Here is a 53,638-nt window from a genome sequence, read left to right on the forward strand (position 1 = left end):
GACATCACTTCGTCCGACGTCGTCATCAACATCGTCGAGATCCGCAAGCCGGAGCTCGATGCGACGCTGGTGGCGGAGTCGATCGCGCAGCAGCTGGAGCGCCGCGTGGCGTTCCGCCGTGCCATGAAGCGCGCCGTGCAGTCGGCGATGCGTCTCGGCGCGGAAGGCATCCGCATCAACTGCTCGGGACGTCTGGGCGGTGCGGAAATCGCGCGCATGGAGTGGTACCGCGAAGGTCGCGTGCCGCTGCACACGCTGCGCGCCGACATCGACTACGGCGTTGCGACCGCGTTCACGACCTTCGGCACCTGCGGCGTCAAGGTCTGGATCTTCAAGGGCGAGATCCTCGAGCACGATCCGATGGCCCAGGACAAGAGAATGGCCGAAGGCGAGACCGGCGGCGGTGGTGATCGTGGTGGCCGTCAGCGCCGCGACAACGCTGCGGTCTGAGCCAGCACAGGAATTTGAGGGCTTAAAGCCATGATGCAACCTAAGAAAACGAAGTTCCGGAAGGCGCATAAGGGCCGCATCCACGGCGTTGCGTCTTCGGGCGCGACGTTGGCGTTCGGCCAGTACGGCCTGAAGGCGACCGAGCCTGAGCGCGTCACCGCGCGCCAGATCGAAGCCGCTCGCCGCGCGCTGACCCGTCACATGAAGCGCGCCGGCCGCGTCTGGATCCGCGTGTTCCCCGACCTTCCGGTGTCGAAGAAGCCGGCCGAAGTCCGCATGGGTTCCGGCAAGGGTTCGCCGGAACTGTGGGTGGCGCGCGTCAAGCCGGGCCGGGTGTTGTTCGAGATCGACGGCGTCAACACCCAGACGGCGCGTGAGGCGCTGACCCTGGCGGCCGCCAAGCTGCCGATCAAGACGCGCTTCGTCGAGCGCATTGCGGAGTAATGGCCATGGCCCAGATGAAGATCGAAGACATCCGCGCGATGAGCCCCGACCAGCAGGATGACGCCATCCTGAACCTGAAGAAGGAGCGCTTCAACCTGCGCTTCCAGCGCGCCACCGGGCAGCTCGAGAACACCTCGCGCCTGCGCGAGGCTCGCCGCGACATCGCCCGGATCAAGACCGTCGCCGCGCAGACGCGCGCGAAGAAGAAGTAAGAGGCTTACGAAGATGCCGAAACGTACTTTGCAGGGCGTGGTCGTCAGCGACAAGACAGCCAAGACGGTCGTTGTGCGCGTCGATCGCCGCTTCACGCACCCGATCTACAAGAAGACGATCCGCCGTTCGAAGAACTACCACGCGCACGACGAGAACAACGAGTTCAAGCCGGGCGACATGGTTTGGATCGAGGAATCGAAGCCGATTTCGAAGTTGAAGCGCTGGGTCGTGATCCGGGGCGAACACAAGAAAAGCGCCTGATCTGTTGGCTTTAGCCGACTGTCTTCAGGGAAATGTTGAGCGCCGGCTGGGCTGGCGCAAGAGAGAAGAGGACGAGGTGCATCAATGATTCAGATGCAGACCAACCTCGACGTGGCCGACAATTCTGGCGCACGCCGTGTCATGTGTATCAAGGTGCTCGGGGGCTCCAAGCGCCGCTACGCCACGATCGGCGACATCATCGTCGTCTCGATCAAGGAAGCGATTCCGCGTGGCAAGGTGAAGAAGGGCGACGTGATGAAGGCCGTCGTGGTGCGCGTCCGCAAGGACATCCGCCGCGCCGACGGTTCGGTCATCCGCTTCGACCGCAACGCCGCCGTGCTGATCAACAACCAGTCCGAGCCGGTCGGCACCCGTATCTTCGGGCCCGTGCCGCGCGAGCTGCGCGCCAAGAATCACATGAAGATCATTTCCCTCGCGCCGGAGGTGCTGTGATGGCTGCGAAGATCCGCAAGGGCGACAAGGTCGTCGTGCTGACCGGTCGCGACAAGGGTCGCACCGGCGAAGTGTTCGAGGTTCGCCCCGACGCCGGTACGGCGCTCGTGCGCGGCATCAACATGGTCAAGCGTCACCAGAAGCAGACGCAGGCCCAGGAGGGCGGCATCATCTCGAAGGAGGCGCCGATCCAACTGTCCAACATCGCGTATGTCGGCAAGGACGGAAAGCCGACCCGCGTCGGATTCAAGATTCTGGCGGACGGCAAGAAGGTCCGCATCGCCAAGAGCTCGGGAGCTGAGATCGATGGCTGAGGCTGCTTACACGCCGCGCCTGCGCGCGGAATACGATGCGAAGATCCGCACGGCGATGACCGAGAAGTTCGGTTACGAGAACGTCATGCAGGTTCCGCGCCTGGACAAGGTCGTGCTGAACATGGGCGTTGGCGATTCCGTCAACGATCGCAAGAAGGCCGAGACCGCCGCTGCCGAGCTGACCCAGATCGCCGGCCAGAAGGCGATCGTGACCTATTCGCGCATCGCGATCGCGACCTTTAAGCTGCGTGAGAACCAGCCGATCGGCTGTAAGGTCACGCTGCGCAAGGCCCGCATGTACGAGTTCATCGACCGCCTGGTCACGGTCGCGCTGCCGCGCGTCCGCGACTTCCGCGGCCTGAATCCGAAGAGCTTCGACGGCCGCGGCAACTACTCGCTCGGCATCAAGGAGCACATCATTTTCCCCGAGATCGACTTCGACAAGGTCACGGAAGCCCGCGGTATGGACATCACCGTCTGCACCACGGCCAAGACCGACGAAGAGGCGAGGGCCTTGTTGACCGCTTTCAATTTCCCGTTCCGGCAGTGAGACGCTGACCTAAAGCCTCTCAAACGCGGATACCCAGGAGCCAAGCATGGCAAAGAAGAGTTCAATCGAGAAGAACAACCGGCGCAAGCGGATGGTGAAGAACGCCGCCCCGAAGCGCGAGCGGTTGAAGGCGATCATCGCCGACAAGACGTTGCCGATGGAGGAGCGGTTCGCCGCGACCCTGAAGCTCGCCGAGATGCCGCGCAATTCTTCGGCGACCCGCGTGCGTCTTCGTTGCGAGCTGTCGGGCCGTCCGCGCTCGAACTACCGCAAGAACAAGCTGTCCCGTATCGCGCTGCGCGAACTTGGCTCCAAGGGCATGGTCCCGGGCCTCGTGAAGTCGAGCTGGTAAGGAGGGTCGTTTAGATGTCTACGCACGATCCAATCAGCGATCTGATCACCCGCATCCGCAACGCGCAGATGCGCTCCAAGACCAAGGTCTCCACGCCGGGCTCGCGGATGCGCGAGAACGTGCTCGAGGTGCTCAAGAGCGAGGGCTACATCCGCGGCTATGCCACGGTCGAGCACTCCTCGGGCCGCAGCGAGATCGAGATCGAGCTGAAGTATTTCGACGGCGAGCCCGTCATCCGCGAGATCGAACGTGTTTCCAAGCCCGGGCGTCGTGTCTACGCCTCGGTGAAGAACCTGCCGCGGGTCAACAACGGGCTCGGCATTTCGGTGTTGTCGACGCCGAAGGGGATCATGGCCGACCACAGCGCGCGCGACGCGAATGTGGGCGGTGAAGTCCTCTTTACGGTGTTCTGAGAAGGATTTTTGATCCATGTCACGTGTTGGCAAAAGGCCTGTGGCGGTTCCGTCGGGTGTTACCGCGACCGTCGACGGGCAGACCGTCAAGATGAAGGGGCCCAAGGGCCAGCTTCAGTTCGTCGTCCATGACGACGTCGAGGTGAAGCTCGAGAGCGGCCAGATCAAGGTCAAGCCGCGGCTCGAGACCAACCGCGCCAGGGCGCTGTATGGTACCGCTCGCGCCCAGGTCGCGAATCTGGTCGAAGGCGTCACCAAGGGCTTCGAGAAGAAGCTCGAGATCACCGGCGTCGGCTACCGCGCCGCGATGCAGGGCAAGAACCTGCAGCTCGCGCTCGGCTACAGCCACGACGTGATCTACACGATCCCCGAAGGGATCACGATCACGGTGCCGAAGCCGACCGAAATCACGGTGACGGGCAGCGACATTCAACGCGTTGGCCAGGTCGCGGCCGAAATCCGCTCATACCGCCCGCCGGAGCCCTACAAGGGCAAGGGCGTGAAGTATGTTGGCGAATTCATCTTCCGCAAGGAAGGCAAGAAGAAGTAACGGAGCCGGTCATGTCGAAAGCCAAGGTTACGAATGCCCGGCGCAAGCGGAGTGTGCGGCTGAAGCTGCGCCGCTCCGGTGGTGGCCGTCCGCGTCTGTCGGTGTTCCGCTCGTCCAAGCACATCTACGCCCAGGTCATCGACGATCTGAAGGGCGAGACGCTGGCCTCCGCCTCCTCGCTCGAGAAGTCGATGCGCGACGGCGGCAAGACCGGCGCCGACATCGATGCGGCGAAGGCGGTCGGCAAGCTGCTGGCCGAGCGCGCCGCCGAGAAGGGCGTCAAGGAAGTCGTGTTCGATCGCGGCAGCTATCTCTATCACGGGCGCGTCAAGGCTCTTGCCGATGCGGCGCGTGAGAGCGGGCTGAGCTTCTAACAGAATTTGAGGATTGAGGCGTAAGCCTCTGAAGGATTGGAAAAATGGCAGAACGCGAACAACGTGGTGGACGCGATCAACGCGGCGGCGGACGCGAACGCAAGGAGCGCGAGGAGCGCGACAGCGAGTTCGTCGACAAGCTCGTCCACATCAACCGCGTGGCCAAGGTCGTCAAGGGCGGCAAGCGCTTCGGTTTCGCAGCGCTGGTCGTGATCGGCGACCAGAAGGGCCGCGCCGGCTTCGGTCACGGCAAGGCGCGCGAAGTGCCTGAGGCGATCCGCAAGGCAACCGAGTCCGCCAAGCGCAACCTGACCCGCGTGTCGCTGCGCGAGGGCCGCACGCTGCATCACGACATCGCCGGCCGTCATGGCGCGGGCCGTGTCTACCTGCGTGCCGCTCCGGCCGGTACCGGCATCATCGCCGGCGGCCCGATGCGTGCCGTGTTCGAGACGCTCGGCGTCCAGGACGTGGTGGCGAAGTCGATCGGCTCTTCGAACCCGTACAACATGGTGCGCGCGACCTTCGACGCGCTGAAGCACCAGGATTCGCCGCGTTCGGTCGCAGCCCGCCGCAACATCAAGGTGTCCACCCTCCAGTCGCGCCGTATCGGCGGCGATGCCGAGGCGGCTGCCGACTAACGGAAGCTTTTCGGAGTAGATCAAATGGCCAAGGCCGCAAAGACGATCAAGCTCGAGCAGACCGGCAGCGCGATCCGCCGCCATCACTCGCAGCGTTCGACGCTGATCGGGCTCAAGCTCAACAAGATCGGCCGCACCAGCGAACTGCCGGACACTCCGGCCGTGCGCGGCATGATCGAGAAGGTTCACCATCTCGTCCGCATCGTCGACGAGAAGTAAGCAAAGGCGCATGATCCCGAAAAGCGGGTGCCGGTTTTCGGTGAAGATCATGCGCAAGACACAAGGAGAAGGGCGATGAAGCTCAGCGATATCGCCGACAACGCCGGCTCGCGCAAAAAGCGTATGCGCGTCGGCCGTGGCATCGGTTCGGGCAAGGGCAAGCAGTCGGGTCGCGGCGGCAAGGGCCAGACCGCGCGTTCGGGCGTGCGCATCAAGGGTTTCGAAGGCGGCCAGATGCCGATGCATCGCCGTCTGCCCAAGCGCGGCTTCAACAACATCTTCCGCGTCGAGTTCGCCGAGATCAATCTCGACCGGCTCCAGGAAGCGGTCGATGCCAAGAAGATCGACGCCGGCAGCGTCGTGAACGTCGAGGCCCTGGTGAAGGGCGGCGTGCTGCGCCGCGCCAAGGGCGGCCTGCGGCTGCTCGGCCGTGGCGAGCTCAAGTCCAAGCTCAACATCGAGGTGCACGGCGCCACCAAGACCGCGATTGCCGCGGTCGAGAAGGCGGGCGGCTCGGTGAAGATCCTCGCCCCTGCCAAGGAAGAAGGCGAGGCGGCGTAACAACTGCGTCATTGGCCCGCGGCTCGCGGGCCTTTACGCATGCGGGACGTGGACTTATCGATGCCGAGCCCCAGATAATGTCCGGCGTCCGCTAAAGTAGCCCGGCCGCGGGCATGACGGCGCAACAGGCGGCGGGAGAAAGTCCAAGATGGCCTCAGCAGCGGAACAACTGGCAGCCAACCTCAATTTCGGTGCGTTTGCCAAGGCTGACGAACTGAAGAAGCGCATCTGGTTCACCCTGGGCGCACTGCTCGTTTATCGGCTGGGGACCTACATCCCGTTGCCGGGCATCGATCCCAACATTTGGGAGCAGGTGTTCCGCTCCCAGGCGGGCGGCATCCTCGGCATGTTCAACATGTTCGCCGGCGGCGGCATCCACCGCATGGCGATCTTTGCGCTGAACATCATGCCGTACATCTCGGCCTCGATCATCATCCAGCTCCTGACCACCGTCTCGCCGCAGCTTGAGGCGCTGAAGAAGGAAGGCGAGGCCGGCCGCAAGACGCTGAACCAGTACACCCGCTATCTGACCGTCATCCTGGCGGCGTTCCAGTCCTACGGCATCGCGGTGGGCCTTGAGGGTGCCGGCAACGTCGTCAGCGACCCCGGCATGTTCTTCCGCCTGTCCACGGCGATCACGCTGACCGGCGGCACCATGTTCCTGATGTGGCTGGGCGAGCAGATCACCTCGCGCGGCATCGGCAACGGCATCTCGCTGATTATTCTCTCCGGCATCGTCGCCGAGCTGCCCGCGGCGCTCGCCAACATGCTCGAGCTCGGCCGTCAGGGTGCGATGTCGACCGGCCTGATCCTGGTCGTCATCATCATGGCGGTCGCCGTGATCGCCTTCATCGTGTTCATGGAGCGCGCGCAGCGCCGCCTGCTGATCCAGTATCCGAAGCGCCAGGTCGGCAACAAGATGTTCGAGGGTCAGTCCTCGCATCTGCCGCTCAAGCTCAACACCTCGGGCGTGATTCCGCCGATCTTCGCGTCTTCGCTCTTGTTGCTGCCGACCACGGTTGCGAACTTCAATGCGGGCAGCGGGCCGGAATGGTTCCAGTGGATCACCACCCAGCTCGGCCACGGCCGTCCGCTGTTCCTGATCATGTATCTCGCGCTGATCGTGTTCTTCGCGTTCTTCTACACCGCGATCGTGTTCAACCCGACCGAGACCGCGGACAATCTGAAGAAGCACGGCGGCTTCATTCCGGGCATTCGCCCCGGCGAGCGCACCGCGGAATACATCGACTACGTGCTGTCGCGCATCACCGTGCTCGGCGCGATCTATCTGGCGATCGTCTGCTTGATCCCCGAAATCCTGATCTCCTATGCCTCGGTGCCGTTCTACTTCGGCGGTACCTCGCTGCTGATCGTGGTCAGCGTGACCATGGACACGGTGGCGCAGGTGCAGGGCTATCTGCTGGCCCATCAGTACGAAGGCCTGATCCGCAAGTCGAAGCTGCGCGGTCGCCGCCGCTAAGCGCGGCGTCCTCTGAAGGCGGCGCGACTGCGCCGCCGATTCGCCCGCGCGAGAGCAACGCGCGGCGCCCGCAGAGACGACCAGCCAGCCGTTCGATCGCATCGGCGGAGCTGCTCTCAGCGCGATGCAATCCCTGATTTCAAAGGCCTTCTTGGCGACCGGGTATTCGCTCCCCTATGATATGGGTAGCGGTGCGGCGCCGATTATGGTTTGCACTGTTCTTGATCTTCAAACACAGGTGCGCGACGTATCGCTCACCAATCCGGGGGGCGTACGCCGATGAGAATTATACTTCTGGGACCGCCGGGGTCGGGCAAAGGGACCCAGGCGCAGCTGCTGGTGGAGCGCTATGGTATCGTCCAGCTCTCGACCGGCGAGATGCTGCGTGCGGCCGTGGCGGCGGGAACGCCGGTCGGTCTGAAGGCCAAGGAGATCATGGCCAGCGGCGGCCTCGTACCCGACGACGTCGTGGTCGGAATCATCTCCGACCGGATCGACCAGCCGGACGCCAAGAACGGTTTCATCCTCGACGGTTTCCCGCGCACCGTGCCGCAGGCCGAGGCGCTCGATGAGCTGCTGAGGCAGAAGCACCTCAAGCTCGATGCAGTGATCGAGCTCCGCGTCAACGAAAGCGCGCTGCTGAGTCGCGTCGAGACCCGAGTCGCCCAGATGCGGGAGCGCGGTGAGGAGGTTCGCCTCGACGACACCCCCGAGGTCCTGACCAAGCGGCTTGCCAGCTACCGCAGCCAGACGGAGCCGCTGATTCACTACTATTCCGAGCGGCGGAAGCTCTCGACCATCGATGGCATGATGGCCATCGACGAGGTCACCCGTGCGGTTCACCGCCAGCTCCTGGCGCTCGGGGCAGTCGAGCCCAAGACGCATGGCAAGGGAACTGCCAAGGGAACTTCCAAGAGCGCGGCCAAGGCAGCGCCGGCCAAGAAGGGGGCGGCCAAGGCCAAAACAGCCAAGAAGTCGGCGAAAACGGCCAAAAAACCCGCCAAATCCGCTAAAAAGGCGGCCAAGAAGGCCGCGAAGAAGACGGTAAAGAAGGTTGCCAAAAAGACCGCCGGGAAGGCTGTCAAAAAGGGTGCCAAAAAGGCCGCAAAAAAGGTCACGAAAAAGCGAGCCAAGCGCTAGCGGCGGTTGACGAAAGCCCCCGGAATCCCTTAATAAGCCCCGCATCCAAGTCGGATAGTTTCAGACGATGCCGGGCCCCAGGAAGACCGGGGGTGGGCGTCGTGTTCGCGTTTGTGAACACCTGCCCGAGAACACAAGCACTTAAAGCCTGGTCCTGACGAGGACCGGCAACAGGAGAGAAGGCCGTGGCCCGTATTGCCGGCGTGAACATTCCCACCAACAAGCGCGTGCTGATCGCGCTCCAGTACATCCATGGCATCGGTCAGAAGATCGCCGGTGAGATTCTGGAGAAGGTGAAGATCCCGGTGGATCGTCGCGTCAGCCAGCTCAGCGACGCCGAAGTGCTCCAGATCCGCGAAGTCATCGACCGCGACTATCTCGTCGAGGGTGACCTGCGTCGTGAGGTCGGCATCAACATCAAGCGTCTGATGGACCTCGGCTGCTATCGCGGCCTGCGTCATCGTCGCGGTCTGCCGGTGCGTGGTCAGCGTACCCACACCAATGCGCGGACGCGCAAGGGCCCGGCCAAGGCCATCGCCGGCAAGAAGAAGTAAGTTTTCGCATCCAATCGCGGCGTGTGGCGAACCGGGGATAACCCGTTCGCCACGCGCCTTTCGTTCCACAGGTGTAGCCGCTGGCACTACGGCGGCGTTTGAGATCTCCAGGAAAGGTACTCAATGGGCAAGGAAGCCACCCGCGTTCGCCGTCGTGAACGCAAGAACATCGCCTCCGGCGTTGCGCACGTGAACTCGTCGTTCAACAACACGACCATCACCATCACCGACGCGCAGGGCAACACGATTGCCTGGTCTTCCGCCGGCACGATGGGCTTCAAGGGCTCGCGCAAGTCGACCCCGTACGCGGCGCAGGTTGCCGCCGAGGACGTGTCGAAGAAGGCGCAGGAGCACGGCATGCGCACGCTGGAAGTCGAAGTCGCCGGTCCCGGTTCGGGCCGCGAATCGGCACTGCGCGCGCTCCAGGCCGCCGGCTTCACCGTCACCTCGATCCGCGACGTGACCACGATCCCGCACAACGGTTGCCGTCCCCGCAAGCGTCGGCGCGTTTGATACGAGGTTGCGGGTGCATCGGCGCCCGCAATGACTTTTGCAAGAAGCCGCAGGTGCGACCTGCGGCCTTTCTCCAACGCCAGTGTCTGCAACGGCAGTTCGACTGGCCTGTATGGGTGAAACAGTGACGATCCAGAAAAATTGGCAACAACTGATTCGGCCGAACAAGCTCCAGGTCACGCCCGGCAGCGATCCGGCCCGTTTTGCGACCATCGTCGCCGAGCCGCTCGAGCGCGGCTTCGGCCAGACCCTCGGCAACGCGCTGCGTCGCATCCTGCTCTCCTCGCTCCAGGGCGCGGCGGTGCAGTCGGTGCACATCGACGGCGTGCTGCACGAGTTCTCCTCGATCGCTGGCGTCCGTGAGGACGTCACCGACATCGTGCTCAACATCAAGGACATCTCGATCAAGATGCAGGGCGAAGGCCCCAAGCGCATGGTCGTGAAGAAGCAGGGCCCGGGCGTCGTCACCGCCGGCGACATCCAGACCGTCGGCGACGTCGTCGTGCTCAATCCGGACCTCCAGATCTGCACGCTCGACGAGGGCGCGGAGATCCGCATGGAGTTCACCGTCGCGACCGGCAAGGGCTATGTGCCCGCCGAGCGCAACCGTCCCGAGGATGCGCCGATCGGCCTGATCCCGGTCGACAGCCTGTACTCGCCGGTCCGCAAGGTCTCCTACAAGGTCGAGAACACCCGCGAGGGCCAGATCCTCGACTACGACAAGCTGACCATGACGATCGAGACCAACGGCGCGATCTCGCCGGATGACTCGGTGGCTTACGCCGCCCGCATCCTCCAGGATCAGCTCAACGTGTTCGTCAACTTCGAAGAGCCGCGCAAGGAAGTCGCGCAGGAGATCATCCCGGACCTCGCCTTCAACCCGGCCTTCCTCAAGAAGGTGGACGAGCTCGAGCTGTCGGTGCGTTCGGCCAACTGCTTGAAGAACGACAACATCGTCTACATCGGCGACCTCGTGCAGAAGAGCGAGGCGGAAATGCTCCGCACCCCGAACTTCGGCCGCAAGTCGCTGAACGAGATCAAGGAAGTGCTGGCTCAGATGGGTCTGCATCTCGGCATGGAAGTGCCGGGCTGGCCGCCGGAGAACATCGACGAGCTCGCCAAGCGCTTCGAGGATCACTACTGAGATTCGTCGTTCCGGGGCGATGCGACGGGACCGCGCAACCGCGGCCCTGGAGCATCGAACCCGGAACCTCGAGATTCCGGGTTCGGCTCTGCGAGCCATCCCGGAATGACTGACTGGGCGAACGCAGGCAGCCCACCTGAGCAACATGTCCGACGAACCGTCGCGGCAGTTTTAACGTAAGGAATAGTTACATGCGTCACGGCAAGGTTCATCGGAAGCTCAACCGCACGGCCGAACACCGCAGGGCGATGTTCGCCAACATGGCGGCCGCGCTGATCAAGCACGAGCAGATCGTCACCACGCTGCCGAAGGCCAAGGAGCTCCGTCCGATCGTCGAGAAGCTCGTCACCCTCGGCAAGAAGGGCGGGCTGGCCATGCGCCGCCAGGCGATCTCCGAGATGCGCGACAAGGATCAGGTCAAGAAGCTCTTCGACGTGCTCGCGACCCGCTACAAGGACCGCCAGGGCGGCTACACCCGCATCATCAAGGCCGGCTTCCGCTACGGCGACAACGCCGCGATGGCCGTGATCGAGTTCGTCGATCGCGACGTCGATGCCAAGGGCCAGGACTCCGGTCCGGTGCAGGAGAAGGAAGCCGAGGCGGCGTAAGCCGTTTCAGCAGGTACGGAATTGAAAGCGGCGCCCTCGGGCGCCGCTTTTGTTTTTGGGGCTGGCGAAGATCAGCGCGACTATTCTTCCTTGATCCCCGCCCTTTGCGCGATCTCCTTCATCTCGGCGGTCTCCTTGCCGATGGCTCCTGCCCAATCGCTGTAGCGCATGAAGCCCGGTTCGAAGCCGACCGTGGTGAAGCGCTCGATGACGGAAGGGCTGTTGACGATCTCCTCCAGCGCCGCCGTCAGCTTGTCGTGAACGGCCGGCGGCAGCCCCTTGGGCGCGACGACCGCGCCCCAGGACGCGAAGTCGATGCCGGTGTAGCCGAGCTCGGCAAGCGTCGGCACGTCGGGCAGGTAGGGCGTGCGCTTGCCGGAGAACACCGCGAGCACCTTGACGGTGCCCGCCTCGATCTGCGGCTTCACGGCGATCACGGTGTCGACGTGGTACTGGATGTGCTTGCCGATGAGGTCGTTCATCGCCGGTGCGCTGCCCTTGTAGGGCAGGTGGACCATCTTGACCCCGGCACTCGACTTGAACAGCTCGCCGGCGAAATGCGAGACGGTCGCGACGCCGAAGGATGCGAGCGACAGCTTGTCGGGATTGGCCTTCGCCTCGGCGACGAGCGAAGCGACGTCCTTGACGGGATTGTCCTTGTAAGTGACGAGCGCCAGCGTGATCTTGCCGACTTGGCCGAGCGGCTCGAAATCCTTGGCCGCGTCGTAAGGCACGCTTTCCTTCACGGCTGCCGGCAGCGTGAAGCTCGAGTTCGAGCTGAAGAACAGGGTGTATCCGTCAGGCGCCGAACGTGCGACTTCCTTGGCCGCGATCGTGGTGCCGCCCCCGGGACGGTTCATGATGATCACGGGCTTGCCGAGCCGCGTCTCCAGCTCGCCGCCGATGATGCGCGCGACCACGTCGGAGGCGCCGCCCGGCGGGAAGGGGACGATCAATTGCAACGATTTCTCCGGATAGACCGTTTGAGCCGGCGCGAGCGAATTGCCGCCCATCAAGCCGACCAGTCCGAGAAAAATCGTGAGAGCCGTCCGCTTCATCGCATAGTTCTTCCGTGTTCACATGAGACGCCGTGCTGCTTAGCAATAATCGTTCCAGCCGCGGTTCAGGCGGGGTGTCTACGTTGTCGCAGGAAAGGTGCTCGGCGTCTCACTGATTGGTGAGCGCCGATTGCGGCCCGATCCGCCGCGTCCGATATTCCCATCATCGATCTGATGGAGATACTACATGAATATCGACCTTTCCGGAAAAACTGCACTGGTGACCGGCTCGACCGCTGGCATCGGCCACGCCATTGCCAGAGGTCTCGCCACCTCCGGTGCGAGCGTCGTGATCAACGGGCGCGGCCAGGACAAGGTCGACGCCGCCGTGCGCAAGCTGGAAGCGGCGGGAGGCAAGGTGCGCGGCATCGCCGCCGACGTCTCGACGGCGGCGGGCTGCAAGGCGCTTGTGTCCGCGCTGCCCGAGGTCGACATCCTCATCAACAATGCCGGGATCTTCGAGCCGAAGGACTTTTTCGATATTCCGGACGAGGACTGGAGCCGCTTCTTCGAGGTCAACGTCATGAGCGGTGTGCGGCTGTCGCGCGAATATCTGAAGGGCATGCTCAAGCGCAACTGGGGCCGGATCGTCTTCATCTCCTCGGAATCCGGCCTCAACATTCCCGTCGAGATGATTCACTACGGCATGAGCAAGACCGCCCAGCTCTCGGTCGCGCGCGGTCTGGCGCAGCTCACCCGCGGCACCGGCGTCACCGTCAATTCCGTGCTGCCGGGCCCGACCATGTCGGAGGGTGTCGAGACCTTCGTGAGGGATCTCGCGAAGCAAAACGGTCAGTCGGTGGATGAGGCCGCCGCCAATTTCGTCAAGCAGCATCGCCCGAGTTCGCTGATCCAGCGCTTCGCCAGCGTCGACGAGATCGCCAATATGGTGGTCTATGTTGCGTCGAAGGAAGCGTCCGCGACCAATGGCGCGGCGCTGCGGGCCGAGGGTGGTATCGTCAACACGATTGCCTGAGGCTGCGCACGTGCCGGCTTATGTGATCTCCGAGGTCGAGGTGCGCGATCAGGCGATGATGGAAGCCTATCGCGCGCTTGCGGCGCAGACTATCGCGCAATATGGCGGCCGCTACCTCGCGCGCGGCGGTGCCGCCGATGTGGTGGAGGGCGGCCCGCCGCCCAAGACCATCATCATCGTGGAGTTTCCCACGATGGCCCGCGCGCGCGAATGGTACGCCTCAGTGGAATATGCCGAGGCGTTGAAGCTGCGACAGACGGCGCTGGAGCGGCGGTTGATGTTCGTCGAGGGCATCGCTCCAGGAGCGCAACTGCCGTAGGGTGGGCAAAGCGAAGTGCCCACCACCTTTCTGCGCCCGTTGCGTGATGGTGGGCACGGCGCAAGCGCGCCTTTGCCCACCCTACGCAGCGGCGCTGTGCTCGCCTACCACCCCTCCAGCACGATCTTGCCGCGCGACTTGCCGCTCTCGAGCAGCGCGTGCGCGCGCTTGAGGTTGGCCGCGTTGATCGTGCCGAAGGTCTGGTCGAGCGTGGTGCGCAACACGCCCTTGTCGATGAGGTCGGCGACGTCATTGAGCAGATGATGCTGCGCGATCATGTCAGGCGTCTGGAACGAGGAACGCGTGAACATCGATTCCCAGTGCACCGAGATCGCCTTGCCCTTGAACGTGCTCATGGTGAACTCGGGCGGATCGTCGATCAGGCCGAACCGGCCTTGCGGCGCCATGAACTCGGCGATCGCCTTGTAGTGCTGATCGGTGAAGGTGAGGCTCGCCACCAGCGCCACCGGCGGCAGCTTGAGCTTCTCGATCTGCTCCTTCATCGGCTTGCCATGGTCGATCACCGCATGCGCGCCGAGATCGAGACACCACTCTTGCGATTCCGGCCGCGTCGCCGTCGCGAGCACCGTGAGGCCCGTGAGGCGGCGGGCGAGCTGGATCAGGATCGAACCGACGCCGCCGGCGCCGCCCGTGATCAGCAGCGTGCGCGGATCGACGCTCTTGCCCGGTACCGCGCCGAGGCGGTCGAACAGCAATTCCCACGCGGTGATGGAGGTGAGGGGGAGGGCGGCGGCCTGCGCGAACGACAGGCGCTTCGGCTTGTTGCCGACGATGCGTTCGTCGACCAGGTGGAATTCCGCATTGGTGCCCTGGCGCAGGATCGAGCCCGCGTAAAACACCTCGTCGCCCGGCTTGAACAGCGTGACCTCGGGCCCGACGGCGTCGACCACGCCGGCTGCGTCATAACCCAAGATCTTCGTCTCGCCCTCGGGCGGAACGGCGCGCTTGCGCACCTTGTAGTCGACCGGATTGGCCGAGATCGCCTTCACGGCGACGCGTATGTCGCGCCCCTTGGGCTCGGGCTTTGCGGTCTCGAAATCGAACAGCGCGTCCTGATCCTCGATCGGAAGCGATTTCTTGTAGCCAACGGCCTTCATGGCTTGTCTCCATCAGATAGCGCGCAGCTTGTGACGTGCGCCCGGCCTGCTAACTGTCCCGCTGGCCCCGGTTTGGCAAGTACTGTAAATTCGGGGATATAGTCCCTGTTTGGATACTATTGGGAAAACACGCATGAAGCGGCGAGATTTTACCCGGCGTCCCGGCTGCTCGGTCGAGGCGACGCTGGACCTGATCGACGGCAAGTGGAAGGGCGTGATCCTCTACCACCTTCAGGACGGCACCCAGCGCTTCGGCGAACTGCGGCGCCGGATGCCCGGCATCACCCAGCGCATGCTGACAAAACAGCTTCGCGCGCTGGAGGAGGACAAGCTCGTCATCCGCAAGGTCTATGCCGAGGTGCCGCCGCGGGTGGAGTATTGCCTCTCCGAACTCGGCGAGAGCCTCAGGCCCGTGATCGACATCCTGAAGGCGTGGGGCGAGAGCCATCAGCAACGGCTATCCTGCGCGCCGGCGCCCGAGGCGGCGGAACCGGTCAAGAAGCCGAAGCGAGCAGCGTGAATGTCCGGGAGCGGACTGCGCCGCTCCCGGACAAGATTGCGTCAGAACGCAAACTGCGTGCGCATCGCGACCGCGTCGAACTTCGAGCCGACGTCGGCGGTCGAGACCGGCGAGGCTTGCTTCGACACCGTGCCATGCAGGTAGTCCAGCATGAAGCGGACATTGCCGTTGACGTACCAGTTGAGCGCGAGCGTGTAGACCGTCTGGCGTCCGCCGGCGATGCCGGCGGCAGTCGCGAGCTGATTATTCAGATCCATAGTGGAATAGCGGCCGGCGATCTCCCAGGCGCCCCAGCCACCGCCATCGAGCGAGAACGGATGATCGGGCTTCACGCCGCCATAGGAGGCGTTCGCTGGATTGTACTTGCGCGATTCCCCGGTCAAGACGTAGGCCGCTTCCGCGTAGCCGCCCTGGAATTTCAGGCTTGGCGCTCCGATTAACGGCACACTGGTGTTCGCGTTGCGATCGATGTTGAACCAGTAGTATTCGCCCTGGAGGAACAGCGATCCATAGGTCGCGGCGGCTTCGACACCATAAACCTGCGCGCCCGCGACATTGGCAATCGCACCGGTCGAGATCAGTGTCGTAGGGTCAATTCGCAGCTCAGGCCGGTCGCTGAGCGTGAGCGTCTGCGTGTTGGCGACCAGATTGCGCGGCGGCTGAATCAGCCACTGTGCGTCGCCGCCGAGATGCAGCGAATAATCCTTGCCGTTGACGAGCTGGCCCGCAACGCGGGCCGTCGCGCCGTACTGCTCGCTGGTGCCCGGAGGTGAGACGCTCGACGCTGAGTGAATCGCACCCGTGGTCGGACCCGTCACGTACGCGCCGGCCCAGAACACGTCGTTGTACCAGCGGGCGCCGACGGCAGAACGGAAATCGCCGGCGGCGATATTTTGCGCGATCACGCCGACCGAGGCGCGCTCCATGAAGGGAATGTCGTTGGAGCTCGAGGACTCATCGAGGGTCCAGGCAAGGTCCATGATGCCGGCCTCGATCGCCATCTTGCCGCCAAAAGGCTTCAGCCCGGTGTAGCTCACATACGCGTTCTCGATGCCGGATGTGCCACCGCCGGGCAGGAAGCCGACAGGAGTAGCGCCGGCGGCCCCCGTGCCGCCGAAGCCGTCAGCCGAACCGCCGAAGTCGTAGATCAGGGCAAAATTCCAGTCTTCGAGGAACTTGCCGACGACGCCGATGCGTGCGCGACGGACGTTCTCGCCGCTGTCGAGTTTCTGCGGCACGGTGCCTGCCGTATTGGGACGATAATCGTAGCCGCCGACATCCCAGTGCACGCGGCTCGTGATCGCGACGCAGTTCGCTCCGTCGGCCGTGCAGATGGTCGGCCGGTTGTTCGGCATCGTCACGACGACGCCGGAAGCCGGCGCCGGGCCCTTGAGCGGGATCGCCGCATTGGCATTGGCGACGACCGCTTTCGCCTCCGAGCGCGCTTCGGCTTTTGCTTCGGCCTTGGCTTCAGCCTTGGCTTTCGCCGTCGCTGCGGTGTTCGCTGCGGTCTGGCTCTGGAGCTTGTCGAGCTTCTGCTCGAGCATCTTCAGCTGCTGCTTCAGGAGTGCGATCTCCTGTTCGCTGTTGCTGGCCGATTGGGCCTGGGCTTGCGATGCCGCCAGCACGCCGGCGAGACCAATCGCCGTGGCTGCAATTCTTGTCCTGCTCACGTTACGCCTCCATCGTTTGACGAACTTCCCCAAGTCGCGAACGGAGAGCCTAGGAAGGATCGATGACTGCCCCGCGACGCTGCGTCCGGTTGCGTGGTTCCCACTGATGCAAATTCGCCGCAACCGAATCCGCCTTGCATCACCATGCAAGATGACGCGTATCATGCCAATCCGTAGCGCCGGGCAAATTGCTATTTCGCACACCGGGCCGGTATGCGGCGGGCGCCGGAAGGGGGGTGAATATTGCCATCCCGCGCCCTTCTATTGGGGGGCGAACGCGCCTATATTCCGGCGTCTTTTCCAAGAGGTAGGAATGTTTCGATCGACCTGGACCGCCGTCGTCACGGCATTGTGCATAGGCTTTTCGGCCCACTTCAATCCGGCTGCGGCGCAGGACCGCCGGGTCCCGTCGTCGCCGGCCGAGCTGCGGCTGTCCTATGCGCCGATCGTGCAGCGGGTGCAGCCGGCGGTCGTCAACGTCTATGCCGCCAAGGTGGTGCAGAACCGCAATCCGCTGCTGGATGATCCCATCTTCCGCCGCTTCTTCGGCGTGCCCGGCCAGCAGCCCGAGCAGATGCAGCGCTCGCTCGGCTCCGGCGTCATCGTCGATGCGTCGGGCCTCGTCGTCACCAATGTCCACGTCATCGAGGGCGCGGACCAGGTCAAGGTGTCGCTGTCGGACAAGCGCGAGTTCGAGGCCGAGATCCTGCTGAAGGATCCCCGCACCGATCTCGCCGTGTTGCGCCTGAAGGACACCAAGGAGAAATTTCCAACGCTCGACTTCACCAATTCCGACGAGCTGCTGGTCGGCGACGTCGTGCTCGCGATCGGCAACCCCTTCGGCGTCGGCCAGACCGTGACCCACGGCATCATCTCGGCGCTGGCGCGCACGCAGGTCGGCATCACCGACTACCAGTTCTTCATCCAGACCGATGCGGCGATCAATCCCGGCAATTCCGGCGGTGCACTGGTTGACATGAGCGGCAAGCTTGCCGGCATCAACACCGCGATCTATTCGCGCTCCGGCGGCTCGCAGGGCATCGGCTTTGCGATCCCCGCCAACATGGTGCGCGTGGTCGTCGCTTCCGCCAAGGGCGGCGGCAAGGCGGTGAAGCGTCCCTGGCTCGGCGCGAAGTTGCAGGCGGTGACGCCCGAGATCGCCGAAAGCCTCGGCTTGCGTTCGCCGACCGGCGCGCTGGTCGCGAGCGTGGTCTCGAACGGTCCCGCAGCGAAGGCCGGCCTGAAATCCTCCGATCTCATCACCGGGATCGACGGCCAGACCGTGGATGATCCCAATGCCTTCGACTACCGCTTCGCGACGCGTCCACTCGGCGGTTCCGCGCAGATCGACGTGCAGCGCGGCGGCAAGCCGCTCAAGCTCGCGATCGCGCTGGAGACCGCACCCGACGCCGGCCGCAACGAGCTCGTCATCACTGCGCGTTCGCCGTTCCAGGGCGCGAAGGTCTCGACCATCACGCCGGCGGTTGCCGACGAGCTGCATCTGGACGCCGACACCGAAGGCGTCGTGATCGCCGATCTCGGCGGCGACAGCGCGGCCGCGAATGTCGGCTTCCAGAAGGGCGACATCATCCTGGCTGTCAACAATCAGAAGATCAGCAAGACCGGCGATCTCGAAAAGGCTGCGGGTGAGCGCCCGCGGATCTGGCGCATCACGCTGGTGCGCGGCGGGCAGCAGATCAACGTCACGCTGGGCGGATGAGTCCGAAGCGACCACAGGAGACGCCAACTCTCTTTGCCGCGGCGGGGCTCGATCACGAGGCTCCGCATCCGCTGCCGGACCGGCTGCGCCCGCGCGCGTTGTCGGAGGTCGTCGGCCAGGATCACATCCTCGGCCCCGACGGCGCGCTGACGCGCATGCTGGAGACGCGCACGCTAGGCTCGCTGGTGTTCTGGGGCCCGCCCGGCACCGGCAAGACCACGGTGGCGCGGCTGCTGGCGGACGCGACCGACCTGCATTTCGAGCAGATCTCCGCCGTGTTCTCCGGCGTCGCCGATTTGAAGAAGGCATTCGACGCCGCGCGTGCCCGCCGCGAGATGGGCAAGGGCACGCTGTTGTTCGTCGACGAGGTGCATCGCTTCAACCGCGCCCAGCAGGATTCGTTTCTGCCTGTCATGGAAGACGGCACGGTGGTGATGGTCGGTGCCACCACCGAGAATCCGTCCTTCGAGCTCAACGCCGCGCTTCTGTCGCGCGCGCGCGTGCTGGTGTTTCGCTCGCTCGACGCCGCCGCGATCGAGAAGCTGTTTGCGCATGCCGAGGAGGTCGAGGGCAAGAAGCTGCCGCTCGATGCGGAGGCGCGCGCGGTGCTGGTGCGCATGGCCGACGGCGATGGAAGGGCCTCGCTGACGCTTGCCGAAGAGGTTTGGCGCTCTGCACGGGCTGACGAGATTTTCAATGCCGCGCAGTTGCAGGACATCCTGCAGCGCCGCGCCCCGATCTATGACAAGTCGGCCGACGGCCATTACAACCTGATCTCGGCGCTGCATAAGTCGGTGCGCGGCTCCGATCCCGACGCTGCGCTGTATTATCTCGCGCGCATGCTCGATGCCGGCGAGGACCCGCTATTCCTGGCCCGCCGCGTCGTGCGCATGGCGGTCGAGGACATCGGCCTTGCCGATCCGCAGGCGCTCGTCATCGCCAATGCCGCCAAAGACGCCTTCGACTTCCTCGGCCATCCCGAAGGCGAGCTCGCCATCGCGCAAGCGGTGGTCTATCTCGCCACTGCGCCGAAATCGAACGCGGTCTACACCGCCTTCGGTGCCGCCATGCAGACCGCAAAGCAGGCCGGCTCGCTGCTGCCGCCAAAGCACATCCTCAATTCCCCGACCAAGCTGATGAAGTCGGAAGGCTACGGCGCAGCCTACGAATACGACCACGACGCCCCCGACGCCTTCTCCGGCCAGGATTATTTCCCGGAAGCCCTGGGCCGCCAGACCTTCTACGATCCGCCCGAGCGCGGTTTCGAGCGGGAGATCCGGAAGCGGCTGGATTACTGGGCCAAGCTGCGGAAGGAGCGGGGCGGCTCGCGCTAGAAACGGCCATTTCGCCGTGACGGGAGCCGGCTTTTAGGGTACGCAGGCAGCCATGAGCCGCCGCATCAAGAGAATGAATCCAAAGCCCCGTTCGCGTGACGAGCGCGACGATTCGCGTCCGTTCAAGGCGCGCACCGCAAAGAAAGCGGGACCGCGGCCGGGTGGCAAGCCGGGGACGAAGCCGCCGCGCTTTGCGGGCGAGCGCGCCGAGCGGCGGCCGCCCAAGGCTGCTGCACAGGAAAGGCCTGCGCCCGAAAAGCCGGTCGAGGCGCTGCTGCCGACCAAGGTGCAGACCGTCACCGTGACCGCCGACGAGAACAACATGCGGGTCGATCGCTTCCTCGAGGCGCGCTTTCCCGGCCTGTCGTTCTCCCACATCCAGCGCGTCGTCCGCAAAGGTGAGCTCCGCGTCGACGGCAAGCGCGTCGACAGCAAGGACCGGCTGGAGGAGGGGCAGAGCGTCCGCATCCCGCCGCTGAAGCTCGACGCGCCCAAGGCCGTCGGCGAGCTCTCGGAGGCTGCGCAGAAGACGCTCAAGGCGCTGCAGGAGATGACGATCTACGAGGACGACGACGTCCTCGTGCTGAACAAGCCGTTTGGGCTTGCGGTGCAGGGCGGCTCCGGCACGACGCGGCACATCGACCAGATGCTGGAGGTGATGCGCGACTCCAAGGGGCAGAAGCCGCGGCTTGTGCACCGGATCGACAAGGACACGTCGGGCTGCCTCCTGATCGCGAAGACCCGTTTCGCTGCTTCGCACCTGACCGGCGCGTTCCGCTCGCGGTCGGCGCGAAAGGTCTATTGGGCGCTGGTGCCGGGGCTGCCGAAGCCGAAGCAGGGCCGCATCTCGACCTTTCTCGCGAAAGAGGAGAGCGAGGACGACACCATCATGCGTATCGCCCAGCACGGCGATGAGGGCGCGAGCCACGCGGTGACCTATTACGCCGTGGTCGAGACCGCCGGCAACAAGCTGACCTGGGTGTCGCTGAAGCCGGTGACGGGCCGCACCCACCAGCTCCGCGCACATATGGAGCATATCGGCCATCCCATCGTCGGCGATCCCAAATATTTCAGCATCGAGAACTGGCAGCTGCCAGGCGGCCTGCAAAACCGGCTGCATCTGCTGGCGCGCCGCATCGTCATTCCGCATCCGCGCGGCGGCGTGATCGACGCCACCGCCCCGCTGCCGCCGCACATGCAACAGTCGTGGAATCTGCTCGGGCTCGATGCAAGCCGGTTTGATCCGATCGAGAACGCGCCTGAGGAATAGTGAATCCGTAGGCTAGGGAGTTTCCGCGACGTCGTCCTGGCGAAAGCCAGGACCCATTACCCAAGGGAGGGGTTTGGCGAAGACTCCTCGTTTGGTATTCCGACCTCTCGCGATCGATAGATCACGCGGTATGGGTCCTGGCCTTCGCCAGGACGACATCAGGTGTTTGGTAAGCGGCTTACCCCCTCAATTCCGGAACTGTTCCAGAAACATCCGCAAGCTGTCGTGCGAGCTCTCGACATCGGTGATCAGCCAGCCCTCGGGTCCGTTGACGAGGATGAAGTTCAGCGTCACCCGGCGGCCGTGATTGTCGAAATTCGCCGCGACATAGGTCTTGTCGTATTGCCTGCGGGCCACCGCGATCACGACCGGGCCGAGCTTCCAGCTCGGGCTCTGCACCAGGAAATCATAGGGCTCGGCCCTCGGCGTGCTCCAGGCCTTGCGTAGCGGGAAATCGAAGAACTGCCGGGCGGTGGCGCCATCCCGCGGCAGGCCTTTTGACAGTTCCGGCGCGCCCTGGCCGTAATGGGCGTAGACATTGCGAACCAGCGATTCCGGGCTACGAAAGCCTGCCTCCGCCGCGGCCAGTCCAAGTCCCGCATATAGGGCGACAATGCCCGTAAGTTCCCTCATGCCCGCCGCTCGCTTTATCGGCCACAGGTCTTAGCTTAAAAGCCTAGCATCCAGCCGCGGAGACCGAAAACCCAAGATGCGTGAATTGTTCGATGAAGCTGCGGCCCAGCCTCCGCGCGATCCGCGGGAATCGGCCCGCCAGTCCGCGCGCACGCCGCAGCGCAAGCGCTTCTACAAGGAGGCCGGCGTCGCCGAGGCCGAAGGCGGCTTCGCCATCACACTCGACGGCAGGCCGATCCGCACGCCGTCCGGCCGCCAGGTCGTGATCCCCTCGCGCGCGCTGGCCGACGCGGTCGCCGCCGAATGGGCGGCCCAGGGCGAGACGATCGATCCCGTGACCATGCCGCTGACGCGGATCGCCAACAGCGTGGTCGAGGGCGTGGTCGACCGCGTCGAGCTCGTCAGCGACGACCTTGCGAAATATTTCGAGTCCGACCTGCTGTTCTATCGCGCCGGCCATCCCGAGGCGCTCGTGGCCCGCGAGGCCACGCATTGGGATCCCGTGCTGTTCTGGGCCGCGGAGACGCTCGGCGCGCATTTCATCCTGTCCGAGGGCATCATGCATGTGAAGCAGCCGGACGAGGCCATTCGGGCCGCCCGCGCGGCACTGCCCGGGGATGCCTGGTCAGTCGCGGCGCTCCATGTGGTGACGACCCTGACTGGCTCGGCGCTGCTGGCGCTGGCCCTGGCCCATGGCGTGCGCGATGCCGGCCAGGTCTGGGCCGCCGCCCATGTCGACGAGGACTGGAACATCGACCAATGGGGCGTGGACGAGGAAGCTGCGGCACGCCGGGCCGCCCGCGCGCAGGATTTCGAGGCTGCCGTGGCGGTTCTAGACGCGGTGAAGGTACCTGCGGTCAAAGGTCCTTAACGAGAGGTTTACGAGGGCGGCCTTAGGGTGAGACCAGCGTTCCCTGGGCCCCCCGAGATGCCGACGCCGATAAGCTCGATCGTTCCCGTCAGTGCTGCCAGCCCCGTGGCTGATGCGGCGACGCCCGATCTCGTGCTTCAGGCCGGCAGCGTCGTCGACGCCAGAGTGGTCAGCGTGCTCGCCGACAATCTGGTGCGGATCGCGATCGCAAACCTCTCCCTCGACGTGATGTCGGAAGTCGCGCTGTCGCCTGGACAAAATCTTCAGCTCGCGGTGTCGCAGAACGACGGCACCATCCGGCTCGCCGTCGTCAACGGCGCAGGCGAGGCGGCGGCCGACCAGGTCACGCTGACGCCGGCCGCGGCTTCGCTGGTAGAGAGCCCGCCGCTCGCGCCGTCCGCAAGCGCCGCCCGCAACACCTTGACGCCATCGGAGCAGCTTGCTGTCACAATGGCTTCGGCCGAGGCCGCGAGCAAGCAGGGCAGCCAGGCGCCGCTGTTCGCCAATCTCGCCTCCGTCGTGGCCGGCAGCGATCTGCCGGCGGGATTGAAGCAGGCGGTGCTCGACGTGCTGGCGCAGCAGACGCCGCTCAATACTCAGCTCGATGGCCCCGATATCGAATCCGCCTTCCAGAAGTCCGGCCTGTTTCTCGAGGCCTCACTGGCCGCGGGCGCGACGCCATCGCCAGGCGCCGTGCCGGACCTGAAGGCGGCGCTGCTGGTGCTGCGCCAGACGCTGGCCGCGACCTCAGGCGCGCGCGAGACCGGCGTGCCGCAGGCACCGGCGCAAGGCACTGCGCCGCCGACAAGCGTCACGACCACACCGCAGACCGCAGCATCCGCACTTCAGGCGGCGGGCTCGGCCGCGCAAGCGGCATTGCCGTTGCCCGACGCCGAGATCGCGCAACCGACGCAACCGCCGCGCGGCGCTGCGCTCGCAGCCGCCGTGTTGGCCAACATGGCGGGCGAGGCGCCGCAGACGGCGGGCCCGCGAACCATGTCCGCAGGCCTTGCCGCGAGCCTGCTGCAGGAGGTCACGCAAAACCTGCCGCGCATGATCGGCAACGTGCCGGGCTCGAACAAGGCGGTGCCCGATGGCCACATCTTCGAGGCCGCCGCGCGCGCGACGCCACCGCCATTCCGCGGCGCGCTGCCGTCGCCGCAGTCCATCGCCTCGCCGTCGCTCGCGCCGGATTCGCCGCTGGCCGCGACCGTGCACCGCCTGCTCGACGACACCGATGCCGCGATCGCGCGGCAGACCTTGCTTCAGGTCGCCTCGCTCCCCGATCGCACCGATGCCTCCGGCCATCGCGTCGATCCGGCCGTGCCGCAGTGGAATTTCGAGATTCCCTTTGCGACACCGCAGGGCACCGCCATGGCGCAGTTCGAGATCTCGCGCGACGGCGGCAACGAATCCGCCGATCCCGCCAAGCGCGCCTGGCGCGCGCGCTTCACGCTCAATGTCGAGCCGGCCGGCCCGGTGCATGCGCTGATCACGCTGAACGGCGACAAGACCTTCGTGCGAATGTGGGCGGAGCGGCCGGCGACCGCGCAACAGCTCCGCGCCGGAATCGGTGAGCTCAGCCAGGCGATGACCAGGGCCGAGCTCAAGCCCGGCGACATCGTGGTGCGCGACGGCACGCCGCCGCAGCCGGCACCGGCCCGCGCCGGCCACTTCCTGGACCGCGCCACATGAGTGATCCGTCCAAGCTCGCGATTGCGCTGCATTACGAGAAGGGCTCTGGCGCGCCTGTCGTCGTCGCCAAGGGCAAGGGCACGATCGGCGAAAAAATCGTCGAGATCGCCAAGGCCAACGACATCCCCATCGAGGAGAACGAGATCCTGGCCGGCGCGTTGTCCAAGGTCGAGCTCGGCGAGGAGATCCCGCCCGATCTCTACAAGGCCGTCGCAGAAGTGCTGGTGTTCGTGCTGCGGCTGTCGGGCCGGGGGCGCTGACGCGCTGTCATCGTTTCACCACGATAGCGGCTGCATGGTCGCGTGGCATTTCTCAGTTCAACGGACATCGCCCTTGCTTACCCGCCGTTCCACTCTCGGTCTTCTCACTGCTGCCGCCACCATGCCGTCGCGCGCGCTCGCCCATGTCGCGCCGCCGCGCAATGAGATCCGCGACAGCCTGGCAAAGCGTTTCACCGATCTCGGCACATCAGGCACCTTCGTCGGCTACAAGGTCGAGGACTATCTGATCGTCGCCAGCGACAAGGAGCGCTCGGGCGAGGGGAAGCTGCCGGCGTCGACCTTCAAGATTCCAAACTCGCTGATAGCGCTGGAGACCGGCGTGGTTGCCGATCCTGACAAGGACGTGTTCCCCTGGGACGGTGTGAAGCGGCCGATCGAAGCGTGGAACAAGGATCACACGCTGCGCAGTGCCATCGCGGTCAGTGCGGTGCCGGTCTATCAGGAGATCGCGCGGCGCATCGGGCAGGAGCGCATGCAGAAATACGTCGACCTGCTCGACTACGGCAATCGCGACATTGGCGGCGGCATCGACCAGTTCTGGCTCACCGGAGCCTTGCGTATCGATCCGGTCGAGCAGGTCGATTTCGTCGACCGGTTGCGGCGCCGCGCGCTGCCGATTTCCAAACGCAGCCAGGATCTCGTCGCTGACATCCTGCCGGTGACCAAGGTCGGCGATAGCGTCATCCGCGCCAAGTCCGGCCTCTTGGGCGCCGAGCGCGGCGAGCCGTCGTTGGGCTGGATGGTCGGCTGGGCCGAGAAGGGCGAGGCGCACACCGTGTTTGCGCTCAACATGGATTGCACCGAGCCGCGCCTCGTCGGCGAGCGCATGCCGGTGACGCAAGCCTGCCTTGCCGAGATCGGCGCCGTCTGAGCGCAACCGCGCTGATCTGCATTGCGAGCGCAGCGATGCCGTAGGGTGGGCAAAGGCGCGTAGCGCCGTGCCCACCATCTCTCGATACGGTCACCTGTAGTTGGTGGGCACGCTTCGCTTTGCCCACCCTACGGTATCGCGTGCGGACCAGACCCTCTCAGCCCAGCTTGAACAGCGCCTGCAAAAACTCCTCCACGGCCTTGCGCGACTCCGCGGCGGTTGCGGGATTGCCGCCGACATGCGGATTGAGCTCGACGCAGGAATCCTTGTAGGTGAAGGGCGCTTGCGTGCTGGCGTTCATCAGCACGCCGCCGTCACCTTCCTTGATCTGGCAATTGCGCACGGTCTGCGCGTTGGCGGAGACAGCCACGGTGGCGGCGCCGAGCAGGCCGCTGTCAAAGCCGTGCGCGCTATCGGGGTATTCGGTCAGCACCACGTCGCGCCCGGCGGCCTTGAGCCGCTCGACGAAGGCCTTGCAGCTCTTCACGGGGTTGTAGTCATCAGGCGTGCCGTGGAAGATGCGGATCGGGCGCGCCGCGACATCGGTATCGCCGACGTAGCTTGTCGAGCAATCCGGATAGAACGGGATGTAGGCGGCGAACTGGATGCCGGACTTGTTCCAGAGCTTGTTGAAGCGGTTGAGGCTCGCATAGAGCGTTGCCTGTCCGCCGCGCGAAAAGCCCATCAGCACGATGCGGTCGGGGTCGACGCGGGGATGCTTCGCCAGAATCTCGAGCGAGCGGTAGATGTCGACGATCAGGTTGAGCCGGCCGAGCAGGGCCTGGTTCGGTCCGACCACCGTCAGTCCGCGGCCGGTAAAGCCGTCGATCACAAAGGTCGAGATGCCCATGGCGTTGAAGGCGTGGACCCAGGCTTCCGTGGTAGCGCCGACGCCGCTGGAGCCGTGCATCAGCACCACGACGGGGAGTTTTCCACTGCCCTGCGCGACGCGGAATTCGCCCGCGACCGTCACGACCTTGCCGGCGGCCGCATCGCCGCTCAAAAATTGCTGGTCGGAGAGGGTGAGCGAGGGGATCGGGTAGATCTCCGCGCGGGTGGCGACTTCCTTGGGAAGGGATTGCGCGTTGGCGAACGCGGCTGAGACGCAAAGCGCGATGAGCGCGGCAGCGGCGCGGAATGCCCTCGGCATCGGATTCTCCCTGATTTTTTTTGTAGTAGAACAACAGGCCCGCGCGCTGTCAATTTGGCGCGCGGCGGCCTTAGGCCTTGTCGGCCGTCTTCTTGGTCGTCAGCGCCTGGTCGATGGCAAAGCCGCCGATCTCGCTCATGGCCTGCGAGATCACGTCGCCGCTTCTGGCAAAGCCGCTGGAGAGATAGTCGAACTGCGTCCGCGCCAGCCGCAGCACCTCGATCGGCACGGAGACCGCGGTCTCGTTGAAGCTGTCGACGGAGGCGCGCAGCGTCTCCAGCTCGGTGCTGAGCTTCCCGATGTGGCTTTCCGCGTCCTGCATCAGGCCGAGCAGCTTGCCGCGCTCGGCATCGAACGCCGCACGCTCGGCCGCCGCAGCCGCCGTCACCTCGGTCAACTGCGCCCGCAGCGCCTCGATCTGGCTGACCATGGCGTCGGAGGCAAGCTCGGCGGCCTCGTGCAGCTCGACATGGCGTCTGTTCTCTTCATGCTGCTGATGATAGAGCCGCTCGGCTGACATCGCCCGCTGCGTCAGGGACTCGATCAGGCTTGCGGCACGCAGCAGCATCTCGCCGTTCCGCCCTGACACCATGCTGGCCATGCGCCGCAGGAAGTCGACGGTTTCGGACGACGAGTTCGGCGGCAGGGGGACGACCGTCGCGGACATGAGGTGATGCTTGCAGTCAGACGTGAGGACCGCCGCCGTACCGACTGGGCTCACGCAACATTCGGCGCCTGATCGTAAGCCTGGAGCAAGCCTGAATCGGCGGGCCGGGTCAACCGACCGGCACGGATAAAATCGACCGTCCCGCCGCCAAGTCGCGCGGGGTCAGGCGTCCTTCTGCCGGCCAATCCGCCCGAGATGGGTAAAGCCGAACCCGGCTGAATATTTCAGGCCATAGCCCAGCGCCCGGTCTATGCCGATATGGGCCAGCCAGATCAAGGCGATGGATAAGGTGAGCGGCGAGGCGAGGCCGAAGCCCAGCGTCAGCAGCGCCACCGGCGCCATGTAGCTGTGGGCGGCGTTGTAGACCAGCGCGCCGAACTTGGCGCCCGAGAGGTATGCCAGGAAGCTCAGATCGGGGACGAAAAAGAGCAGGGCAAAGACGAGCCAGGAGCCGTCCCAGGCCCAGTAGAGCACCACCATGCCTGCAAACAGCGTCAGGCCCTCCAGCCGCAGCAGGATGTTGACACCGCCCGTCACAGTGCCGGTCTCGGCCGTTCCTTGGTCCATCGTCGCCTCCCAGGCAAAACTCTGTAATTCCTTGCGCTTTCCCGCTGCGGCAAGGCAGCCCTGCGGGCCCGAAAGCCGCTTCCCGGCCCGCAAAATGCCGTGTTAGAACCCCCGGCAATCGCATTTAGGCTAAGAACTGGCGGGAGCAAATGAAACATATCCTGGACGCCCTTGAAGATCGTCGTGCCGGCGCAAAGCTCGGCGGCGGGGAGAAGCGCATCGAGGCGCAGCACGCCCGCGGCAAGCTGACCGCGCGCGAGCGCATCGAGCTCCTGCTCGACAAGGGATCGTTCGAGGAGTTCGACATGTTCGTCGAGCACCGCTCCACCGAGTTCGGCATGGAGAAGACCAAGGTGCCCGGCGACGGCGTCGTCACCGGCTGGGGCACCGTCAATGGCCGCAAGACGTTTGTCTTTGCCAAGGATTTTACGGTGTTCGGCGGGTCGCTCTCTGAAACCCATGCACTGAAAATTACGAAACTCCAGGACATGGCGATGAAGGCGCGGGCGCCCATCATCGGCCTCTATGACGCGGGCGGCGCCCGCATCCAGGAAGGCGTCGCCGCGCTCGCCGGCTATTCCTACGTGTTCCGCCGCAACGTGCTTGCCTCCGGCGTGATCCCGCAGATCTCCGTCATCATGGGTCCCTGCGCCGGCGGCGACGTCTATTCGCCGGCCATGACCGACTTCATCTTCATGGTGAAGAACACCAGCTACATGTTCGTCACGGGCCCCGACGTCGTGAAGACCGTCACCAACGAAGTCGTCACCGCCGAGGAGCTCGGCGGCGCCTCGGTGCACGCCACGCGCTCCTCGATCGCCGACGGCGCCTTCGAGAACGACGTCGAGACGCTTCTGCAGATGCGGCGCCTGATCGACTTCCTGCCGTCCAACAACACCGACGGCGTGCCGGAATGGCCGAGCTTCGACGACATCGGCCGCGTGGACATGTCGCTGGACACGCTGATCCCCGACAATCCGAACAAGCCCTACGACATGAAGGAACTGATCCTGAAGGTCGTGGACGAGGGCGACTTCTTCGAGATCGCCGATGCCTTCGCCAAGAACATCGTCACCGGCTTCGGCCGCATCGCCGGCCGCACCGTCGGCTTCGTCGCCAACCAGCCAATGGTGCTGGCGGGCGTGCTCGACAGCGACGCTTCGCGCAAGGCGGCACGCTTCGTCCGCTTCTGCGACGCCTTCAATATTCCCATCGTCACCTTCGTGGACGTCCCGGGCTTTTTGCCCGGCACCGCGCAGGAATATGGCGGCCTGATCAAGCACGGCGCAAAGCTGCTGTTCGCCTATTCGCAGTGCACTGTGCCGCTGGTGACCATCATCACCCGCAAGGCCTATGGCGGCGCCTTCGACGTCATGGCGTCCAAGGAAATCGGCGCCGACATGAACTACGCCTGGCCGACCGCCCAGATCGCCGTGATGGGCGCCAAGGGCGCGGTCGAGATCATCTTCCGCGGCGATATCGGCGACCCCGACAAGATCGCGGCGCGAACGAAGGAATACGAAGACCGCTTCCTGTCACCGTTCATTGCGGCGGAGCGCGGCTACATCGACGACGTCATCATGCCGCACTCGACCCGCAGGCGCATCGCGCGGGCGCTGGCGATGCTGAAGGACAAGAAGGTGGAAATGCCGGCGAAGAAGCACGACAATTTGCCGTTGTGAGATCTCGTAGCCTGATGAGCGAAGCGACATCCGGTTTTCCACTCAAGAGTCCCGCATGTCGCTTCGCTCATGCGGGCTACTGGCTACGCTACTGATTTGGCATCCTCGATCAAGATCCGATGACCGAACACGATCCGACCGACGAAATTTCACAGATCGAAGATCGGATCGAGCGGCTCGCCGAGATTGCCGAGCGGTGCCGGAAGTACATTCTCGCGTCCAAGATCGCCATCGGCGGCGGGGGCGCGCTGCTGTTGGTCGCGATCCTCGGCCTGTTTGGGACAGGTCAGACCGCCGCGCTCGGATCAATCGCTCTGGTGCTGGGCGGGATCGTGTCACTTGGCTCGAATGTCAGCACGTTGCGGCAGACGGAGAGCGCGATCGGTGATGCGGAGGCGCTTCGATCTCGGCTGATCGGCAGGATCGACCTGCGCGTGGTTGCCGATGCGCCGATGAAGCTGGTGTGACGCGCCGTCCGTTCGGCACCTTTGTTCACTGCCCCAGCTTCGCCCGTCCCTTGCTTCGCTGCCAGTGGCTTCCGGCGCGAAATCGGCTGTCTCTGGCCGCTTGCAATTGCCTTCTGGTGGCCTACCATGAACAGCGTTGGGACCTTGAAGGAGTGCAGCCATGGAACTCACCGTGGTGCCGATCGTCAAGCCGGACGCAACCAACTTCATCTTCGGCCAGTCGCATTTCATCAAGACTGTGGAAGACCTCCATGAGGCGCTGGTGGGCGCAGTTCCGGGCATCCGCTTCGGGCTGGCCTTCTGCGAGGCCTCCGGCAAGCGGCTGGTGCGCTGGTCGGGGAACGACGAAGCCGCGATCGCGCTTGCACGCGACAACGCAATGGCCATCGGCGCCGGCCATACATTCCTGATCTTCCTGGGCGACGGATTCTTTCCAGTCAACGTGCTGGCTGCGGTGCGTGCGGCGCCGGAGGTCTGCCGCATCTACTGCGCGACGGCCAACCCCACACAAGTGATCGTCGCGCAAACGGAGCAGGGCTGCGGCGTGCTCGGGGTGGTGGATGGCGCCTCACCGCTGGGTGTCGAAACCGACGAGGACATTGCGTGGCGGAAAGACCTGCTGCGAAAGATTGGCTACAAGCTGTAGTGGCTGGATGCAGCCGAAGCGGCGGGCCTGCATCGACAAGACCGTCGAACCCACAACCGCAAGATGCCCGGCACATTAATCGCCGGCGCTCTCAAGCTCCAGACCCGAGGAGCAACACCATGAAGCAAAACATCCCCGAAGAATTTCCCACCGGCTTGATGGATTGGAGTCGCTTTGTGATCAAGGGCAGCAAGATGCCGCCCCGGGATCCTGATGACGATGAAGAGGACGAGGACGAGGAGGGAGAAGAGGAGGGGGACGACGACGAACCGGCGGTCGTACGCGAGCCGGACGAAGACTAGAAAAGTGGATGGCAGTTGGCGTACAATATCTCCCATGAGTTGGGATGCGAAAGACGTAGCGCTGCTCAAAAAACTCTGGGTCCAAGGACAGAGTGCCGCGCAGATCGCGCGCCGTCTCGGGTGTAGCCGTAACGCTGTCTGCGGCAGGCTAACTCGCTTGGGCCTGACGCGTGGCCACAAGCCGCCAACAGCAAAACCCAAGATAAGGTCGGTCCGGAAGCGAGAGCCGGCGTTGTTGGTTGCCTGTGCCCAACCGGCAGCCAAGAAGGTGTCGCGGAAGACAACAAACAAGCAGCCCAAGGAATTCAGCAAGCACCAGCTTTACGCCATGCTAGCTGAAGCGGTCAGGAATACGGGCTAACGGGCTACCGCGACGTTGTTGCGGCGCGGGCTCAATGAGCCGAGTCCGACCGGGTTGGGAGGGGCAATGGATCATTGGACCCGCTGGTTACCAGGTCTTGGCACCCTTCGTCGATATCAAGGGAAGTGGCATTCGCACGATATCTTCGCTGGATTCGTATTGGCGACAATGCTGGTCCCGGTTGGCATTGCCTACGCGGAGGCGTCGGGCTTGCCCGGTATCCAGGGTCCATACGCAACGATCACAGCGCTCCTCGCTTACGCGCTGTTCGGTCCAAGCCGCATCCTCGTCCTGGGACCAGACTCGGCTCTGGCAGCCATTGTATCGTGGGTGTTGTCGGTCCATTGTCGGGTGGCGATCCCATGCGCGCCATAACCTTGGCCGGCATGATGGCAATCGTTTCCGGCACGGCATGTATTCTGGCAGGCATTCTACGCCTGGGCTTTGTAACCGAACTTCTCTCCAAGCCCATACGCCACGGTTACATGAACGGAATTGCATTGACCGTATTGATCAGTCAACTGCCAAAGCTGTTCGGCTTTACGATCGAAAGCGAAGGACCTCTGCGGAGCCTGTGGGCGATCGCCGGTGCAATCACCGAAGGAAAGACAAGCTGGGTAGCCCTTGGGCTCGGGCTCGGCACGCTGACGGTGATCCTTCTGCTCGAGAGCAACAAGCGGCTGCCAGGCATTCTGATTGCCGTCGTCGGGGCAATGGCCGTCGCGGGCGCGCTGGATCTTGGGAGGACTGCGAGGACCGAGCCAAAGCCTAGTCTCGATGGACCTTGGTGCGCCCTGCGATCGTGGCGTCCTTTCAGCGCCGATATCGTGCTAGGCTCGACTATGGCAGGGAGCACCTGCTTCCTGCTTCATACCGAACGGGAGGACGACATGCCTGAGAGCGTCTACAAGGTCATAGAACTGATCGGCACCAGCAACGATTCCTGGGAAAAGGCCGCCGCCAACGCGGTCGAGCAGGCTGCAAAATCTCTTCGTGACCTTCGTGTCGCAGAGGTCGTCAAGCTCGATATTCAGCTGGACGCCAAAGGAAAAGTAGAGGCCTATCGCGCTAAACTCAACGTGTCGTTCAAGTTCGAGGGCACCTGAGCTTAAGCAAACCTCGCCTCGCATGCGGGGCGAGGTCGGATCTTACGCGCAGGGTTAGCGCTCAAACGGTCGACGTGAATTGTGTCCCTCTTGGAGAGCGCACGATCATGAAGGTCTTGCCACTGCTCGTGGTCGCCATGGGTGTCGTCGCGTGGGAAGCGACTGCACAGGACGCACAATGCGTCCGCGAACGCGCCGCCATGGTCGAGGCCATCCGGGCCTACGCCCGGTCCGCTGCCGGTGTTTTGGGACAGCAAGGCCTGTCGGAGAAGGTCCTTGAGGCCATGGCGCAAACGAAACGCCACCTGTTCATCCCTGAGCAATCTTGCTCTATCGCATACGCCGATAGACCGATACCAATCGGCCTCGGCCAGACCATATCGCAGCCGTACATTGTGGCCTTGATGACCCAGTTGGCCGAGGTCGCGCCCGATCACGTTGTGCTCGAAGTCGGTACCGGTTCGGGCTACCAGGCCGCCATCCTCGCGCAGCTCGCGCGAAAGGTCTGCAGCATCGAGATCATCCCGCAATTGGCCGAGACCGCCGCGAAAACACTAAGGGACCTCGCGTATGACAACGTGAGCGTCAGGCTTGGCGATGGCTACGATGGCTGGCCCGAATGTGGTCCTTTTGACGCAGTCGTCGTGACTGCCGCGCTCGGGGAACCACCGCCGCCGCTGATCGAGCAGCTTAAAGTAGGTGGCCGACTCGTCATGCCGGTGGGCCCCGGTTACGGCACCCAGCATCTCACGGTCGTCGAAAAAATCGCTCCTGGCAAGACGACGACGCGCGCCGTCGCCCTCGTGCGGTTTGTCCCGTTTACGCGTTCGCAAAACTAGAAGCCAGGGTGGAACAGGTTGAGCGCGTAGGGTCGGTGAGCCTTGCGACTGCGCGAAGCGCAGTTCGCTGGGCGTAACCCACCAATTTTGTTGAGGCGGACATTGGCGGATTGCGCTTCGCTAATCCGTCTGCGTTAGCGTGCCTCATCCGCCGCAGCAAAATGCGCCATCTGGTCGGCGCGGGCCTTGGCGAAGGCCGGGCGGCCCGTGGCGCGCGCGACATAGTCGCGGCAAGCCGGATGTGCCGCCAACCCATCGAAGCGATCGACGACGCGCAGCACGTCCGACATCAGGATGTCGGCGACGGAGAAGGAGCCCGCCAGCCATTCGCGGCCGGCGAGCACCGGCTCCATGTGCTTGAGGCGGAGCTTGAGGAAGTCGTCGACGAACTTCACGGCAGGTGAGCCATCGTCACTGCCGGTGAACTTGAACATCGTCCAGGGCAGGGCGGGCATCTCCACCGAATTGAGCGCCGCGAACACCCACGTCGTCGCCTCGTTACGGCCGCGCGGATCGGTGGGCATCAATGCCGGGCTGAGCTCACCCAGATGCAGCAGGATCGCGCCGCTCTCGAAGATCGAGAGGTCGCCGTCGGTCAGCCACGGCACCTGGCCGAAGGGCTGGTGCGCGAAATGCGCGGCGTCCCGCGGGCCGAACGGCACGCTCGCGACGCGGTACGGCAACGCGGCCTCTTCGAGAGCCCAGCGCACACGGAGGTCGCGCACGAAACCCCTGGGCATCTCGGGAACCCAGTCGAAAGTGGTGAGGGTGAGGTCGGCCATGCGGTGTCTCCCAGTGCTGCTCAGGGCATAGGACGGGCGAGGGACGTGCGTTCCGACACCGGTGTCAATTCTTTTTGTCGCCGGCGACTTGAGCGGTTAGTCTCGCCCCAAAACAACAGGAGGAAACCCCGATGCCCGCCGCCTTCTTCGTCGTCCGCGCCATCGTCACCGACGCCAGCAAGCGTGCCGCCTTCGACAGATGGTACGAGACCGAGCACGTGCCCGACGCGGTAAAGGCGTTCGGCGTAGCCAAGGCCTGGCGGTTCTGGAGCCTGGACGATCCCTCCCTGCATCAGGCTATGTATCAGTTCGACGACGAAGCCACGCTCGCGGCGATGCTCAGAGGCGACGCGCTGAAAAAGCTCGTCGCCGATTTCAACCGCGACTGGCCCGACGTGAAACGGACGCGCGAGACGCTGGTGCTGGCGCAGGAGTTTGCGAAGTAGTTCCTGTCGCCTTTGCAACGAATCTGAACGGACGATTCAGCCGCAGTTCATATCGCAGGCCCGACACTTGCTCGGCATCATCAACGCGTGCCTGAGAGGAAGATGTCATGGAACGCCGCAATTTTTTGAAACTTGCATTCGGTGCCGCGGCGGGAGCCGCCGCGTTCACCGCCGCCGCGCAGGCCGCGCCGCTGGCGCCGCAGCCGCTCGGTGATCCCCGCATGCCGCAAGGCAATCCGGATGCTCATCCCGCCGTCACCACCAGTGACGAAGCTGCGCAGCTCAAGCCCGAGCAGGTGCACTGGCACGGTCGTGGCCATCACTGGGGCTGGCGCCATCGCCACTGGGGCTGGCGTCGCCGGCGCTGGCATCGCCGCCACTGGTAAGCGCCCGGCCGTCGAGGCCTGGACGGGGATCGCGGTTCGCGATCCCCGTTTTGATTCGGCGCTCCTGCAAGCCGATGTCCTGCAGAGCGCTGAAAAGAAAATGGCCGCGCAGGCTGTCGCCGCGCGGCCATTCGCGATGCGAAAGGACGAGATCAGAACGGCCGGCAACGGCCGGCGTACCAGCGGAAGCCATAGGGGCACACGCGCGGACGCACGACTACGACCGGCGCGGGGCGGGGCGCCACGACGACAACCGGCGGGCGCCCGGCCATCGGACGGCAGCCGCCATAGGGGCCGCGATACCAGCCGGGGCCGCAACCGCCGGCGGCGCTGGCCGCTTCGCTGAAACCGACGACCGCGCTGGCGAGCATGACGGCGGCGAAGAGATATTTCATTTGAACTTCCTTCTCGTCCTCGGGACAGAATGTTTGGGCAGCGCGCTTGCGGCGCACAATGAATCAAAAGACACGATTCGACACGTTAAATCTGGGGAGAAACGTGCCGACACGTCGCGATCCAAACCTGCCAATCATGACCTGAATGCGGCATGAACGTTGTCCGCATACGGCTTCAGGCGACAGCAATGGCGCCAGCGGCCCGTTCCGATGGAATCGAAACGGGCCTCCAGGTTCTTTGTTCTGACGCTACGCGAACCGGTATCCACTTTGCTCGAAAACGCTCTACCGGCCGAGAAAGCCGAGCACCAGCTCCCGGTACTTCTCCGGCGCTTCCAGGAAGACGAGATGGCCGGTGTCGGGGATCACCTCGGCCCGCGCATTCGGCATCTTCGCAGCAAACGCTTTCGCGAGCTCGGCGTTCTGCCCCATCTTCGCGCGCAGCGCCTCCGGTGCGTTCGGCCGGCCCGGCGCATTGTGGTCGTCGGCGCCCATGATGAACAGCGTCGGCTCGGTGATCAGCACAACCTCGTGCGCGACCGGCTCGCGATAGATCATCTGCCCGGAGCTCACGAAGGCGCGCAGCCAGCGCGGATAGTCGGGGCTGCCCTTGATGTTGAAGCGGGCGTCGATGAACGGCGTGATTGCATCCGGCGGCAGCTTGATCGCGTAATTGGTCTGGAGCTGCTTGCGATAGCCCTCGGCCGTCAGCTTGTCCTCGCTCTCGATCATCTTCTCGGTCGGCGTCGGCGGCACGTAGAGGCGGTAGTCCTCCAGCCCGATCGGCGCGGTCAGCACGAGATGGGCGACCCTGTCGGGATAAGCGCGGGCGATGCGCACGCCCAGCATGCCGCCGAGCGAATGCGCGACAACCTCGGCCTTGTCGATCTTGAGGTGATCGAGCAGCGCGATGGTGTTGCGCGCCAGCGTGTCGAAATGCAGTTCGCCTTGCGGCTTGGAGGATTTGCCGAAGCCGATCTGGTCCGGCACCACGACGCGGAATCCGGCCTCGCTGAGCATCTTGATGACGGGCGCCCAGTAGCTCGACGGGAAATTGCGCCCGTGCAGCAGCACCACGGTGCGGCCGTTCGGCTGCTGAGGCGCCACGTCCATGTAGGCCATGCTGAGCTGCTCGCCGTCGTTGACAACAGGCAGCAGGTGCACGGGATAGGGATAGGCGAAGCCTTCGAGCGCGATGCCGTAAGGCTCGCGTGGTGTGGTGTCGACGGCGTATGCGGCAAGAGGGGCGGCGAGGAAGGCGGCGGCAAGCGCGGCCGGGAGGAAGCGGATCATTGGGCTCTCTGGCTTTTGCAGAACGTCATTCCGGGGCGCGTCGAAGACGCGAACCCGGAATCTCGAGATTCCGGGCCTGGTCCTTCGGACCATCCCGGAATGACGGTGCCAGTAAACCTGTGAACAGCCGGGTCAAGCCCGGCCATGACGAGAGTGAGAGCTAACACGCGATTGTGTGCCGTCACGCTTCCGGCGTGATCAGTCCTTCCCATTCCCGAACAGCGCGGCAAACTGTTTCTCGCCGGTGCGGGTGAAATTCACCACGCGGCTGCCCGGCGTGGCGTCGCGCGCGGCCCATTTCAGCTCGGTGAAGCGCTGCATCATGGTGGCGCCGAGCGTGCCGGCGAGATGGTGGCGCCGCTCGCTCCAGTCCAGGCAGGCCTTGCACACCGGCCGGCGCGGATGGGCGAGCATGCCGGGCGAGATCTGCAAATGTTTGGCGAGAAAGCGTTCGCCCTCGGCGGTCAGCTCGATGTCCTGTTTCTTCTGCCTGACCAGGTTTCGCTCGCGCATGGTGTCGAGCATCTGCACGCCGAGATCGCCGGCGAGATGATCGTAGCAGATGCGCGCGCGCCGCAGCGCCGGATCCTTCGGTCCCGTGCGCACGCGCATGTGGCCGGTGCGCGCGGCGAGGCCCGCAAGCCCTTCGAGCACGCCGGCAACGTCGTCGTCGGTGAGGCGGTAGTAGCGGTGCCGGCCCTGCTTCTCCGGCTCGACCAGCCCGCCGGCCTCGAGCTTCGAAAGGTGCGAGCTCGCCGTCTGCGGCGTGATGCCGGCCTCCTGCGCGAGCTCGCTCGCGGTCAGCGCGCGTCCGTTCATCAGCGCCGTGAGCATGTTGGCGCGGGCGGGGTCGCCGACCAGCGAAGCGACCATGGCGATGTCGGGTCCTGATTTCATGCTTCGATGGTAGCCGAAGCATTGCGGTCGGGCAAGCGCGTAGGCTCTCACCAGGTCGTCATTGCGAGGAGCCCGTGACAAAATTGCGAAGCAATTTTGCACTGGCGACGAAGCAATCCAGGCTGTCTCCGCGGAGAGATTCCTGGATTGCTTCGCTGCGCTTGCAATGACGAGGTGGAAACACAGGAGCCTTACATGTCCGTCACCGTCTTCATCCGCTACCAGCTCGATCCGTTCAAGCGCGCGCAGTTCGAGGAATACTCGAAGCGCTGGCTCACTATCATTCCGAAATGCGGCGGCGACCTGATCGGCTATTTCATGCCGCACGAGGGTACCAACAACATCGCCTTCGCACTGATCACCTTCGAGAGCCTGGCCGCCTACGAGGCCTACCGCGCCCGGCTGCGCCAGGATGCGGAAGGCATGGCGAACTTCCATTTCGCCGAGGAACACAAGTTCATCCTCGCGGAAGAGCGCACCTTCCTGCGCAAGGTGGTATTGTAGGCCACGACACCGTCAGCAGGAGACGCCCATGATCGCCGTGATCTTCGAGGTCTGGCCCAAGCCCGAGCATCGCCAGACCTATTTCGACCTTGCAGCCGATCTGAAGCCGATCCTGCAAACCATCGACGGCTTCATCTCGGTCGAGCGTTTCGAGAGCCTGACCGAGAAAGGCAAGATCCTGTCGATCTCGTTCTGGCGGGATGAGGCAGCCGTGCAGGCCTGGCGCAATACGATGGAGCACCGGCGCACCCAGGCCAAGGGCAGGGCGCAGATCTTTGCCGACTATCATCTGCGCATCGCCAGCGTCATCAGGGACTACGGCATGAACGATCGCGACGAGGCGCCGAAGGACAGTCGCGCCGTGCACGATGCGCACTAGCGCGTTCGGGCGCGCACTGGCGCTGCCGGGCGCGCACTGGCGCTGCCGGGCGCGCACTGGCGCTGCCCTGAAAGCGTGCCTATGTCTGCGCGGCCAACAAGGGAGAGAAACATGCACGTGACGACCGCGGACAAGCGCGCGACCTTCAGGAAGATGCACGAGAGCGGCTGCTTCATTCTGCCCAATCCGGTCGATGTCGGCAGCGCCAAGGCGTTGCAGCATCTCGGTTTCAAGGCGATTGCGTCATCGAGCGCAGGCTTTGCGTGGACCATCGGCAAGGCCGACAACCACGTCACCGTTGAGGACGTCTGTCAGCATCTGGCAGCATTGAGCTCGGCGGTCGACATTCCCGTGAATGCGGATTTCGAAGGCGGCTTTGCGGTCGAGCCGGACAAGGTCGCTGACAATGTCGAGCGCTGTGTGCGTACCGGCGTCGCCGGCCTGTCGATCGAGGATTCCACCGGCGACAAGGACAGGCCGCTCTACGATCGCGCGCTCGCGGTCGAGCGCATCATGGCCTCGCGCAGGGCGATCGGCGACAGCGGCACGCTGCTGGTCGGCCGCTGCGAGGCCTATCTGTGGGGCGTGACCGACCTCAAGCTCGTCATCGACCGGCTGAGCGCCTACGCCGATGCCGGCGCCGACTGCCTCTACGCGCCGGGCCTGAAGAGCCGCGAGGACATTGCCGCGGTGGTCAAGGCTGTCGCACCAAAGCCGTTCAACCTCTTGATCGGCGGTTCCGGCTTGTCCTTGCAGGAGGCCGAAGATCTCGGCGTGCGCCGGATCAGCGTCGGCGGCTCGCTCGCCCGCGCCGCGTGGGGCGGCTTCATGCGCGCGGCAAAGGAGATGGCCGAGAAGGGGACCTTCACCGAGCTCGGCAGCGGCTATCCCGGCGGCGAGCTCAACAAGATGTTCAGCTAGAGCCAAACGAAAGGCGGCGGGATGTTGTGTCCCGCCGCTTTCATGCGTCACTGCGAAGTCTTACTTCGCGCCGTTAGACGGTGCGGCCGGATCCGGCGCGGCCGGCTTGCTCGGCGCAGCACCCGTGGTCACGCCCGGCGCGGTGTTGTTGCGCGGCGTCACGTCGCGCATGCCGGGAGGCGCCGCTGGATTGGCCGGCGGAGCCTGCTGGGCCGTCTGCTTCGCCGGCTCGTTGCTCGCCTGGTTGCCGGTGGTCGTGTTGTTCAAGCCGTAGAACACGGCACCCAGCACCAGGGCGACAGCCACGGCAAACAGTGCGACCTTGCCGCTGGAGGCGGGGCCTTCGCCCAGCTCGGGGTCGACCTGAAGGTCGGCATCCCGTCGCGCCGCACGGAGATACTCATCATCGGCGAGATTCGGGCGATACGGATCGTTGGGGAAACGGTCGTCAGCCATCGATTGGGTCTCCTCGATTATGGCGGCTGGACAACCCATAGATGCGAGATTCTGTTCCGCCCCCTCTGATGCTTTCGTCGCATGTTGCCCCCGCGTCGGGAATCGGGAACCTGCTCATCCCGGATGGACCCCTTGTTCATCCTGGAACCGCGGACGTAAGTTCCACGGGCGGAATAAGGGAACAAAGCGATGTGGAGCCTGCCGCCGAGCGATAGCGTGCTGCACCTTCTGGCGTTTGTTGCCTTGACGGCGCAGGGCATGACCGCGGCGCTTGCTGCGGGGCGGCGCAGCATGGACTATGTCGGCGTCTGCATGCTCGGCAGCATTACCGCGCTCGGCGGCGGCACGCTGCGCGACCTGTTTCTCGGCCACTATCCGCTCGCCTGGGTCGCGAACCCGATCTATCTCGTGCTCCCTGGCGCTGCAGCGCTGCTGACCATCCTGTTCGCGCGCCTCGTGCACCGGCTTCAGCTCGCCTTCATCGTGCTCGATGCCATCGGCCTCGTCGTCTTCACCATGACCGGCTGCGACATCGCCTGGCAGATGGATGTCTCGCTGCCGATCGTCATCGTCTCGGGCATGGTGACGGGCTGCGCCGGCGGCGTGTTGCGCGACGTGCTCTGCAACGACGTGCCGCTCTTGTTTCGCTCCGAGCTCTACGCCAGCGTCTCCGTGGTGACGGGGCTGTTCTACGCGACGGCCTTCGGCCTCAATCTCAACGCCGAGCTCTGGACGATCCTGACCTTCATCCTCGGCATCAGCTTCCGCCTGCTCGCGGTGCGCTACAAATGGGAGATGCCGAAATTCGTGTTCACGGGGGACGAGCGGTAGCTCTATCCACCTCGCAATGACGGGGAGGGAGCTTGCTACGGTTGCTTGCGCGCCTTCGCCACCTGCGCCGGCGTCACCAGCGGGCCCGAATTGCCCCAGGAATTGCGGATGTAGTTCGTCACCGCCGCGATCTCCCCGTCGGACAATTGCTTGGCATAGGCCGGCATCTCGCCGGTGTTGGGCGCGCGTGGCGTGGTCACGGTGAGGGCGCCGTCGAGGATGATGCGCAACGTCGAGGACGGATTGACCGATTGCAGCAGCGCGTTGGCGGGCAGCGGCGGATAGATGCGCGGCGCTCCCGTGCCGTCGGCTTCGTGGCAGGCGATGCAGAGCTTGGCATAGACCGCCTGGCCGGCCTTCATCTCGGCATCGTCGGGCGGCGTCACGATCGTCTCGCGCCGCGCCGGCGGCAGGCCCTTCAGGTAGACCGCGATCGCGCGCGCATCGGCGTCACTCATCTTCGAGGTCGAGTTGACCACCACCTCCGCCATCAGCCCGTCGGCATGGCTCTTGGCATTGCGGCCGCTCTGCAGATATTCGGCGATGTCCTCCACGCTCCACGACTTCAGCCCGGTGCGCGGCGCGCCATCGAGCCTTGGGGCGTACCAGCCGCCGATCTCGTTGCCGGCGAATGCCTGCGCCAGCTTGTCCGCGCCAAAATAGTTCTTCGGCGTATGGCAGGCGCCGCAATGGCCGAGCCCGGTGACGAGATAGCCGCCGCGATTCCACGTCGCGCTCTGGCTCTGGTCCGGCTCGAACAGGCCCGGCTTGAAATACATGGCATTCCAGATCCGCATCAGGCCGCGGTAACCGAACGGCCAGCGCAGCTCCGGCGGCTTGTTGCGGCTCGCGACGGGCGCGAGCGTGCCGAGATAGGCCCGGATCGCCAGCGTGTCGTCCTTCGTCATCTTCGTGAAGTAGGGATAGGGGAAGGCCGGATAGTAGTTCGAGCCGTCGGGCGCGACGCCATAGCGGAGGGCGCGGGTGAAATCGGCATCCGCCCAGGCGCCGATGCCGGTGTCTCGGTCGGGCGTCAGGTTCGGCGCATAGATCGCGCCGAAGGGCATGTCGATGCGCTTTCCGCCCGCGAACGGCTTGGCCGGATCGGCGGTGTGGCAGCCCGCGCAGTCGCCGGCCTCGACCAGCGTCTTGCCATAGGCGATCAGCTCCGGCGATGGTTCGGCGGCCAGGGCCGCGCCTGCAACCGCACTGCACAACGCCAAACCCACAGCCAGGCCAGCCAGAATCGTCCGCATCGAGAGCCTTTCCTGCGACCAATCGACGTCGCCTGCGTGACGGGGGCATCAATTCATTTCGCGACGGCGGGGGTATGGTGACACAAATTGAAAATGCCTGATGCCTTTGCAGCCACGAAATTGCGATTTTTACCTGGCGCTCGCTTTGGTCCAGATTTGTGGTGCGGAGCGTTAAATATCCGACATAGAGTGGCGGAGATGGTCGGCGCGCCCTAGCTAAAAACAACGGGCAGGCAACGGCTTAAGCGACGTTAAGTGACAAAGACCTGAACAGGGCGTGGAAAGAGGACAGCATGGGAATCAACCAGGGTCCGATCAGTCTCGATCAAAAATACACCCAGGACACCGGACACGTCTTCACCACGGGCATCCAGGCCCTGGTTCGCCTGCCCATGGCCCAGATCCGGCGCGACCGCGCCAATGGCCTCAATACCGCGGGCTTCATCTCCGGCTATCGCGGCTCGCCGCTCGGCGGCTATGACCAGCAGCTCTTTGCGGCGCGAAAGCATCTCGAGCAGTACAACATCAAGTTCCAGCCCGGCGTGAACGAGGACCTGGCCGCGACCGCCGTCTGGGGCTCGCAGCAGCTCAATCTCTCGCCCGGCGCCAAGTATGACGGTGTGGTCGGCATCTGGTACGGCAAAGGCCCCGGCGTCGACCGCTGCGGCGACGTGTTCCGCCACGGCAATGCCGCGGGCTCGGCCAAGAACGGCGGTGTGCTGTGTCTGGCCGGCGACGACCACGGCGCAAAATCCTCGACCGTCCCGCATCAGTCCGACCACGCCTTCATGTCGGCGCTGATGCCGTATCTCTACCCGTCCAGCATCCACGAGATGATCGAGATGGGCCTGCTCGGGATCGCGATGTCGCGCTACTCGGGCTGCTGGGTCGGCATGAAGGTGATCACGGAGACGGTGGAGACCACCGCCGAGATCGACCTCACCGACGAGATGAAGCCCTTCATCATCCCGCCCGATTTCGAGCTGCCGCCCGGCGGCCTCAATCTGCGCTGGCCCGACGACCGCTTCGAGCAGGACCGCCGCCTCCAGGACTACAAGGGCTTTGCCGCGATCGCCTTCGCGCGCGCCAACAGGGTCAACCGCGTCACCATGGATTCGCCGAACGCGCGCTTCGGCATCATGGCCTCAGGCAAGAGCTATGAGGACGTGCGGCAGGCGCTGCGCGAGCTCGGGGTCACCGAGGAGGTCGCCGCCAAGATCGGTCTCCGTCTCTACAAGATCGGCATGCCCTGGCCGCTGGAGCCGGAAGGCGTGCGCCAGTTCGCGGTCGGGCTCGAAGAGATTTTCATCATCGAAGAGCGGCGCGAGATCGTCGAGAACCAGGTCAAGCAGGAGCTGTTCAACTGGCGCGACGACGTCCGCCCGCGCATCGTCGGCAAGATGGACGAGCACGACAAGCGCTTCCTGACCTTCGCCGCCGAGCTCAGCGTCGCTTCGCTTGCGACCTCGATCACCGAGCGACTTCTAAGGCTTAATCTCAACCCTGAAATCGCGGAGATGCTCCGCGTCAAGGCCGACTGGTTCAACGGCCGCCAGGCCACACAGATGCAGGCCACCGCGCCTGTCTCCCGCACCCCGTATTTCTGCTCCGGCTGTCCCCACAACACCTCGACCAAGGTCCCCGAAGGCAGCCGCGCGCTTGCCGGCATCGGCTGTCACTTCATGGCGCTGTGGATGGACCGCTCGACCGAGACGTTCACGCATATGGGCGGCGAGGGCGTGCCGTGGGTCGGCATCGCGCCCTTCACCAACGAGAACCACATCTTCGCCAACCTCGGCGACGGCACCTATTTCCACTCTGGCCTGCTCGCCATCCGTCAGGCGGTCGCCTCCAAGACCAACATCACCTACAAGATCCTCTACAACGACGCGGTGGCCATGACCGGCGGCCAGCGCCATGACGGCGATCTCTCGCCGCAGCAGATCACCTTCCAGCTCCACGCCGAGGGCATCCGCGAGATCTATCTGGTCTCGGAGGCGCCCGACACCTATCCCGCCGACACCATCGCGCCCGGCGTGAAGAAGTATCACCGCGACGAACTCGACAACGTCATGAAGATGTGCCGCGAATACAAGGGCACCTCGGCGATCGTGTTCGTGCAGACCTGCGCCGCCGAAAAGCGCCGCCGCCGCAAGCGCGGCCTGATGGAGGATCCGGCGCGTCGTGTCATGATCAACCCGGCCGTCTGCGAAGGCTGCGGCGACTGCTCGGTGCAGTCGAACTGCATCTCGGTCGAGCCGCTGGAGACCGAGTTCGGCCGCAAGCGCGCCATCAACCAGTCGTCCTGCAACAAGGACTATTCCTGCGTGAAGGGCTTCTGCCCGTCCTTCGTCACCGTCGACGGCGGCGCGCCGCGCCACCGTGCGCCGGCCGAGCTTGAAGAGATCGGCGCGCTGCCCGAGCCGGCCTCGCGCCCGACGCTCGACAAGCCCTACAACATCGCCGTCGGCGGTGTCGGCGGCACCGGCGTGCTCACGATCGGCGCGCTGCTCGGCATGGCCGCCCACATCGAGGGCAAGGCCTCGATGATCCTCGACATGTCGGGCCTCGCGCAGAAGGGCGGGGCGGTGCTGAGCCATGTCCGCCTGTCCGACCATCCGGCCGAGGTCACGTGCTCGCGCATCGTCACCGGCACGGCCGATCTCGTCCTCGCCGCCGACGAGGTGGTCGCGGTCGCCAAGGACACGATCTCGCTCTGCGACACCAGCCGCACCCGCGGCATCATCAACAGCCACGTCATTCCCACCGCCGACTTCGTCCTCAACCGCGACTTCAACTTCCAGACCCGCAAGCTGAACGGATTGCTGGAGACGGCGCTGCACAAGGACTCCGTCTTCTTCGACTTCACCAAGCCCGCCGAGCAGTTGCTCGGCGACAGCATCGCCACCAACATGATGATGATGGGCTATGCCTATCAGAAGGGGCTGTTCCCGCTGGCGGCCGAGTCGATCGAGCAGGCGATCGAGGTCAACGGCGTCGCGACCAAGATGAACAAGGAAGCCTTCCGCCTCGGTCGCCTCGCGGTCGCCGATCCCGAGCGTCTTGCGGGCATGCTGAAGGGAGCGGGCGAGGTCGTCGCGCCCAAGACCTTGGACGCAATGACGCTCGACGAAGTCATCGAGCATCGCGCCAAGCACCTGACCGCCTATCAGAACGGCCGCCTGGCAAAACGCTATCGCAAGCTGGTCGACCAGGTTCGCGATGTCGCCAAGCAGGGTGGCTATGACGACGCGCTGCCGCGCGCGGTCGCGGTGAACTACGCCAAGCTCCTTGCCTACAAGGACGAATACGAAGTCGCGCGCCTCTTCACCGACGGCGCCTTCGAGCAGCAGCTTCGCGACCAGTTCGAGGGCGAATTCAAGTTCACCTTCAACCTCGCGCCGCCGATCCTTAGCCGCGGCGTCGACGCGCTCGGCCGCCCGAAGAAGCGCGCCTTCGGCCCGTGGATGCTGAAGGTCTTCCGCGTGCTGGCGAAGTTCAAGTTCCTGCGCGGCACCCCGCTCGACATCTTCGGCCGCAGCGCCGACCGCAAGCTCGAGCGCGATCTGATCGTGGGTTACGAAAAGGACGTCGCCACCGTGCTCGGCCTGTTGTCGCCGCTCACGATCGACACCGCGGTCGAGTTGCTCTCGCTGCCCGACCGCATCCGCGGCTACGGCCCGGTCAAGGAAAAGGCGGTCACTGAGGCCAAGGCCCGCTATGCCCAGCTCGCCGCGGACTTGGCGAGCCCGCCGCCCGCGCCGCGGCAGATCGCGGCGGAGTAGGGCAAGTCCCGTAGGGTGGGCAAAGGCGCGAAGCGCCGTGCCCACCACCTCACCAGGATTGAGTCAGAAGAGGTGGGCACACTTCGCTTTGCCCACCCTACAAGACCTACGTTTGACAAGGGTTGTGACCGCGCGATATCAGCAACTTGCGATAGTGGCGCGCGGCGGGTGATGCGGTCGTGCGCTATGCGGAGCGACGATCGATGTCATTGCGCGGTGTCTTGATTGTATTGGTCGCCGTTGGCGTATTGGCGGCCTTGGGGATGTACTGGAATCAGCATGATATCGAACGTGTCATGCGTGATGGCTACGGCACCACGGGCAAGATCACGTCCGCTGAAGTCGTCTCGACGCGATTTCCGTTCGTGTTCGACGGGTTCTGGCCCCGCTATGTCGACGAAAATCTGTCGATCGGATTGCAATGGATCGGAAAGGACGGCGTTCAGCGCGAGCGCAAGGGCATCGCGGTCAGCGCCGCCTATGCGGCGCGCATCACGGTTGGCAATCAGCTCAAGCTCCTGACGGTCCCCATTCAGGCCGTTGACGATGATTCATCGCTTCCTGTGATCGTCGAGGATATCGACGATCATCTGAGCCATATCCGGTCCACGTCCAGATTTATGGCGGCGGGAGCAGGTATCTGCGCCGTGATGCTGGTGCTCGTGATCGGATGGCAGGCATGGTCGGCGCGTCGAAGCGGGCCGGGAAGCGCCGCAATCGCCGCCGGATCGCGGCGGCCCTTTCCTTTCATCCTCGGGATCTTGGCCGCCGTGATGCTTCCATTCGGCGGCTACATGCTAGTGACCTCCTATTTCGAGCAAAGCACGTTGAAGGAGGTCCTCGACCACGGCGATGAGGCCACCGCCGATATTACGCGTGCCTACGGTGAAGTGAACAAAGCCGGCGACGCGCCGAGCTATCTCGTTACGCTGGCGTGGACCGACAAGTCCGGGCAGCGGCAAAGCTACGGGCCGACCCACATCAGCCCGGCCTTCTGGCGGCAGATCACGCGGAACGGCGTCCAGACGGTTAGGCAGACCAGGATCCGCTATCTCTCAGGCAGGCCGGATGCGCGGCCTCTGATCGTCGACGACGCGGCCGAAGCCCAATACCAGAACAGTTTTGGCGTGAAGGGCGGCGCGGTCTTTCTCGTCTTCGGCCTGATCCTGGCCGCGGTGACCGCGTTCCGCTATCGCGCGCGTCCGAGCGCGGCTTGATCGCAGGAGAGGGACGTCGGTTGGGTTAGGCAGATCCCCCTCGCGATTTCCTGTTTGATATCAATCGCCGTTCTACTGTGCATGGGGTTGTTTTCGTACAACGGGTTCTTTCGATAAAACGAAAATCGCTTGTGCCGTCGGGCAAAACACCTTTAGGATTCTGCCTGGCTGGAGCGGCGACGTGAGGCTGTCCGCGCTGAAATGGACCTGTGGTCGAATATGGATTTTGCTTGGCGCATCGTGACGTGCCTGCCGCTTACAGAGCTTTGGAACAGCGAAGGTCTGTTGGATGTCCGGCCTGACCAAAGAGTGGGCGCGGCTGAGATCGAGCTGCTTCTGCGGGACGGTGCGAGTTTCGTGGTCGCGGACGTTGGAAAGCCGTTGCGATGGATATCGGCCGCCGACCGCTTTTCGTTCTGGAAGACCGAGGTGAAGGGGCGGCTGATAGCCCGGGACGCTGATTGCTTCAGTCTCGACGACTATCCTGACAGTTACTGCTACGTCGCGACCGCTTGGAGCGGCACGGCGCCGATGCCGATCATTGTTCTAGAGATCCACCATTGACGGGGCTGTGATCGACGGCGGGGCAATATCGCCCACTTGCGCCCACCCGCTGCCCTCTCGCCCGACGGAATATTTCCGCGCTTGCCAACAGGGCCAGTGCGGTTCAGAAAAACGGGGCAATAAGAAACGCGAGCGGAGACCTCTGTTTTGACCATCAAGGGCAACGCCTACATTGCCGGGATCTACGAACACCCGACCCGGCATGCGCCGGACAAATCCACCGCCCAGCTCCACGCCGAGGTCGCCAAGGGTGCGATCGAGGATGCCGGGCTCAGCAAGGACGATGTCGACGGCTATTTCTGCGCCGGCGACGCGCCGGGCGGCGCTTGGCCGATGGTCGATTATCTCGGCCTGAACACGAAAAAGCTCCGCCACGTTGATTCCACAGAGACCGGCGGCTGTTCCTACATCATCCATCTCGGCCATGCCGCTGAAGCCATCGCGGCGGGCAAGTGCTCGATCGCGCTGATCACGCTCGCCGGGAAACCGCGCACCGGCGTGATGCCGCCGCGCGCGGCCGGCGCGGAAGCCGATTTCGAGTCCGCTTACGGCGCGACCACGCATAATGCCTATGGCATGTGTGCCATGCGCCACATGCACGACTATGGCACCACCAGCGAGCAGCTCGCCTGGATCAAGGTCGCGGCCTCGCACCACGCGCAATACAATCCGCATGCAATGCTCAAGGACGTCGTCACGGTCGAGGACGTCTTGAACTCGCCGATGATCTCCGATCCCTTGCATCGCATGGATTGCTGCGTCGTCTCCGACGGCGGCGGCGCGCTGATCGTGACCACGCCCGAGATCGCCAGGAGCCTGAAGAAGCCGCTGGTCAAGCTGATCGGCCATGGCGAGGCGATGAAGGGACCGCGCGGCGGCAAGGATCTCGATCTCACATACTCCGCGGGCATCTGGTCCGGCCCGCGTGCGTTCGAGGAAGCCGGCATCACGCCGAAGGACATCAAATACGCCTCGATCTACGACAGCTTCACCATCACCGTCTTGATGCAGCTCGAGGACCTCGGCTTCTGCAAGAAGGGCGAGGGCGGAAAATTCGTCGCCGACGGCAATCTGATCTCGGGCGTCGGCAAGCTGCCGTTCAACACCGACGGCGGCGGCCTGTGCAGCAACCATCCCGTCAACCGCGGCGGCATGACCAAGATCATCGAGGCCGTCAGGCAGCTGCGCGGCGAAGCGCATCCGAAGGTGCAGGTCAAGAATTGCGACCTCGCCATCGCCCACGGCACCGGCGGCCTTCTGGGCGTTCGCCACGCCGCCTCGACGGCCATTCTGGAGCGCGTGTGATGAGTGAAGCGAAAAAGTATCCGGCCCCGGTGACGAACCCCGAGACCGCCGCGTTCTGGGACGCAGCCAAGCAGGGCAAGTTCATGATCAAGCGCTGCACCGCGTGCGGCGAAGCGCACTACTTCCCGCGCTCGATCTGCCCGTTCTGCTACTCTGACAAGACGGTGTGGGAGGAGGCTTCGGGCGAGGGCACGATCTACACTTGGAGCTTGATGCGGAAGTCGCCGACCGGCCCTTACGCCATCGGCTACGTCACGCTGAAGGAAGGCCCCTCGGTGCAGACCAATTTCGTCGATTGCGATCTCGAGAAGCTGAAGATCGGCCAGAAGGTGAGAGTGGTGTTCAAGCCGACCGACGGCGCACCGCTGCCGTTCTTCACGCCGGCCTGATGCGCTCTACCCATCCTACGAATTCTTCCTTCCCCCCTTGTGGGGGAAGGTGGCGCGAAGCGCCGGATGAGGGGTATCGCTCCGCGGAAAGACTTTCGATGCGGAGCTAACCCCTCACCCAAACGAGTTTGCCGCACGGTTCTCGTGGCCCTCTCCCACAAGGGGAGAGGGCACATTAACGAGCGCCGCTGCTCGCTAAGAATGCCGGGAGGAAACCAAAAAATGTCCGCCAGATACGAAGAACTCAAAGGCCTGAAAAACATCGGCCAGAAATACGCCTACACCGACCGCGAGGTGATGCTCTACGCCTACGGCATCGGGCTCGGTGCCGATCCGATGGACGAGAACGAACTCGCCTTCGTCAACGAGGGCACGTTCACGCCGCGGCCGCTGAAGGTGGTGCCGACCTTTGCTTCCGTCGCGGCGTGGGGCTCGGGGCCGGGCGAGATGAACCTCAACCGCGTGATGGTGGTCGATGGCGAGCGCGACATCACCTTTCACCAGCCGCTGCCGGTGGCCGCGAACATCACCGCCGATTCCTCCGTGCTCGAGGTCTACGACAAGGGCAAGGACAAGGGTGTGGTGATCAGCCACCAGACCGTGCTGAAGAACGAGAAGGGCGAGAAGCTGGCGACGCTGGTCGCTTCGCGCTTCGCTCGCGGCGACGGCGGCTTTGGCGGGCCGAACCTGACCCAGCCCGATCCGCACAAGATCCCGGCGCGCGCGCCCGACAAGACGATCGACATCGTCACGCGTCCCGACCAGGCGCTGGTCTATCGGCTCTGCGGCGACCGCAACCCGCTGCATTCAGATCCTGAGTTTGCGAAGAAGGCCGGCTTCCCGCGCCCGATCCTGCACGGCATGTGCACCTACGGCATCACCTGCCGCGGCGTGCTCCAGACTTATGCCGATTACGACGCCTCCGCCTTCCGCCAGCACGTCGCGCGGTTCTCATCCCCGGTCTATCCCGGCGAGACCGTGACCATGGACCTCTGGAAGGACGGCAACACGATCTCGTTCGAAGCCAAGGTGAAGTCGCGCGGCGTCACCGTGATCAAGAACGGCAAGACGGTGCTGGGTTAGCTGCCTCCGTCATTCCGGGGCGCGCGAAGCGCGAACCCGGAATCTCGAGCTACAACCTCTGGATTCCGGGTTCAGCGCTGCGCGCTGCCCCGGAATGACAATAATAAAACAGGGAGATGCCCCCATGGGACTACTCGACGGCAAGGTCGCGCTGATCACCGGTGCGGGCGGCGGGCTCGGTGAGGCCTACGCGAAACTGTTCGCGCGGGAAGGGGCATCCGTCGTCGTCAACGACCTCGGCGGCCCCCGCGACGGCTCCGGCGCCGACAAGTCGATGGCGCAGCTTGTGGTGGACGCGATCAAGGCGGAAGGCGGCAAGGCGGTCGCCAACGGCGCCGACATCTCCACCATGGAGGGCGGCCAGTCGGTGTTCGACGACGCCATCAAGCATTTCGGCCGCGCCGACATCCTCGTCAACAATGCCGGCATCTTGCGCGACCAGACCTTCGCCAAGGCGTCCGAGGCCGACTGGGACAAGGTCATCAAGGTGCACCTGAAGGGTACCTTTTGTTGCACCATGCCGGTGTTTCGCTGGATGCGGGAAAACGGTGGCGGCGTCATCGTCAACACCTCCTCGACATCAGGGCTGATCGGCAATTTCGGGCAGACCAATTACGGCGCGGCCAAGGGCGGCATCTGGGGCCTGTCCAACGTGCTGGCGATCGAGGGCCGCAAGTACAACATCCGGATCTGGACGCTGGCCCCGGGCGCCCTGACCCGCATGACCGCAGACCTGCCCCGCTATAAGGAGAACCCCTCGGCGGCGCTGGGGCCGGACGGCATCGCGCCGGCCGTGCTATACATGGTCAGCGACTTGTCGGGCGACCAGACCGGCAAGGTGCTGGGCGTGTCCGGGCCCCGCGGCGTGCGCGAAATGCGGATGATGGAAATGGAAGGCTGGAAACCGCCGCACTCGGGCTGGAATGCTCAGGACATCGTCGATCATGCCAAGGAGATCTTCTTCTCCGAGGAGCAGATCAAGATGGGGGCGCGGCGGTTTTAGCCGTTGTTGTCGTTCCGGGGCGGCTCGAAGAGCCGAACCCGGAACCTCGAGATTCCGGGTTCGCGCTGCGCGCGCCCCGGAATGACGGAGAAAGAGAGAGACTGATGAAACTGACCGCCGACGCCAAGGGCACCTTCGCAATCGCGCCGACGCCGTTCCACGACCACGGCCGGATCGACGAGCGCTCGATCGACCGCCTGACGGATTTCTACGAGGAGGTCGGCTGCGATGGCGTCACGGTGCTGGGCATCCTCGGTGAGGCGCCGAAGCTCGATGCCGCCGAGGCCGAGCAGGTCGCGGTTCGCTTCGTCAAGCGCGCCAAGAAGATGCAGGTGATCGTCGGCGTCTCCGCGCCGGGCTTTGCCACCATGCGTTCGCTGGCGAAGGCCTCGATGGATGCCGGCGCGGCCGGCGTGATGATCGCGCCGCCGCCCTCGCTTCGCACCGACGACCAGATCGTCGGCTATTTCAAGCAGGCGGCGGAAGCCATCGGCCCCGACGTGCCGTGGGTGCTCCAGGACTATCCGCTGACCCTGCAGGTGGTGTTCACGCCGGCGGTGATCCGCAAGATCGTCATGGACAATCCGAACTGCGTGATGCTCAAGCACGAGGACTGGCCGGGCCTGGAGAAGATCACGACGCTGCGCAACTTCCAGAAAGACGGCTCGCTTCGCCCGCTCTCGATCCTCTGCGGCAATGGCGGCACGTTCCTGGATTTCGAGATGGAGCGCGGCGCCGACGGCGCCATGACCGGCTATGCCTTCCCCGAACTTCTGATCGACGTCGTGAACCTCTCCAAGGCCGGCAAGCGCGATGCGGCGCATGATCTGTTCGACGCGCATCTGCCGCTGATCCGTTACGAGCAGCAGCCGGGGGCCGGCCTTGCGGTGCGCAAATACGTGCTGCAGAAGCGCGGCATCATCGCCTCCAGCGCGCAGCGCAAGCCGGGCGCCACCATCACGGCGACGGCGAAGGCCGAGGTCGAGTATCTGCTGTCGCGCGTTGCCCGCGTCGACAAGCGCGCCAATCTTGGCCCGCAATCCAGCGCTGCAGGTTAGGTAAATGGCAGAGACATCAGCATCACGCCCGGCATCGACGATCCTTCTGCTGCGCGATGGCGCAGCAAGGGAAATCGAGGTCTTCATGATGGTCCGCCATCATCAGATCGAGTTCAACTCGGGCGCGCTGGTGTTTCCGGGCGGCAGCGTCGATGCCGGCGACAACGAGATCGTCGCCCGCGCCGACCTGTATTCCGTCGGCGAAGGCTTAAGCGAAGCGGAGCGCGGTTTTCGTATCGCCGCGATCCGCGAGACCTTTGAAGAGAGCGGCATCCTGCTGGCGCGCGCGAAGGACACGGGCACGCCGATCGATGCCAGGCGTGCCGGCGAACTCGCCGACAAGCATCGCGTCGCGCTCAATGAGCACAAGATCTCGTTCCTCAGCATCCTTGCCGACAACGGCCTCCAGCTCGCGCTCGACACGCTCGTGCCCTACGCCCACTGGATCACGCCCGAAGGCATGCCGAAGCGGTTCGACACCTGGTTCTTCCTGGCCGCAGCGCCGCCGGACCAGCTCGGCGCGCATGACGGCCGCGAGTCGACCGACTCGATCTGGGTGTCGCCGCGCGAGGCGGTGGAGGGCGGGGAGAGCGGCCGCTTCAAGCTGCCGTTCCCGACCACGCGCAATCTGATCCGGCTTGCCAAGCAGGGCAGCGTGGATGCCGCGCTGGAGCACGCCCGCGGCATGTCCATCGTCACGGTGATGCCAGTGATGACCAAGACCGAAACCGGCCGCCAGCTCCGCATCCCCCGCGAGGCCGGCTATGACGGCGAGGTGTTCGAGGTCGGCGCGGTCGGCTGATACACTTCGACACGCAGCGAAGTATTGACGCTTGCGGGCGCGCTAGGTTCCGTCCATCGCGGAATGGACGGAGCGCACAATGGACAACCGGCAGGACACCAACATCGCCGTCGAGCTGGCGCTGCTCGTCGCGCTCGCAACGCTGTGGGGCGGCTCCTACACCTTCATCAAGCTCGGCGTCGCCACCATTCCGCCGATCACGCTGATCGCGGCGCGCACCGCGATCGCCGGCCTGCTGCTGCTCATCGTCATGCGGGCGCGCGGCATCAAAATGCCGACGGATGCCGCGACCTGGCAGCGCTTCGCGTTCCAGGCCGTGCTCAACAGCGTCATCCCCTGGACGCTGATCGCGTGGGGCGAACGCCATGTCGATGCCGCGCTCGCCACCATCGTCAACTCGGCCGGGCCGATCTTCACCTTCCTGCTTACGGCGGTCGTGACCCGCCACGAGGCGACGACACCGCGAAAGCTGTTCGGCGTGGTCGCCGGCATGGCCGGCATCCTGCTGATTGTCGGCGTCGATACCGTC

67 protein-coding genes (2 of these 67 only partly in view) are annotated in these 53,638 nt (G+C 64.5%); 54 read left to right on the top strand and 13 right to left on the bottom strand.

The features are described from left to right. The 20 genes from rpsC to rplQ all read left to right on the top strand — a co-directional run. Positions 1–450, top strand: partial view of a 30S ribosomal protein S3 gene (gene rpsC, locus EI171_RS20795; RefSeq protein WP_011088146.1) — the 3' portion only. Its footprint begins 276 nt before the window's first position; the window shows 450 of its 726 coding nt (coding positions 277–726); the start codon falls outside the window, past its left edge; it ends in the stop codon at positions 448–450. Positions 451–480: 30 nt separating this feature from the next. Continuing rightward, positions 481–894, top strand: coding sequence for a 50S ribosomal protein L16 (rplP, locus tag EI171_RS20800; RefSeq protein WP_008549252.1), 414 nt, complete (start codon positions 481–483; stop codon positions 892–894). Between the two features lie 5 nt (positions 895–899). After that, complete coding sequence (gene rpmC / locus EI171_RS20805) at positions 900–1,106, top strand: 50S ribosomal protein L29 (RefSeq protein WP_011088144.1); 207 nt, start codon at positions 900–902, stop codon at positions 1,104–1,106. Positions 1,107–1,119: 13 nt separating this feature from the next. Beyond that, the gene (gene rpsQ, locus EI171_RS20810; RefSeq protein WP_011088143.1) at positions 1,120–1,368 is read left to right on the top strand and encodes a 30S ribosomal protein S17; all 249 of its coding nucleotides are present in this window, start codon (positions 1,120–1,122) and stop codon (positions 1,366–1,368) included. Between the two features lie 84 nt (positions 1,369–1,452). Next, positions 1,453–1,821, top strand: a complete 369-nt coding sequence (gene rplN / locus EI171_RS20815; protein WP_007603030.1) for a 50S ribosomal protein L14 — start codon at positions 1,453–1,455, stop codon at positions 1,819–1,821. Continuing rightward, a complete protein-coding gene (rplX, locus tag EI171_RS20820) occupies positions 1,821–2,135 on the top strand; it encodes a 50S ribosomal protein L24 (protein WP_011088142.1) in 315 nt (104 codons plus the stop codon). The genes rplN and rplX overlap by 1 nt, the downstream gene beginning before the upstream one ends. Beyond that, on the top strand, positions 2,128–2,685 hold the full coding sequence (gene rplE, locus EI171_RS20825; RefSeq protein WP_011088141.1) for a 50S ribosomal protein L5: 558 nt from the start codon (positions 2,128–2,130) through the stop codon (positions 2,683–2,685). Before rplX ends, rplE begins: the two co-directional genes overlap by 8 nt. A gap of 46 nt (positions 2,686–2,731) precedes the next feature. Beyond that, positions 2,732–3,037, top strand: a complete 306-nt coding sequence (rpsN, locus tag EI171_RS20830) for a 30S ribosomal protein S14 (RefSeq protein ID WP_011088140.1) — start codon at positions 2,732–2,734, stop codon at positions 3,035–3,037. A 14-nt stretch (positions 3,038–3,051) separates the two neighbouring features. Next, positions 3,052–3,450 carry a 30S ribosomal protein S8 gene (rpsH, locus tag EI171_RS20835; protein WP_011088139.1) on the top strand — a complete coding sequence of 133 codons (399 nt, stop codon included), beginning with the start codon at positions 3,052–3,054 and terminating at the stop codon, positions 3,448–3,450. 16 nt (positions 3,451–3,466) lie between these two features. Continuing rightward, on the top strand, positions 3,467–4,000 hold the full coding sequence (gene rplF, locus EI171_RS20840) for a 50S ribosomal protein L6 (RefSeq protein WP_011088138.1): 534 nt from the start codon (positions 3,467–3,469) through the stop codon (positions 3,998–4,000). Positions 4,001–4,011: 11 nt separating this feature from the next. Continuing rightward, complete coding sequence (gene rplR / locus EI171_RS20845) at positions 4,012–4,374, top strand: 50S ribosomal protein L18 (protein ID WP_007603036.1); 363 nt, start codon at positions 4,012–4,014, stop codon at positions 4,372–4,374. Between the two features lie 44 nt (positions 4,375–4,418). Continuing rightward, entirely contained in the window at positions 4,419–5,012 is a 594-nt protein-coding gene (rpsE, locus tag EI171_RS20850; protein ID WP_008136332.1) for a 30S ribosomal protein S5, read from the top strand. 24 nt (positions 5,013–5,036) lie between these two features. Further along, positions 5,037–5,231 (top strand): 50S ribosomal protein L30, encoded by a 195-nt coding sequence (gene rpmD / locus EI171_RS20855; protein ID WP_011088137.1) that lies wholly within the window; start codon positions 5,037–5,039, stop codon positions 5,229–5,231. A 75-nt stretch (positions 5,232–5,306) separates the two neighbouring features. Beyond that, positions 5,307–5,792, top strand: a complete 486-nt coding sequence (rplO, locus tag EI171_RS20860) for a 50S ribosomal protein L15 (protein WP_011088136.1) — start codon at positions 5,307–5,309, stop codon at positions 5,790–5,792. 148 nt (positions 5,793–5,940) lie between these two features. Beyond that, positions 5,941–7,272 carry a preprotein translocase subunit SecY gene (gene secY, locus EI171_RS20865; protein ID WP_011088135.1) on the top strand — a complete coding sequence of 444 codons (1,332 nt, stop codon included), beginning with the start codon at positions 5,941–5,943 and terminating at the stop codon, positions 7,270–7,272. Between the two features lie 279 nt (positions 7,273–7,551). Continuing rightward, a complete protein-coding gene (locus tag EI171_RS20870; RefSeq protein WP_060907962.1) occupies positions 7,552–8,412 on the top strand; it encodes an adenylate kinase in 861 nt (286 codons plus the stop codon). A 185-nt stretch (positions 8,413–8,597) separates the two neighbouring features. Continuing rightward, the gene (gene rpsM, locus EI171_RS20875) at positions 8,598–8,966 is read left to right on the top strand and encodes a 30S ribosomal protein S13 (RefSeq protein ID WP_011088133.1); all 369 of its coding nucleotides are present in this window, start codon (positions 8,598–8,600) and stop codon (positions 8,964–8,966) included. A 123-nt stretch (positions 8,967–9,089) separates the two neighbouring features. Next, positions 9,090–9,479, top strand: coding sequence for a 30S ribosomal protein S11 (rpsK, locus tag EI171_RS20880; protein ID WP_007603045.1), 390 nt, complete (start codon positions 9,090–9,092; stop codon positions 9,477–9,479). A 112-nt stretch (positions 9,480–9,591) separates the two neighbouring features. Beyond that, positions 9,592–10,623, top strand: coding sequence for a DNA-directed RNA polymerase subunit alpha (locus EI171_RS20885; protein ID WP_161534564.1), 1,032 nt, complete (start codon positions 9,592–9,594; stop codon positions 10,621–10,623). Positions 10,624–10,814: 191 nt separating this feature from the next. Beyond that, a complete protein-coding gene (gene rplQ, locus EI171_RS20890) occupies positions 10,815–11,231 on the top strand; it encodes a 50S ribosomal protein L17 (protein WP_011088131.1) in 417 nt (138 codons plus the stop codon). 80 nt (positions 11,232–11,311) lie between these two features. Here the strand turns inward: rplQ and EI171_RS20895 are convergent, their stop codons facing one another. Next, positions 11,312–12,289: a tripartite tricarboxylate transporter substrate binding protein gene (locus tag EI171_RS20895; protein WP_011088130.1), complete on the bottom strand. Its 978-nt coding sequence runs from the start codon at positions 12,287–12,289 to the stop codon at positions 11,312–11,314. A gap of 187 nt (positions 12,290–12,476) precedes the next feature. Here EI171_RS20895 and EI171_RS20900 point away from each other — a divergent pair, with 187 nt between their 5' ends. Continuing rightward, entirely contained in the window at positions 12,477–13,265 is a 789-nt protein-coding gene (locus EI171_RS20900; protein ID WP_161534565.1) for an SDR family NAD(P)-dependent oxidoreductase, read from the top strand. Positions 13,266–13,275: 10 nt separating this feature from the next. Further along, positions 13,276–13,584 carry a DUF1330 domain-containing protein gene (locus EI171_RS20905; protein WP_028171395.1) on the top strand — a complete coding sequence of 103 codons (309 nt, stop codon included), beginning with the start codon at positions 13,276–13,278 and terminating at the stop codon, positions 13,582–13,584. Between the two features lie 104 nt (positions 13,585–13,688). Here the strand turns inward: EI171_RS20905 and EI171_RS20910 are convergent, their stop codons facing one another. After that, a complete protein-coding gene (locus EI171_RS20910) occupies positions 13,689–14,702 on the bottom strand; it encodes a zinc-binding alcohol dehydrogenase family protein (protein ID WP_011088127.1) in 1,014 nt (337 codons plus the stop codon). A gap of 133 nt (positions 14,703–14,835) precedes the next feature. On the opposite strand from EI171_RS20910, the gene EI171_RS20915 reads away from it, so the two are divergent. Beyond that, the gene (locus tag EI171_RS20915) at positions 14,836–15,222 is read left to right on the top strand and encodes a helix-turn-helix domain-containing protein (protein ID WP_011088126.1); all 387 of its coding nucleotides are present in this window, start codon (positions 14,836–14,838) and stop codon (positions 15,220–15,222) included. A gap of 41 nt (positions 15,223–15,263) precedes the next feature. On the opposite strand, the gene EI171_RS20920 is transcribed toward EI171_RS20915, so the two are convergent. Beyond that, positions 15,264–16,895 (bottom strand): OprO/OprP family phosphate-selective porin, encoded by a 1,632-nt coding sequence (locus EI171_RS20920; RefSeq protein ID WP_161534566.1) that lies wholly within the window; start codon positions 16,893–16,895, stop codon positions 15,264–15,266. A 313-nt stretch (positions 16,896–17,208) separates the two neighbouring features. On the opposite strand from EI171_RS20920, the gene EI171_RS20925 reads away from it, so the two are divergent. From EI171_RS20925 to EI171_RS20935, 3 genes are read left to right on the top strand one after another with little or no spacing between them, the layout of a single operon-like run. Then, positions 17,209–18,615 carry a DegQ family serine endoprotease gene (locus tag EI171_RS20925; protein WP_161534567.1) on the top strand — a complete coding sequence of 469 codons (1,407 nt, stop codon included), beginning with the start codon at positions 17,209–17,211 and terminating at the stop codon, positions 18,613–18,615. Continuing rightward, positions 18,612–19,949 (top strand): replication-associated recombination protein A, encoded by a 1,338-nt coding sequence (locus EI171_RS20930; protein WP_011088123.1) that lies wholly within the window; start codon positions 18,612–18,614, stop codon positions 19,947–19,949. Before EI171_RS20925 ends, EI171_RS20930 begins: the two co-directional genes overlap by 4 nt. Before the next feature lie 52 nt (positions 19,950–20,001). After that, positions 20,002–21,219 (top strand): RluA family pseudouridine synthase, encoded by a 1,218-nt coding sequence (locus EI171_RS20935; RefSeq protein WP_161534568.1) that lies wholly within the window; start codon positions 20,002–20,004, stop codon positions 21,217–21,219. 186 nt (positions 21,220–21,405) lie between these two features. Here the strand turns inward: EI171_RS20935 and EI171_RS20940 are convergent, their stop codons facing one another. Continuing rightward, positions 21,406–21,852, bottom strand: coding sequence for a hypothetical protein (locus tag EI171_RS20940; RefSeq protein WP_161534569.1), 447 nt, complete (start codon positions 21,850–21,852; stop codon positions 21,406–21,408). Between the two features lie 76 nt (positions 21,853–21,928). On the opposite strand from EI171_RS20940, the gene EI171_RS20945 reads away from it, so the two are divergent. The 4 genes from EI171_RS20945 (at position 21,929) to blaOXA (ending at position 25,570) form a co-directional block, all read left to right on the top strand. After that, the gene (locus EI171_RS20945) at positions 21,929–22,723 is read left to right on the top strand and encodes an ATP12 family chaperone protein (protein WP_161534570.1); all 795 of its coding nucleotides are present in this window, start codon (positions 21,929–21,931) and stop codon (positions 22,721–22,723) included. 57 nt (positions 22,724–22,780) lie between these two features. Then, complete coding sequence (locus tag EI171_RS20950; protein WP_161534571.1) at positions 22,781–24,418, top strand: flagellar hook-length control protein FliK; 1,638 nt, start codon at positions 22,781–22,783, stop codon at positions 24,416–24,418. Next, entirely contained in the window at positions 24,415–24,678 is a 264-nt protein-coding gene (locus EI171_RS20955) for an EscU/YscU/HrcU family type III secretion system export apparatus switch protein (protein WP_011088117.1), read from the top strand. Before EI171_RS20950 ends, EI171_RS20955 begins: the two co-directional genes overlap by 4 nt. A 73-nt stretch (positions 24,679–24,751) precedes the next feature. After that, the gene (gene blaOXA / locus EI171_RS20960; RefSeq protein WP_028171403.1) at positions 24,752–25,570 is read left to right on the top strand and encodes a class D beta-lactamase; all 819 of its coding nucleotides are present in this window, start codon (positions 24,752–24,754) and stop codon (positions 25,568–25,570) included. 157 nt (positions 25,571–25,727) lie between these two features. On the opposite strand, the gene EI171_RS20965 is transcribed toward blaOXA, so the two are convergent. The 3 genes from EI171_RS20965 to EI171_RS20975 all read right to left on the bottom strand — a co-directional run bounded on the left by EI171_RS20965 (position 25,728) and on the right by EI171_RS20975 (position 27,954). Continuing rightward, positions 25,728–26,720, bottom strand: coding sequence for a dienelactone hydrolase family protein (locus EI171_RS20965; protein ID WP_028171404.1), 993 nt, complete (start codon positions 26,718–26,720; stop codon positions 25,728–25,730). Positions 26,721–26,790: 70 nt separating this feature from the next. Then, a complete protein-coding gene (locus EI171_RS20970) occupies positions 26,791–27,387 on the bottom strand; it encodes a hypothetical protein (RefSeq protein WP_161534572.1) in 597 nt (198 codons plus the stop codon). A gap of 162 nt (positions 27,388–27,549) precedes the next feature. Then, positions 27,550–27,954 (bottom strand): DUF4260 domain-containing protein, encoded by a 405-nt coding sequence (locus tag EI171_RS20975; protein WP_161534573.1) that lies wholly within the window; start codon positions 27,952–27,954, stop codon positions 27,550–27,552. A 149-nt stretch (positions 27,955–28,103) separates the two neighbouring features. Between EI171_RS20975 and EI171_RS20980 the strand changes: the two genes are divergently transcribed. The 8 genes from EI171_RS20980 (at position 28,104) to EI171_RS21015 (ending at position 33,357) form a co-directional block, all read left to right on the top strand. Next, positions 28,104–29,636, top strand: a complete 1,533-nt coding sequence (locus tag EI171_RS20980) for an acyl-CoA carboxylase subunit beta (protein ID WP_110116361.1) — start codon at positions 28,104–28,106, stop codon at positions 29,634–29,636. 119 nt (positions 29,637–29,755) lie between these two features. Further along, on the top strand, positions 29,756–30,103 hold the full coding sequence (locus EI171_RS20985) for a hypothetical protein (RefSeq protein WP_011088111.1): 348 nt from the start codon (positions 29,756–29,758) through the stop codon (positions 30,101–30,103). Between the two features lie 160 nt (positions 30,104–30,263). Then, entirely contained in the window at positions 30,264–30,749 is a 486-nt protein-coding gene (locus tag EI171_RS20990; protein ID WP_011088110.1) for an adenosine-specific kinase, read from the top strand. A 119-nt stretch (positions 30,750–30,868) separates the two neighbouring features. Further along, on the top strand, positions 30,869–31,051 hold the full coding sequence (locus EI171_RS20995) for a hypothetical protein (protein ID WP_028171408.1): 183 nt from the start codon (positions 30,869–30,871) through the stop codon (positions 31,049–31,051). A 34-nt stretch (positions 31,052–31,085) separates the two neighbouring features. Continuing rightward, the gene (locus EI171_RS21000; protein WP_038967071.1) at positions 31,086–31,412 is read left to right on the top strand and encodes a GcrA family cell cycle regulator; all 327 of its coding nucleotides are present in this window, start codon (positions 31,086–31,088) and stop codon (positions 31,410–31,412) included. Positions 31,413–31,580: 168 nt separating this feature from the next. Continuing rightward, on the top strand, positions 31,581–31,787 hold the full coding sequence (locus EI171_RS46755; protein ID WP_371740544.1) for a SulP family inorganic anion transporter: 207 nt from the start codon (positions 31,581–31,583) through the stop codon (positions 31,785–31,787). Then, a complete protein-coding gene (locus tag EI171_RS46760) occupies positions 31,775–32,518 on the top strand; it encodes a dodecin domain-containing protein (RefSeq protein WP_371740523.1) in 744 nt (247 codons plus the stop codon). Before EI171_RS46755 ends, EI171_RS46760 begins: the two co-directional genes overlap by 13 nt. Positions 32,519–32,625: 107 nt before the next feature. Continuing rightward, positions 32,626–33,357 (top strand): protein-L-isoaspartate(D-aspartate) O-methyltransferase, encoded by a 732-nt coding sequence (locus EI171_RS21015; protein WP_161534574.1) that lies wholly within the window; start codon positions 32,626–32,628, stop codon positions 33,355–33,357. 134 nt (positions 33,358–33,491) lie between these two features. Here the strand turns inward: EI171_RS21015 and EI171_RS21020 are convergent, their stop codons facing one another. Next, positions 33,492–34,139 (bottom strand): glutathione S-transferase family protein, encoded by a 648-nt coding sequence (locus tag EI171_RS21020; RefSeq protein ID WP_161534575.1) that lies wholly within the window; start codon positions 34,137–34,139, stop codon positions 33,492–33,494. 131 nt (positions 34,140–34,270) lie between these two features. Here EI171_RS21020 and EI171_RS21025 point away from each other — a divergent pair, with 131 nt between their 5' ends. Next, positions 34,271–34,585 (top strand): hypothetical protein, encoded by a 315-nt coding sequence (locus EI171_RS21025; protein ID WP_161534576.1) that lies wholly within the window; start codon positions 34,271–34,273, stop codon positions 34,583–34,585. A gap of 107 nt (positions 34,586–34,692) precedes the next feature. Further along, the gene (locus EI171_RS21030) at positions 34,693–34,971 is read left to right on the top strand and encodes a twin-arginine translocation signal domain-containing protein (protein WP_110116358.1); all 279 of its coding nucleotides are present in this window, start codon (positions 34,693–34,695) and stop codon (positions 34,969–34,971) included. 152 nt (positions 34,972–35,123) lie between these two features. Here the strand turns inward: EI171_RS21030 and EI171_RS21035 are convergent, their stop codons facing one another. From EI171_RS21035 to EI171_RS21045, 3 genes are all read right to left on the bottom strand, one after another. After that, the gene (locus tag EI171_RS21035) at positions 35,124–35,366 is read right to left on the bottom strand and encodes a GCG_CRPN prefix-to-repeats domain-containing protein (RefSeq protein ID WP_008143062.1); all 243 of its coding nucleotides are present in this window, start codon (positions 35,364–35,366) and stop codon (positions 35,124–35,126) included. 285 nt (positions 35,367–35,651) lie between these two features. Further along, entirely contained in the window at positions 35,652–36,659 is a 1,008-nt protein-coding gene (locus EI171_RS21040; RefSeq protein WP_161534577.1) for an alpha/beta fold hydrolase, read from the bottom strand. A gap of 198 nt (positions 36,660–36,857) precedes the next feature. After that, positions 36,858–37,556, bottom strand: a complete 699-nt coding sequence (locus EI171_RS21045; protein ID WP_161534578.1) for an ArsR family transcriptional regulator — start codon at positions 37,554–37,556, stop codon at positions 36,858–36,860. Between the two features lie 195 nt (positions 37,557–37,751). Here EI171_RS21045 and EI171_RS21050 point away from each other — a divergent pair, with 195 nt between their 5' ends. From EI171_RS21050 to EI171_RS21060, 3 genes are all read left to right on the top strand, one after another. Then, positions 37,752–38,060 carry an NIPSNAP family protein gene (locus EI171_RS21050; protein ID WP_018647290.1) on the top strand — a complete coding sequence of 103 codons (309 nt, stop codon included), beginning with the start codon at positions 37,752–37,754 and terminating at the stop codon, positions 38,058–38,060. A 28-nt stretch (positions 38,061–38,088) separates the two neighbouring features. Next, entirely contained in the window at positions 38,089–38,439 is a 351-nt protein-coding gene (locus EI171_RS21055) for an antibiotic biosynthesis monooxygenase (RefSeq protein WP_161534579.1), read from the top strand. 111 nt (positions 38,440–38,550) lie between these two features. Continuing rightward, positions 38,551–39,360, top strand: coding sequence for an oxaloacetate decarboxylase (locus EI171_RS21060; RefSeq protein ID WP_161534580.1), 810 nt, complete (start codon positions 38,551–38,553; stop codon positions 39,358–39,360). A 60-nt stretch (positions 39,361–39,420) separates the two neighbouring features. Here the strand turns inward: EI171_RS21060 and EI171_RS21065 are convergent, their stop codons facing one another. Continuing rightward, positions 39,421–39,816 carry a hypothetical protein gene (locus EI171_RS21065; protein ID WP_028171415.1) on the bottom strand — a complete coding sequence of 132 codons (396 nt, stop codon included), beginning with the start codon at positions 39,814–39,816 and terminating at the stop codon, positions 39,421–39,423. Positions 39,817–40,005: 189 nt separating this feature from the next. On the opposite strand from EI171_RS21065, the gene EI171_RS21070 reads away from it, so the two are divergent. Then, positions 40,006–40,647 (top strand): trimeric intracellular cation channel family protein, encoded by a 642-nt coding sequence (locus EI171_RS21070; protein WP_161534581.1) that lies wholly within the window; start codon positions 40,006–40,008, stop codon positions 40,645–40,647. A gap of 35 nt (positions 40,648–40,682) precedes the next feature. On the opposite strand, the gene EI171_RS21075 is transcribed toward EI171_RS21070, so the two are convergent. Next, entirely contained in the window at positions 40,683–41,903 is a 1,221-nt protein-coding gene (locus EI171_RS21075) for a cytochrome c (RefSeq protein ID WP_161534582.1), read from the bottom strand. Positions 41,904–42,196: 293 nt separating this feature from the next. Here EI171_RS21075 and EI171_RS21080 point away from each other — a divergent pair, with 293 nt between their 5' ends. From EI171_RS21080 to EI171_RS21125, 10 genes are all read left to right on the top strand, one after another. Continuing rightward, the gene (locus EI171_RS21080; protein WP_161534583.1) at positions 42,197–45,688 is read left to right on the top strand and encodes an indolepyruvate ferredoxin oxidoreductase family protein; all 3,492 of its coding nucleotides are present in this window, start codon (positions 42,197–42,199) and stop codon (positions 45,686–45,688) included. Positions 45,689–45,891: 203 nt separating this feature from the next. Further along, positions 45,892–46,905 (top strand): hypothetical protein, encoded by a 1,014-nt coding sequence (locus tag EI171_RS21085; RefSeq protein ID WP_246740595.1) that lies wholly within the window; start codon positions 45,892–45,894, stop codon positions 46,903–46,905. Between the two features lie 201 nt (positions 46,906–47,106). Beyond that, complete coding sequence (locus EI171_RS21090; RefSeq protein ID WP_011088092.1) at positions 47,107–47,469, top strand: hypothetical protein; 363 nt, start codon at positions 47,107–47,109, stop codon at positions 47,467–47,469. Positions 47,470–47,616: 147 nt separating this feature from the next. Then, positions 47,617–48,774, top strand: coding sequence for a thiolase domain-containing protein (locus tag EI171_RS21095; protein WP_161534585.1), 1,158 nt, complete (start codon positions 47,617–47,619; stop codon positions 48,772–48,774). Continuing rightward, entirely contained in the window at positions 48,774–49,163 is a 390-nt protein-coding gene (locus tag EI171_RS21100; protein WP_011088090.1) for a Zn-ribbon domain-containing OB-fold protein, read from the top strand. Before EI171_RS21095 ends, EI171_RS21100 begins: the two co-directional genes overlap by 1 nt. A gap of 222 nt (positions 49,164–49,385) precedes the next feature. Continuing rightward, positions 49,386–50,246: a MaoC family dehydratase gene (locus EI171_RS21105; RefSeq protein WP_161534586.1), complete on the top strand. Its 861-nt coding sequence runs from the start codon at positions 49,386–49,388 to the stop codon at positions 50,244–50,246. Between the two features lie 124 nt (positions 50,247–50,370). Continuing rightward, positions 50,371–51,249, top strand: coding sequence for an SDR family oxidoreductase (locus tag EI171_RS21110; protein WP_038967075.1), 879 nt, complete (start codon positions 50,371–50,373; stop codon positions 51,247–51,249). 104 nt (positions 51,250–51,353) lie between these two features. Continuing rightward, positions 51,354–52,307 carry a dihydrodipicolinate synthase family protein gene (locus tag EI171_RS21115; RefSeq protein WP_161534587.1) on the top strand — a complete coding sequence of 318 codons (954 nt, stop codon included), beginning with the start codon at positions 51,354–51,356 and terminating at the stop codon, positions 52,305–52,307. 4 nt (positions 52,308–52,311) lie between these two features. Continuing rightward, complete coding sequence (locus EI171_RS21120; RefSeq protein WP_161534588.1) at positions 52,312–53,109, top strand: NUDIX domain-containing protein; 798 nt, start codon at positions 52,312–52,314, stop codon at positions 53,107–53,109. A 79-nt stretch (positions 53,110–53,188) separates the two neighbouring features. Then, positions 53,189–53,638, top strand: partial view of a DMT family transporter gene (locus EI171_RS21125; RefSeq protein WP_161534589.1) — the 5' portion only. It continues 465 nt past the right edge of the window; 450 of the gene's 915 nt are visible here — the first part of the coding sequence; it begins with the start codon at positions 53,189–53,191; the stop codon falls past the right edge of the window.

This window comes from Bradyrhizobium sp. LCT2, from assembly GCF_009931255.1.
Classification (GTDB): Bacteria; Pseudomonadota; Alphaproteobacteria; order Rhizobiales; family Xanthobacteraceae; genus Bradyrhizobium; species Bradyrhizobium diazoefficiens.

Bases quoted from the DNA above. Each gene is read 5' to 3' on its own strand.
- EI171_RS20995 (WP_028171408.1), top strand. From the start codon at position 30,869: ATGAAGCAAAACATCCCCGAAGAATTTCCCACCGGCTTGATGGATTGG.
- EI171_RS21100 (WP_011088090.1), top strand. From the start codon at position 48,774: ATGAGTGAAGCGAAAAAGTATCCGGCCCCGGTGACGAACCCCGAGACC.
- EI171_RS20900 (WP_161534565.1), top strand. From the start codon at position 12,477: ATGAATATCGACCTTTCCGGAAAAACTGCACTGGTGACCGGCTCGACC.
- EI171_RS21065 (WP_028171415.1), bottom strand. From the start codon at position 39,816: ATGGCTGACGACCGTTTCCCCAACGATCCGTATCGCCCGAATCTCGCC.
- rplN (WP_007603030.1), top strand. From the start codon at position 1,453: ATGATTCAGATGCAGACCAACCTCGACGTGGCCGACAATTCTGGCGCA.
- rpsE (WP_008136332.1), top strand. From the start codon at position 4,419: ATGGCAGAACGCGAACAACGTGGTGGACGCGATCAACGCGGCGGCGGA.
- EI171_RS20975 (WP_161534573.1), bottom strand. From the start codon at position 27,954: ATGGACCAAGGAACGGCCGAGACCGGCACTGTGACGGGCGGTGTCAAC.
- EI171_RS20930 (WP_011088123.1), top strand. From the start codon at position 18,612: ATGAGTCCGAAGCGACCACAGGAGACGCCAACTCTCTTTGCCGCGGCG.
- EI171_RS21025 (WP_161534576.1), top strand. From the start codon at position 34,271: ATGCCCGCCGCCTTCTTCGTCGTCCGCGCCATCGTCACCGACGCCAGC.
- EI171_RS21110 (WP_038967075.1), top strand. From the start codon at position 50,371: ATGGGACTACTCGACGGCAAGGTCGCGCTGATCACCGGTGCGGGCGGC.
- EI171_RS20980 (WP_110116361.1), top strand. From the start codon at position 28,104: ATGAAACATATCCTGGACGCCCTTGAAGATCGTCGTGCCGGCGCAAAG.
- EI171_RS21115 (WP_161534587.1), top strand. From the start codon at position 51,354: ATGAAACTGACCGCCGACGCCAAGGGCACCTTCGCAATCGCGCCGACG.
- rplF (WP_011088138.1), top strand. From the start codon at position 3,467: ATGTCACGTGTTGGCAAAAGGCCTGTGGCGGTTCCGTCGGGTGTTACC.
- rpmC (WP_011088144.1), top strand. From the start codon at position 900: ATGGCCCAGATGAAGATCGAAGACATCCGCGCGATGAGCCCCGACCAG.
- EI171_RS20870 (WP_060907962.1), top strand. From the start codon at position 7,552: ATGAGAATTATACTTCTGGGACCGCCGGGGTCGGGCAAAGGGACCCAG.
- rplO (WP_011088136.1), top strand. From the start codon at position 5,307: ATGAAGCTCAGCGATATCGCCGACAACGCCGGCTCGCGCAAAAAGCGT.
- rpsK (WP_007603045.1), top strand. From the start codon at position 9,090: ATGGGCAAGGAAGCCACCCGCGTTCGCCGTCGTGAACGCAAGAACATC.
- EI171_RS21120 (WP_161534588.1), top strand. From the start codon at position 52,312: ATGGCAGAGACATCAGCATCACGCCCGGCATCGACGATCCTTCTGCTG.
- EI171_RS21020 (WP_161534575.1), bottom strand. From the start codon at position 34,139: ATGGCCGACCTCACCCTCACCACTTTCGACTGGGTTCCCGAGATGCCC.
- EI171_RS20940 (WP_161534569.1), bottom strand. From the start codon at position 21,852: ATGAGGGAACTTACGGGCATTGTCGCCCTATATGCGGGACTTGGACTG.
- EI171_RS21050 (WP_018647290.1), top strand. From the start codon at position 37,752: ATGTCCGTCACCGTCTTCATCCGCTACCAGCTCGATCCGTTCAAGCGC.
- EI171_RS21035 (WP_008143062.1), bottom strand. From the start codon at position 35,366: ATGAAATATCTCTTCGCCGCCGTCATGCTCGCCAGCGCGGTCGTCGGT.
- EI171_RS20965 (WP_028171404.1), bottom strand. From the start codon at position 26,720: ATGCCGAGGGCATTCCGCGCCGCTGCCGCGCTCATCGCGCTTTGCGTC.
- EI171_RS21070 (WP_161534581.1), top strand. From the start codon at position 40,006: ATGTGGAGCCTGCCGCCGAGCGATAGCGTGCTGCACCTTCTGGCGTTT.
- EI171_RS21085 (WP_246740595.1), top strand. From the start codon at position 45,892: ATGTCATTGCGCGGTGTCTTGATTGTATTGGTCGCCGTTGGCGTATTG.
- EI171_RS46755 (WP_371740544.1), top strand. From the start codon at position 31,581: ATGCTGGTCCCGGTTGGCATTGCCTACGCGGAGGCGTCGGGCTTGCCC.
- EI171_RS21080 (WP_161534583.1), top strand. From the start codon at position 42,197: ATGGGAATCAACCAGGGTCCGATCAGTCTCGATCAAAAATACACCCAG.
- rplR (WP_007603036.1), top strand. From the start codon at position 4,012: ATGTCGAAAGCCAAGGTTACGAATGCCCGGCGCAAGCGGAGTGTGCGG.
- rplX (WP_011088142.1), top strand. From the start codon at position 1,821: ATGGCTGCGAAGATCCGCAAGGGCGACAAGGTCGTCGTGCTGACCGGT.
- EI171_RS20915 (WP_011088126.1), top strand. From the start codon at position 14,836: ATGAAGCGGCGAGATTTTACCCGGCGTCCCGGCTGCTCGGTCGAGGCG.
- EI171_RS20925 (WP_161534567.1), top strand. From the start codon at position 17,209: ATGTTTCGATCGACCTGGACCGCCGTCGTCACGGCATTGTGCATAGGC.
- EI171_RS21030 (WP_110116358.1), top strand. From the start codon at position 34,693: ATGGAACGCCGCAATTTTTTGAAACTTGCATTCGGTGCCGCGGCGGGA.
- rplQ (WP_011088131.1), top strand. From the start codon at position 10,815: ATGCGTCACGGCAAGGTTCATCGGAAGCTCAACCGCACGGCCGAACAC.
- EI171_RS21045 (WP_161534578.1), bottom strand. From the start codon at position 37,556: ATGAAATCAGGACCCGACATCGCCATGGTCGCTTCGCTGGTCGGCGAC.
- rpsN (WP_011088140.1), top strand. From the start codon at position 2,732: ATGGCAAAGAAGAGTTCAATCGAGAAGAACAACCGGCGCAAGCGGATG.
- EI171_RS20945 (WP_161534570.1), top strand. From the start codon at position 21,929: ATGCGTGAATTGTTCGATGAAGCTGCGGCCCAGCCTCCGCGCGATCCG.
- EI171_RS20990 (WP_011088110.1), top strand. From the start codon at position 30,264: ATGGAACTCACCGTGGTGCCGATCGTCAAGCCGGACGCAACCAACTTC.
- EI171_RS20935 (WP_161534568.1), top strand. From the start codon at position 20,002: ATGAGCCGCCGCATCAAGAGAATGAATCCAAAGCCCCGTTCGCGTGAC.
- EI171_RS21060 (WP_161534580.1), top strand. From the start codon at position 38,551: ATGCACGTGACGACCGCGGACAAGCGCGCGACCTTCAGGAAGATGCAC.
- EI171_RS20950 (WP_161534571.1), top strand. From the start codon at position 22,781: ATGCCGACGCCGATAAGCTCGATCGTTCCCGTCAGTGCTGCCAGCCCC.
- EI171_RS20895 (WP_011088130.1), bottom strand. From the start codon at position 12,289: ATGAAGCGGACGGCTCTCACGATTTTTCTCGGACTGGTCGGCTTGATG.
- EI171_RS21055 (WP_161534579.1), top strand. From the start codon at position 38,089: ATGATCGCCGTGATCTTCGAGGTCTGGCCCAAGCCCGAGCATCGCCAG.
- rpsQ (WP_011088143.1), top strand. From the start codon at position 1,120: ATGCCGAAACGTACTTTGCAGGGCGTGGTCGTCAGCGACAAGACAGCC.
- EI171_RS46760 (WP_371740523.1), top strand. From the start codon at position 31,775: ATGCGCGCCATAACCTTGGCCGGCATGATGGCAATCGTTTCCGGCACG.
- EI171_RS20910 (WP_011088127.1), bottom strand. From the start codon at position 14,702: ATGAAGGCCGTTGGCTACAAGAAATCGCTTCCGATCGAGGATCAGGAC.
- EI171_RS20970 (WP_161534572.1), bottom strand. From the start codon at position 27,387: ATGTCCGCGACGGTCGTCCCCCTGCCGCCGAACTCGTCGTCCGAAACC.
- EI171_RS21000 (WP_038967071.1), top strand. From the start codon at position 31,086: ATGAGTTGGGATGCGAAAGACGTAGCGCTGCTCAAAAAACTCTGGGTC.
- rplP (WP_008549252.1), top strand. From the start codon at position 481: ATGATGCAACCTAAGAAAACGAAGTTCCGGAAGGCGCATAAGGGCCGC.
- EI171_RS21105 (WP_161534586.1), top strand. From the start codon at position 49,386: ATGTCCGCCAGATACGAAGAACTCAAAGGCCTGAAAAACATCGGCCAG.
- rpmD (WP_011088137.1), top strand. From the start codon at position 5,037: ATGGCCAAGGCCGCAAAGACGATCAAGCTCGAGCAGACCGGCAGCGCG.
- EI171_RS21075 (WP_161534582.1), bottom strand. From the start codon at position 41,903: ATGCGGACGATTCTGGCTGGCCTGGCTGTGGGTTTGGCGTTGTGCAGT.
- rplE (WP_011088141.1), top strand. From the start codon at position 2,128: ATGGCTGAGGCTGCTTACACGCCGCGCCTGCGCGCGGAATACGATGCG.
- EI171_RS21090 (WP_011088092.1), top strand. From the start codon at position 47,107: ATGGACCTGTGGTCGAATATGGATTTTGCTTGGCGCATCGTGACGTGC.
- rpsH (WP_011088139.1), top strand. From the start codon at position 3,052: ATGTCTACGCACGATCCAATCAGCGATCTGATCACCCGCATCCGCAAC.
- EI171_RS20885 (WP_161534564.1), top strand. From the start codon at position 9,592: ATGGGTGAAACAGTGACGATCCAGAAAAATTGGCAACAACTGATTCGG.
- EI171_RS21040 (WP_161534577.1), bottom strand. From the start codon at position 36,659: ATGATCCGCTTCCTCCCGGCCGCGCTTGCCGCCGCCTTCCTCGCCGCC.
- secY (WP_011088135.1), top strand. From the start codon at position 5,941: ATGGCCTCAGCAGCGGAACAACTGGCAGCCAACCTCAATTTCGGTGCG.
- EI171_RS20985 (WP_011088111.1), top strand. From the start codon at position 29,756: ATGACCGAACACGATCCGACCGACGAAATTTCACAGATCGAAGATCGG.
- EI171_RS20955 (WP_011088117.1), top strand. From the start codon at position 24,415: ATGAGTGATCCGTCCAAGCTCGCGATTGCGCTGCATTACGAGAAGGGC.
- EI171_RS21015 (WP_161534574.1), top strand. From the start codon at position 32,626: ATGAAGGTCTTGCCACTGCTCGTGGTCGCCATGGGTGTCGTCGCGTGG.